This is a genomic window from Micromonospora sp. DT233 (assembly GCF_049841815.1).
Taxonomy (GTDB): domain Bacteria; phylum Actinomycetota; class Actinomycetes; order Mycobacteriales; family Micromonosporaceae; genus Micromonospora.
In genome coordinates this window covers 56625-114295 of record NZ_JBNCLB010000005.1, presented here as the reverse complement: position 1 = coordinate 114295, position 57671 = coordinate 56625, and the positions used below count along the sequence as shown (strand labels likewise).

The following is a 57671-nucleotide window of genomic DNA, read 5'->3' as shown; positions in this document are numbered from 1 at the left end:
AGCTCCACCTGCCCGGCGTGGGCGCTGGCGGTGACGGTGGGCGGCTGGCCGGGCGGGCTGTGCCGCAGCGCGTTGGCCACCAGGTTGACCAGCACCCGCTCCAGCAGCCCCGGGTCGGCGTGGGCGGCGGGCAGGTCGGCGGGGATGTCGGTGCCGACGTCGGCGGCGTCCGGGCCGAGCTCGTCCAGCGCCCCGGGGACCACGTCCTCCAGCCCGATCGCGGTGGTGGTGACGCCGAGCGCGCCGGCCTGCAGGCGGCTCATGTCCAGCAGGTTCGCCACCAGCCGGCCCAGCCGGTCCAGGGACTCGTCGGCGGTGGCCAGCAGCTCGTCGCGGTCGTCGGCGTCGAACTCCACGTCCGGGCTGCGCAGGCTGCTCACCGCCGCCTTCGCCGATGCCAGCGGCGTACGCAGGTCGTGGCTGACGGCGGCGAGCAGCGCGGTGCGCATCCGGTCGGCCTCGGCCAGCGGGCGGGCGGCGGCGGCCTGGGCGGCGAGGCGTTCCTGGCGCAGCGCCACCGCCGCCTGGGCGGCGAAGGCCTCCACGACGCGCCGGTCGGCGGCCTCCAGCGGCCGGCCGGCGAGCACCACCGTGAGCTGGTCGTCGACCGGCACGGCGGTCTCCCCCGCCTCGGGGCTGCCCGGCGGCGAGTCCCCGACGGCGGCGACCACCCGCCACGCGCCCTCCTCGCCGGGCCGGGCCGGTCGCCCCGGCGCGTCGGTGGCCAGCTCCAGGACGCTGACCGCGCGTAGCCCGAAGGTCTCCCGGAGCCGGTCCAGCAGCGCCGGCAGCGGGCGCTCGCCGCGCAGCACGCCGCCGGCCACCGTGGCCAGGGTCTGCGCGTCGGCGGACGCCCGCGCCGCCTCCCGGGTACGCCGGGCCGCGACGTCCACCACCCAGCTGACGGCCAGGGCGACACCGACGAAGACGCCGAGGGCGAGCAGGTTGTCGCCCTCGGCGATGGTCAGCGTGCGGTACGGCGGGGTGAAGAACCAGTTGAGCAGCAGCGACCCGCCCAGCGCGGCGAAGAGCGCCGGCCAGAGGCCGCCGACCAGGGCCACCCCGACGACCCCGGCGAGGAAGAGCAGGATGTCGTTGGTCAGGGTCAGGTCCGGCAGCACCGTGAGCAGCACCGTCAGCAGCGGCATGCCCACCCCGGCCAGGGCGAAGCCGAGCAGCCGGCGGCGGCGCGACAACGCCGCCGGCATCCCGCCCGCGCGCCGGCCCCGCCCCGCCTCCGGGTGGGTGACCAGGTGCACGTCGATCGGGCCGCAGAGGCTGGCGGTGGTCACCCCCACCCCCCGGGAGAAGATCTGCGCGAGCCGACCCCGGCGGCTGGTGCCCAGGACGAGCTGGGTGGCGTTGACGCCGCGGGCGAAGTCGAGCAGCGCAGCCGGCACGTTCGCGCCGAGGACGTGGTGGTACGTGCCGCCGAGGCTCTCCACCAGCACCCGCTGGCGGGCCAGCTGGGCGGGGTCGGCCCCGGCGAGCCCGTCGCTGCGGGCCACGTGCACGGCCAGCAGGTCCGCGCCCCGGCCCCGGGCGGCGATGCGGGCCGCGCGGCGGATCAGCGGGTCGCCCTCCGGCCCGCCGGTCAGCGCCACCACCACCCGCTCGCGGGCCTCCCAGGGGGCGGAGATGCCCTGCTGCGCGCGGTACGCGCCGAGCTGGTCGTCGACCTTGTCGGCGAGCCAGAGCAGGGCCAGCTCGCGCAGGGCGGTGAGGTTGCCGACCCGGAAGTAGTTGCCCAGTGCCGCGTCGATCCGGTCGGGGCGGTAGATGTTGCCGTGGGCCATCCGCCGGCGCAGCGCCTCCGGGGTCATGTCGACCAGCTCGACCTGCTCGGCGGCGCGCACCACGGCGTCCGGGACGGTCTCCCGTTGGACGGTGCCGGTGATCTGGGCGACGACGTCGTTGATCGACTCCAGGTGCTGGATGTTGACGGTGCTCAGCACGCTGATGCCGGCGTCGAGGATCTCCTGCACGTCGCGCCAGCGCTTGTCGTTGCGGGCGCCCGGCACGTTGGTGTGGGCCAGCTCGTCGACCACCACCACCTCGGGGCGGCGGGCCAGCACGGCGTCGAGGTCCAGCTCGGTGAGCTCCACCCCCCGGTAGGTGACCGCGCGGCGGGGCACCTGCTCCAGGTCTCCGATCATGGCGGCGGTGTGCGGGCGGCCGTGGGTCTCCACGAAGCCGATCACCACGTCGGTGCCGCGCTCGGCGCGGCGCTGGGCCTCCTCCAGCATGGCGTAGGTCTTGCCCACGCCGGGGGCGGCCCCCAGGTAGATCCGAAGCTCGCCGCGGGACACGCAGAAGATCCTCTCTGGTCACCGGCCGCCGGCGGGGGCCGGCCCGGTCGAAGTCGGGTCGCCACGGCGGTCGGGCGGGGCCCCGGCGGGCCCCGCCCGACGCCGGGCGTCAGCGGGCGGGGAACTCCGCGTCGAGGGCGAGGTTGAGCTCCAGGACGTTGACGCCCACCCCACCCAGGAACCCCAGCGTACGGCCGGTGGTGTGCCGGTCGACCAGACGGCCGACCGCCGCCGGGTCCACGCCGCGCTCGCGCGCCACCCGGTCGACCTGCAGCCGCGCGTACGCGACGCTGATGTGCGGGTCGAGGCCGCTGCCGCTGGCGGTGACCGCGTCGGCCGGCACGGCCGGGTCGGCGGGGGCGTCGCCCCGGACCGGGGTGACGACCCCACCGGCGGCGACGTAGTTCGCGCCGGGCGTGGCCAGCTCCACCGGCACCCCCTGGTACGCGCCGAGGAACGGAGTGGCCGGGGCGGTCTGGTTGACGCTGACCACCCGGGTCACCGGCCCGGTCAGCCCGCCTTCGCGGAACACCGCGAGCACCGCGCCGACCCCGTCGGAGGTGCAGTAGGGGCGGCGGCCGTCCACGCCGTCGAGCTCGCCGACGGCCCTGCTGCGGGCGCAGACCTGGGTGAGCAGGCTCGGCGTCGACTCGGCCGGGTCGACCGCGAGGGTGTCGACGACGCTCTCCGGGCCCAGGTTGCTGGCGGCGGTGGAGGTGGGGTCGTAGCCGTCGCCGGCGGCCGAGGGGCGGGACTGGAAGTAGCGCGGGACGGGGTTGCCGTCGGCGTCGGTGAAGGACTGGCCGATCAGGGCGCTGCCCACGACCCGGCCGTTCGCCGTGATCAGCGAGCCGTCGGCCTTGCCGTCGAGGCCGGGGATCCGGCCGGCGGCGACCAGGGCGAGCGGGTACGCCAACCCGAGCAGGACGGTGAAGACGAGCAGGGCGCGCAGGGCGGCGAGGTGTTGGGCGAGCCAGGCGGGTAGGCGCATCACGAGATCCCTGGGATGAGCTGGATGAGCAGGTCGATGAGCTTGATGCCGACGAACGGCGCGACGATGCCGCCGAGGCCGTAGACCAGCAGGTTGCGGCCGAGCAGCTTCGACGCCGCCGCCGGCCGGTACCGCACGCCCCGCAGGGCCAGCGGGATCAGCGCGACGATCACCAGCGCGTTGAAGATCACCGCGGCGAGGATCGCCGAGGTGGGGCTGGCCAGCCGCATGATGTTCAGCGTGTCCAGGCTCGGGTAGATGGCGGCGAACATGGCCGGGATGATCGCGAAGTACTTCGCGATGTCGTTGGCGATGGAGAAGGTCGTCAGCGCGCCCCGGGTGATCAGCAACTGCTTGCCGATCTCGACGATCTCGATGAGCTTGGTCGGGTCGGAGTCGAGGTCGACCATGTTGCCGGCCTCCTTCGCCGCCGAGGTGCCGGTGTTCATGGCCACCCCCACGTCGGCCTGGGCCAGCGCCGGCGCGTCGTTGGTGCCGTCGCCGGTCATCGCGACCAGCCGGCCACCTTCCTGCTCGCGCCTGATCAGGGCCAGCTTGTCCTCCGGGGTGGCCTCGGCGAGGAAGTCGTCCACCCCGGCCTCGTCGGCGATCGCCTTCGCGGTACGCGGGTTGTCGCCGGTGATCATCACGGTGCGGATGCCCATCCGGCGCATCTCGTCGAACCGCTCCCGCATGCCGGCCTTCACCACGTCCTTGAGGTGGATCACGCCGAGGGCACGGGCCGGCTCGCCGTCGACGTGCTCGGCGACGACCAGCGGGGTGCCGCCGGTGCCGCTGATCGTGTCGACGATCTCGCCGACCTGCTCGGTGGGGTGCCCGCCGTTGTCGCGTACCCACTTCATCACCGCCGCGGCGGCGCCCTTGCGCACCCGGCGCGCGGCCCCGTCGCCCGCCGAGGTCAGGTCGACCCCGCTCATCCGGGTCTGGGCGGTGAAGGGCACGAAGGTGGCGTGCGGAATCAGGCCCGGCTCGCGTTCCCGCAGCCCGAAGTCGTTCTTGGCCAGCACCACCACCGAGCGACCCTCGGGGGTCTCGTCGGCGAGGCTGGCCAGCTGCGCGGCGTCGGCCAGCCGGTCGGCGGTCACGTCGGCCACGGCGACGAACTCGGCGGCCTGCCGGTTGCCCAGGGTGATCGTGCCGGTCTTGTCCAGCAGCAGCGTGTTGACGTCGCCGGCGGCCTCGACCGCGCGTCCGCTCATCGCCAGGACGTTGCGCTGGACCAGGCGGTCCATGCCGGCGATGCCGATCGCGGAGAGCAGCGCCCCGATGGTGGTGGGGATGAGGCAGACCAGCAGCGAGACCAGGACCAGGCCGGAGACGCCGGCGTCGGTGATCGCGGCGGTGTCCGCGGCGGCGGCCTGGTACTGCTTGGAGAAGATCGCCAGCGGCTGCAGCGTCACGACCGCCAGCAGGAAGACGATGCTGAGCGCGGCCAGCAGGATGTTCAACGCGATCTCGTTGGGCGTCTTCTGCCGGTTCGCCCCCTCCACCAGGGCGATCATCCGGTCGATGAAGCTCTCCCCCGGCTTCTGGGTGATCCGCACGACGATGCGGTCGGAGAGCACCTTGGTGCCGCCGGTGACGGCGCTGCGGTCCCCGCCGGACTCCCGGATGACCGGGGCCGACTCGCCGGTGATGGCCGACTCGTCGACGCTCGCGATGCCCTCGACGACGTCGCCGTCGCCGGGGATGATCCCGCCGGCGGTGACCAGGACGACGTCGCCCTGGCGCAGCTCCGGGGCCGCCACCGCCTCGTCGCGGTAGGTGTTGGCCCGCGCGCCCGGGGCCCAGCCCACCAGCCGGGTGGCGACGGTGTCCTTCTTCGCCTGCCGCAGGGTCGCGGCCTGCGCCTTGCCCCGCCCCTCGGCGACCGCCTCGGCCAGGTTGGCGAAGAGCACGGTCAGCCAGAGCCAGACCGTGATCGCCCAGGCGAAGACCGACGGATCGGCCACCGCGAGCACGGTGGTGAAGGCGGCGCCGATCTCGACGATCAGCATCACCGGGTTGCGCCAGAGCGTGCGCGGGTCGAGCTTGCGCAGCGCGTCGGGCAGGGAGCGCAGCATCTGCTTCGGGTCGAGCAGTCCCCCGCCGACCCGGCCGCGCGGGGTGGCCGGGGGGTTGGCCGGGGCGGCCGGATCGCTTGCGGTGGCCGGATCGGCCGGGGTGGCGGGGGTGCCGGGGGTGCCGGGGGTCGACGGTTCGCCGGCCCCGGTTGTCACGGGCGTGACGGCCATGTCCTCGTTCCTCATGATGGTCACAGCCCCTCAGCCAGCGGGCCGAGGGCGAGCGCGGGCAGGAAGGTCAGCGCGACGAGGATCACCGTGACGCCGACGACCATCCCGACGAAGAGTGGTCGGTGGGTCGGCAGGGTGCCCTCGGAGGCGGGGGTGGGTGCCTGGCGGGCCAGGGAGCCGGCCAGGGCGAGGACGAAGACGATCGGCAGGAACCGGCCCAGCAGCATGCACAGCCCCAGCGCGGTGTCCCACCAGGTCGTGTTGACCGTGATGCCGGCGAACGCGGAACCGTTGTTGTTGCTGGCCGAGGTGAACGCGTACAGCACCTCGGAGAGGCCGTGCGGGCCGACGTTGAGCGCCGTGGAGTCGTTGCCCGTGGCGAACGCCGCCGCCGTGCCGGCCAGCACCAGCGTGGGGGTGATCAGGAAGTACAGCGACGCGAACTTGATCTCCCGCGCGCCGATCTTCTTGCCCAGGTACTCCGGGGTCCGCCCCACCATCAGCCCGGCGACGAAGACCGTGATGACCGCGAGGATGAGCAGCCCGTACAGGCCCGAGCCGGTGCCGCCGGGGGCGACCTCGCCGAGCATCATGTTGACCATCGTCATCATGCCGCCCAGCGAGGTGTACGAGTCGTGGAACGAGTTCACCGCGCCGGTCGAGGTCAGCGTGGTCGCGGCGGCGAAGGTCGCCGAGTTCGACACGTCGAAACGCATCTCCTTGCCCTCCAGCGCCGCGCCGACCGCCTGCGGCACGGTGCCGTTGCCGGTCAGCTCGAACACGTTGGTCAGGGTGACGCTGGCCAGCGCGAGGATCCCCATCACGGCGGCGATGGCGTAGCCCTGCCGGTGCTGGCCGACCATCCGGCCGAAGAGCCGGGGCATGCTGAACGGGATCAGCAGGATCAGGAAGATCTGCAACCAGTTCGTCCAGGCCGTCGGGTTCTCGAACGGGTGGGCGCTGTTGACGTTGTAGAAGCCGCCTCCGTTGGTGCCCAGCAGCTTGATCACTTCCTGGCTGGCCACCGGGCCGCCGGTGACGCTCTGCGCGCCGCCGGTCAGGGTGGTCACGTCGGTGCCGCCCGAGAGGTTCTGCACCGCCCCACCGACCATCAGGGCGAGCGCCCCCAGCACCGCGATCGGCAGCAGGATCCGCAGCACGATCCGGACCAGGTCCACCCAGAAGTTGCCCAGCTCGCCGGTGCGGCTGCGGGCGAACCCGCGCACCAGGGCGACCGCGACGGCGATGCCGACGGCCGCGGAGACGAAGTTCTGCACCGCCAGCCCGGCCATCTGCACCAGGTGACCCATCGTCGACTCACCCGAGTACGACTGCCAGTTGGTGTTCGCCACGAACGACGCCGCCGTGTTGAACGCCCCGTGCGGCGTCACCGGGTCGAAGCCCAGCGAGAGCCAGAGGTGGTGCTGCACCCGCTGCAACCCGTAGAGGAAGAGCACCGAGACCGCGCTGAAGGCGAGCACGCTGCGGGCGTAGACGCCCCAGGACTGCTCGGCCGCCGGGTTCACCCCGACCAGGCGGTAGACGCCCCGCTCGACGCGGGACTGCCGGGTGCCTGCGACCACCCGGTACATGTGGTCGCCGAGCGGCTTGTAGACGGCCGCCAGGGCCGCCACCAGGGAGAGTACGAAGAGGATGCCCGCCGTCGTCGCGCTCATCAGAAACGCTCCGGGAACAGCAGGGCGACGACCAGGAAAATCCCCAGGCCGATCGCGAGCACCAGGCCCACGGCGTTGACGGCACTCACAGCTTCTCCACCGCCCGCACCACCAGGGCGAGCGCCGCGAAGAGCGCCACCGTCACCACCACGAACAGCACGTCAGACACTGCTGACTCCTCTTACCGGGAATTGGTTTCCCACGGCCGCCGTCGGGCCGTGCCGGGCAAGCAAAGCCCCTCCGTACGCCGCCCGACAGGGTTGTTGACGCAGCCATGACGGTGCCGGCCGGTTTCTTCACGCCCTTTTCACGTCCGCCGCCGAGCAGGTGAAACGGGTCACCGGCGGCCCGGCTACCCTCGCCGTCGTGACGCATGAACGCGAGCTCAGCGAGCCGATCGACCTCTGCCTGCCGAACGGGCGGCTGCACCCCGCCGCCGTCGGCTGGAGCCGCCGCCCGGTGCACCGGGCGAACCTGCGCGGCTGGGGCCGCAACAAGCGCTGGGAGTACTGGGGCGTCGTCACCCCGAGCCACATCGTCGGCCTGGTCGCCTCGTCGCTGGACTACGCCGGCGTGCACAGCCTCTACGTGCTCGACCGGGCCACCGGGGTCGAGATCGACCGCAACGCGACGGTCCCGTTCGCCCGGGGCACGGTATTCCCGCCGGTCAGCGGGGCGGGCCCGGTGCGGGCGCGCGGCGGCGGGATCACCATCGACATCGACCAGGACCCCTCGGGTACGACCATCCGCGCCACCGCCCCGGGTCTGGCGGTCGACCTGGTGGTGCCGCTGCCGGCGGGCCACGAGTCGCTCGGCGTGGTGGTGCCGTGGAGCACCCGCCGGTTCCAGTACACGGTCAAGGACCTCGGCCGCCCGGTGCGCGGCACGCTGAACGTCGACGGGGTGACCCACCCGGTCGACGAGGCGGACTCCTTCGCCGTGCTCGACCACGGGCGCGGCAGGTGGCCGTACGCGATCCGCTGGAACTGGGCCGCCGGCAGCGGTCCGGGCCGGGCGATCCAACTCGGCGGGAAGTGGACCGACGGCACCGGCTCGACGGAGAACGGCCTCTTCGTCGACGGCCGGCTGCACAAGATCGGTGCCGAGCTGCGCTGGGAGTACGACCGCGCCGACTGGCTGCGGCCGTGGCGGATCGACGGCGAGCGGGTGTCGGTGCAGTTCCACCCGTTCCACGAGAAGGTCTCCCGGACCAGCCTCGGCGTGCTGGCCAGCGAGACGCACCAGTGCTTCGGGCACTTCACCGGCTGGGCGGCGGCCGACGACGGCGAGCGGGTCGACCTGGACGGCCTGGTCGGCTGGGCCGAGGAGGCCCGCAACCGCTGGTGACCCCCGTCATCCCGGCCCCTTACCGCAGCGACTCAGCCCCGCACGTTCGATCTGGACCGCCCTGGTTGTGCCGGGGCGGTTCGTCGTTGGACCCTCAACCCCGCCCGCTGTACGAAGATCTCCCGTCGGGCCACCGCGTCGCCCTGGGCGTCCAACTCGTACCCGTCGAGCCAGATCCAGCGGTCGTAGGTGATCAGGTCGTGCCGGACCTTGATCAGGCGGAACATGATCGGCTTGGCGAACTGCACGCTGCACGCGGCGGTGATGTGCAGGACGTCGCCGGCCTTCAACTCGATCATCGGCGCGGGCCGTACCGTCGCCATGCCCTGATCCGGGCCCTGGCCAGCTCGGCCAGGGGACACCAGCCGCTCGGGCGGCAAGCGGCGCAGCGCCGGTGCTTGTGCCAGTCGAGGGCGCGCACGGCATCCACGATCAACCGGGGCAGCCGACGCGCGGTCACCTCACCCTCCTGGATGACCCGGCAGCGAGGGTGAGGTCGAGCCGGTCCCGACCCCGCCACAGCCACCACACGCAGGAATCCCACCGAAAGTCCTGACGCGGCTTCACCAGGGCCAGGTGTCGGGCGTCGCGCAGCGCCATCGGTGCCTCCCAGGGGTCCGATCTTTTGCGGCACCCCGCCCCACCGAGCCCAGCTCCACCAGGGCGGGGGTACCGCGTCACCGATCACACACCAACGGCCACCTCCCTGTCAATACAGGTAGACTCATATAGAGAGGTGCTGAGTGGTAGACCACTCAACACATACCGATTACGTCGCACCTCTCGGGGTAGACAGGCAGGTGTCTACCGTCGTTGGCATGGGCACGCCGGAGGTCCCGGGACCGCTCGTCGGTCCGGGCGAGATCATGGATCTGCTGAACGTCAGCCGGTCGCGCTTCAGGCAGATCATCATGCAGCCGTATTTCCCGCGCCCGTTCCAGGTCTTACAGGCCGGCTCTGTGTGGTTACGGTCGGACGTCGAGGCATACATCCGGGACTACCGCCGGCCCAAGCCGCCAGCGGATGAGGACGAGCAGGGCTGACCACACCTGGCTGGGCAGGGCCGCTGCGCGCATAGCCGGGGCGGGTCCGGGGCGGGCCGAGCGGGGACGGCCCCGGTCCTGGCACGGGCCGACGCGGGACGGACGACGGGCCGATCCCTCATCTGCGCGACGTCCGGCCAGGTGGGAAGGCTGTTCGGGACGCTATGGAGCTGATTCGTTTACGACATCAGCTCCATAGCGTCTGGAAGAGGTATCCCCCTCCCCTCCCTCTCCGTCGTCGCCAGTCTCAGCAGCTGACCGGGCTCACCGCCGCCTGCCCCTCTTCCTCAGCAGGCCAGCCTCCCTGGCGAGGTCCGAGGGACGCGGGTCGCCCACGCGGCAGCGCGCTCCCCCCGGGCCGCCGCCCCGGCCGCCAGGCTTCGGCCGTCGGCCGCGCCCGCCCTCGGCCCACCGGCGCCCAGCCCGGCGGGTGCCGCAGCCGGGACGGGGCTCAGCCCGCCAGGTGCCGCAGCCGGTCGGTGACGGCCCGGACGACCGCCTCGGGCAGCTTGAGCACCCGCCGGTCGTAGCTGAACAGGCCGTTCAGCTCGTCCTCCACGTCGCTGAGCTGGGTGTAGACGGTGGCCGCGAGACCGGCCCGGATCGCGGGCACGATCTGCTCGTCGTGCAGCCGGGTGAACGCCTCCGCCAGCTCGGCGGGGGTACGGCAGCGCTTGTACCCGAACTCGGCCGACCCGAAGGTGTGCCCCTCGACGCGCAGGGCGTACCCGCCGTACTCGGAGAGCACCAGGGCCCGCCGGTCGCGGCCCGGCGCGGCCGCGTCGACGCTTGCTGCTCCCCCGGCGGCGCGGCGCGGCCCACCCCCCGGGACGCGGAAGCGGCGGAAGTAGACGTGCAGGCTGCGCAGGTCGCCGCCGCCCTGGTCGTGCCAGCCGCTGGCGTGGTCGACGGTGCGGGTCGGGTCGAGGGCGGCCACCTCCCGGGCGACCTCGGCGGCGTCGAACTGCCCCCAGCCCTCGTTGAACGGCACCCAGACGGCGATGCTCACCACGTTGCGCAGGTGCGCCACGGTCTCGCGCACCTCGGCGCGGAACTCGGCGCGCCCGGCCGGGTCGGCGCGGCCGAACCAGCGCCGCCACCGGCCCCGGTCGGGCAGCCGCAGCGGCGTCAGCACCGGGGCGGTGACCACCAGCGGGCGGTACGCGCCGCCGCCGTTGACCATGTCCTGCCAGACCAGGATGCCGAGCCGGTCACAGTGGTGGTACCAGCGCAGCGGCTCGATCTTGATGTGCTTGCGCAGCATGGTGAAGCCGAGCCGCTTCATCGCGGCGATGTCGGCGACCAGCGCCGCGTCCGACGGCGCGGTGTAGAGGCCGTCCGGCCAGTAGCCCTGGTCGAGCACCCCCGCGTGGAAGTACGGCTTCCCGTTGAGCAGCAGCCTCGGCACCCCGTCGGCGTCCGGGCCGACGCCGAAGGAGCGCAGGCCCAGGTAGCTGCGGACCCGGTCGGTGCCGTAGTCGACGGTCACGTCGTACAGGAAGGGGTCTGCGGGGGTCCAGGGGCGTACCTCGGTCAGCGGCAGGCGCACGGCGGTCCCGGCGGCGGCGCTGGCCTCGGCGACCACCGCGCCGCCGGCCAGGACCCGGATCCGCGCCGCCCCCGCGTCGGAGCCGGCGTCGGCGGCGTGCACCGTGACCTCGACGCAGCCGGCCGCCAGGTCGGGGGTGAGGGTGAGCCGGTCGACGTGCGCGGCGGGGACGCTCTCGGCCCAGACGGTCTGCCAGATGCCGGACTGGGCGGTGTACCAGATCCCGCCCCGGCGCAGCTTCTGCTTGCCGCGCGCGTGGTGGCCGGTGTCGCTGTCGTCGCGCACCGCCACGACCAGCACGTTCTCGCCGTCGCGCAGCGCGTCGGTGATGTCGCAGCGCACCGGCAGGTACCCGCCGGTGCGCCCGCCGACCGGCACCCCGTTGAGCAGCACCGCGCAGCGCTGGTCCACCGCGCCGAAGTGCAGCAACAGCCGGTGTCCGGCGCGGTGGAAGCCCGCCGGCAGCCGCAGGGTGCGGCGGTACCAGAGGGTCTGGCCGGGGCGCAGTTGCCGCCCCACCCCCGACAGCGGGGCCTCCGGGGAGAACGGCACGAGGATCTCGCCGTCGTAGCGGGTGGGCTGCCGGTCGTCGTCGGTGATGGCGTACGCCCACCGGCCGTTGAGGTTGAGGTAGCTGTCGCGGGCCAACTGCGGGCGCGGGTACTCCGGCAGCACCCGGTCCGGGTCGAGCGCCTCGCCCCACTGGGTCGTCGGCGGCACCGCGCGCTCCGGGCCGCCCCGTCGCGCCCTCACGCCACGGCTCCGGCGTCGCGGCGGCCCGCGCCGGCTGCGGTGTCGCGGCGGCGCAGCGCCAGCGCCGGCACCACGATCAGCGCCAGCACGGCCAGGGCCATCAGGAAGATCCCCGGCGTCGGCACCTGCCGCAGCACCCCCAGCTCCAGGTACGTCTCGTCGGCGTTGTTGATCACCGCCGCGCCCAGGTACGGGCCGATCAGCATCGGGATCAGGATGGCGAAGATCATCCGTAGCCCCTGCACGTGGCCGGCGCGCTCGGGCGGGGTGTGGTCGCGCACCAGCGCGCCCAGCGGGGCGAGCACCAGCACGAAGCCGGACATCATCACGATGCCGGCGCCGGTCACCGCCACCGCGCCCCGGGCCACGAACATCAGCAGCAGGCCGGTGCCGTAGACCGCTGCGGCCGGCAGCAGGAACCGGGCCTTGCCGACCCGGTCGATGAGCCGACCGGCGAGCACGCTGACCACCGACGCGGTCACCAGGACCACGGCCAGCACCACGGCGTACCCCTCGACCCTGAGGTAGCGCTGCAGGTAGATGACCAGGTACGGCAGGAAGACCTGGGTGGAGACGCCCCAGACCGACCAGCCGGCCAGGGCCAGGTAGAGGCCCGGGTTGGCGCGCATCGTCGACGGCCGGAGCCCGTGCGCCACCGCGCGCAGGTATCCGGCGTCGTTGCGGACCAGCGTCGGGCTCTCCTGGATCAGGAACCAGGCGGCGACGCCGGCCACGGCCAGCACCGCGCCGATGATCAGGAAGAACGCCCGCCACTGGCCGGCGCGGGCCAGCCCGTCGAAGGCCCCGAAGATGACCAGCATGGCCAGCAGCGGCATGACCGCCAGCACCGCCTCGACCCGGCCCCGGTTGGCCGGTCGGGTCACGTCGGTCACCCAGGCCTGGAACGCCGCGTCGTTCGCCCCGGAGCCGAGGAACGACATCAGGCAGTCCAGCGCGACCACCGCGAGCACGGTGAGCAGCACGACGTTCGCCATCGGCGCGAGGTCGTCCAACGCGCCCACGGTGAGGAAGCCGAACCCTGCGGTGCAGACCCCCCAGAGCAGGTAGCCGCCGGCGACGAAGACCCGCCGCCGCCCGAGGCGGTCGGAGAGGGCCCCCAGCAGCAGGGTGGCCAGCGTCGCGGTGGCGGCGCTGGCGGCGACCATCGTGGCGATCACGGTCGGGTCGTCGGTGACCGTGTCGTAGACGAAGAGGTTCAGGTAGATGTTCTCGACCGTCCAGGCGAGCTGGCCGACCAGGCCGAGCAGCACCACGGCGGCCCAGACCCGCGGCCGCAGCCGGTCGGGGTCCCCGGCGGGCGGGCCGGCCGCGCCGCCGACGTCCGGCGGGTACGCCACGAGGCCGGGACCGGGCGACGCCGGGTGCCCGTCCGGGGATGCGGCCGGGTGCGGGGCCGGGTGCGGGTGCGGGACGGGCATGGGCGGCCTCCTCGGCGGTCAGCACATGATGGACCACGCCCGCCGCCTGCGGGAACGGGGTCGCCCCCGCGCCATGGATTCGGTGCCCCGTTCCGCGCCGGGCCTCGCGGTCCCCCGCGCCGGAGCCTCGCGGCCCGCGTCGAGCCCTCGCGTTGCCCCAGCTCTTAACTTTCTTTATATTTCGACGAAAGTAACTTTCTCATCGCCCCTGGGAGGTACCTCGTGCGACTTCGCGGCAGACCGATCGCGGTGGCCGGCCTCATCGCAGCGCTGGCACTGGTGCCGCTCGCCGTCTCCGGCACCGCCGGTGCGGCGGCGACACCGACCGCGAGCTTCACCAAGGTGCAGGACTGGGGGTCAGGCTGGGAGGGCCAGTACAAGATCACCAACGGCGGGGCCAGCACTATCACCTCCTGGCGGCTGGAATTCGACCTGCCCGCCGGCACCAGCCTCAGCTCGCACTGGGACGCGCTGCTGACCCGCACCGGGCAGCGCCACACCTTCACCAACTACTCCTGGAACGGCACGATCGTCCCGGGTGGCTCGGTCTACTTCGGCTTCGTCGGCACCGGCTCCGGCGGCCCGATCGGCTGCACCCTCAACGGCCAGCCCTGCGCCGGCGGCGCGACCCCGACCACCCCGCCGGCCACCACCCGACCGCCGACCACCCCACCGCCCACGACACCACCGCCCACCACCCCGCCGCCCACCACGCCGCCGCCGGCCGCCACCACCCCGGTCGCGGCCAACGGCCAGCTGCGGGTCTGCGGTCGTCAGCTCTGCAACCGCAACGGCACCGCGATCCAGCTGCGCGGCATGAGCACGCACGGCATCCAGTGGTACGCCAACTGCGCCACCCCCGCCTCGCTGGACGTGCTGGCCCGGGAGTGGAACGCCGACGTGCTGCGGATCTCGATGTACGTCCAGGAGGACGGCTACGAGACCGACCCGCGCCGCTTCACCGACATGGTGCACAACTACATCGAGCTGGCCACCGCTCGGGGCATGTACGCCATCGTCGACTGGCACATGTTGGACCCCGGTGACCCCAACTACAACCTGAGCCGGGCGCGCACCTTCTTCGCCGAGATCGCCGAACGGCACAAGGACAAGGTCAACGTGCTCTACGAGATCGCCAACGAGCCCAACGGCGACGGGGTCACCTGGGGCACCATCAAGAACTACGCCGACCAGGTCGTCCCCGTGATCCGCAGCCGCGACCCGGAGGCCGTGGTCCTCGTCGGCACCCCGGACTGGTCCTCGCTCGGCGTCTCCGGCGACGGCGGCGCGGTCGACGCGATCGCGGCGAACCCGGTCAGCGGCGGCAACCTGATGTACGTCTTCCACTTCTACGCCGCCTCGCACGGCAACCTGTACTACGACACCTTCGCCCGGGCCGCCGACCGCCTGCCACTCTTCGTCACCGAGTTCGGCACCCAGCAGGCCACCGGCGACGGCCCGAACGACTTCACCATGGCCCAGCGGTACCTCGACCTGATGGCCAGCAAGAAGATCAGCTGGGTGAACTGGAACTTCTCCGACGACTTCCGCTCCGGCGCGGTCTTCACCACCGGCACCTGCGGCAGCGGCCAGTTCGGCGGCACCGCGCGCCTCAAGCCGGCCGGCGCCTGGATCCGCGACCGCATCCGCACCCCCGACAGCTTCTGAGCACACCCCGAGGTACGGCCCCTGCGCCCCTTCCGGGCGACAGGGGCCGTCCCCCTTCGGGGGCGGTCGGTGGCATCCGTGTTGCTCCGTCGCAATTGGACGGTGACGCACCGTACGACCGTAGTAACGACATACTCATTCCCGGCAGCCTCGGCTGTCCCCACCCCGGCGCTTTCCCTAACGTCACCACCTTGTGAGCGTGGGGCTCACGAAGGGGGACACGAACATGCCACAAAGGACACGCCGGGCCCGGTTGGTGGGGGCCAGCCTGGTCACCGCACTGGTGGCGGCGCTGACGCCGATCGCCACGGCAACCCCGGCCAGCGCGGTGACGCTGCCGACCGGATTCCAGGAACAGACCGTCCTGACCGGGCTGAACCTGCCGACGAACGTCGAATTCGCCCCGGACGGGCGGGTCTTCGTCGCCGAGAAGGGCGGCCGGATCAAGGTCTACGACAACCTGGCCGACACCACCCCGACCGTCTTCGCGGACCTCTCCGCGAACGTGCACAACCAGCACGACCGGGGGCTGCTCGGGCTCGCCCTGCACCCCCAGTTCCCGACCCAGCCGTACGTCTACGTGCTCTACGCCTACGACGCACCGCCCGGCCAGACCGCCCCGTACTGGAACGACAACTGCGCGGCGGTCGGCGGCACCAATTCCGGGCAGTGCGTCATCACCGGCCGGCTGTCCCGGCTCACCGCCGCCGGCAACGTGATGACCGGCAGCGAGCAGGTGCTGCTGCAGGACTGGTGCCAGCAGTTCGCCAGCCACTCCGTCGGCGACCTGCGCTTCGGCGCCGACGGCATGCTCTACGTCTCCGGCGGCGACGGGGCCAGCTACGACGTGGTCGACTACGGCCAGCGCGGCACCCCGGCCAACCCCTGCGCCGACCCGCCGGGCGGGACGATGACCCCGCCCACCGCCGAGGGCGGCGCGCTGCGCTCGCAGGACCTGCGCACCCCCGCCGACCCGACCAGCCTGGACGGCACGGTGCTGCGGCTCGACCCGGCCACCGGTCTGGCCGCCCCCGGCAACCCGCTGGCCGGCAGCGCCGACACCAACGCCCGCCGGATCGTGGCGCACGGGCTGCGCAACCCGTACCGGATGGCGATGCGCCCCGGCACCAGCGAGGTCTGGCTCGGCGACGTGGGCTGGACCAAGTGGGAGGAGATCGACCGGGTGGTCGACCCGACCGCCGGGGTGACGAACTTCGGCTGGCCCTGCTACGAGGGCAACGCCCGGCAGGGCGGGTACGACGGCGCCAACCTCGACATCTGCGAGAACCTCTACACCGGGCCGGGCCAGACCGCGCCCTACTACGCCTACGACCACGCCGCCCCGGTGGTGCCCAACGAGACCTGCCCGACGGGTGGCTCGTCGGTCGGCGGGCTGGCCTTCCACCCCGCCTCCGGCGGCAACTACCCGGCGGCCTACCGGGGCGCGCTCTTCTTCTCCGACTACTCCCGCAACTGCATCTGGGCCATGCTGCCCGACGCGCCCGGCGGGCTGCCGGTGGCCGCCAACCGGCAGACCTTCGCCGCGGCCGCGTCCAGCCCCGTCGACCTGGCCACCGGCCCTGGCGGCGACCTGTACTACGTCGACATCGGCGGCGGGACGATCCGCCGGATCCGGTACTTCCCCGGCAACCAGCCGCCGGTCGCGTCGATCACCGCCTCCCCCACCTCGGGGCCGGCGCCGCTGACCGTCAGCTTCGACGCCACCGGCTCGTCGGACCCGGACCCGGCCGACGCGGGCCTGCTGCGCTACGAGTGGGACTTCACCAACGACGGCACCGTCGACTCCACCGCCGCCACGGTCACCCACACCTACCCGTCGGGCGGGCCGTACACGGCACGGTTGCGGGTCGTCGACACCCTCGGGGCGAGCGCCACCGCGACCGTGCCGATCCAGTCCGGCAACAGCGCGCCCAGCGCCGTCATCGACACCCCGGCGGCGGGCTTCACCTGGGCGGTGAACACGCCCATCACCTTCACCGGCCACGCCACCGACCCGGACCAGGGCACCCTGCCGGCCTCCGCGTTGCGCTGGCGGATGGTGCTGCACCACTGCTCCGCGCCGGGCAACTGCCACGCCCACCCGCTGCGCGACTGGGAGGGGGTGGCCGGTGCCACGATCGCCGGCCCGGACCACGAGTATCCGTCCTACCTGGAGCTGGTGCTGACCGCCACGGACAGCGGCGGCCTCAGCCACTCCAGCAGCGTGCGGCTGGACCCGAAGACGGTCAACCTGACCTTCGACACCGCCCCGTCCGGCCTGCAGGTGGTCTTCGGATCCACCGCGCAGACCACGCCGTTCACCCGCACCGTCATCCAGGGCTCCACGAACACGGTCAGCGCGGTGACGCCGCAGACCGTCGGCGGGCGGACGTACGACTTCTCGTCCTGGTCCGACGGGGGCGGGCAGTCGCACGTGATCACCGCGCCGGCCACGCCGACCGTCTACACCGCCCGGTACGCCGAGCGGAACCCGACGGTCCGGCTGCCGCAGTCGGAGATCGACGTCGACGACGTGGACAGCCAGGAGGTGCTGCTGGTCAACGGCCGGGCGACCAACGTGCTCGACGGCCGGGCCAACACCTTCTGGCACAGCAGGTACCTGCTCTCCAGCCAGCCCCACCCGCACTGGATCGACCTCGACCTCGGCGCCGCACGCCAGGTCAACCGGCTCTACTACCTGCCCCGGCAGAACAGCGCCGACGGGCGGATCAAGGGCTACGAGGTCTACCTCTCCACCGACGGCAGCAACTGGGGCAGCCCGGTGGCCACCGGGACGTTCCCGAACTCGACCGCCGAGCAGACGGTGACGATCCCGTCCACCACCGCCCGGTACGTCCGGCTGCGCGCCCTCAGTGAGGTCAACGGGAAGAAGTGGACCAGCGTCGCCGAGCTCAACGTGGGCGTCGTCCCGAACGGCTGACCGGCAGCACCGTTCCCGGCCGCCGTGCCGGGCGGGCGCACCCCGCGCCCGCCCGGCACGGCGTTCGCCTTGGCACCATGCGCCCGGCACGGCGGCCAGCCGCCCGCCCGGCTCAGACCAGCAGGCCCACCCGCAGCTCCGCACCCAGGTTGACCCCGCCGACCACCCGATCAGCGGCGGGATCCAGGATGGCGACGGTGTTGTTGCGCCGCATCAGCTCCCGCACCGGGGGCGGCAGCGGGGGCTGTTCGTCCATCGCCGCGCGGAGCTCTCGGGCGGTCGCGATCAGCCGCTCCACCAAGCGGGCGGCGTCGACGTCCACCCGGACCCGGCCGTACTCCCAGCCCACGACGGTGAGGTCCAGCACCTCGAAGAGGTGGGTCAGCAGCGCGTACGGGTCGGTCACCCGCGCCACCTGCGGTGCCTGCCCGCCGATCGCCGTGACGGCGGCGGTCACCTGCACGTACGGGTGGAAGCCACCCGGCAGCGCGTAGAAGGGCCAGCGCAGCTCCCGCCCCGCCGCCTGCCACAGCGGCCGGTAGTTGCGGCGGTCGACCACGAGCCGTCGACCGGTGCGCCGGTGCAGGTCGAACGCCTGGGCGAGCAGCTCCGCGTTGGCCCCCTCGGCGGCCTCGCCGACGATCCTGCCCGCCACGACCAGGCCGTCGTCGCCGTCCAGCAGCCGGGTGACCTCGTCGACCTGCTGGGCGATCCCGGCCTGCGCGCCGGCGCCGAAGCGCTGCCGGACGTCATGCAGCAGCGCCTCCTGCCGACCCGGATCGAGCGGGGACTCTTTCCTGCCCAGTACTTGCCGGAGCCACCGCATCTCGCCTCGTCTCCGCAGCCGTCACAGAACGCCGCCATGCTAACCGAGGCCCCCCGAGCCGCTCCGCCGCCCCGCCCCGGAGATCAGCCAGATCTTGGAAGCTTCCGGCCCCTGGAGGGGCCCTTCGCTTCCAAGATCTAGCGGTGCTGGTGGTGGCCGGCCGGGACGGCCGAATCGGCGGTGCTCCAGGAACGCCACAGCCGGCTGTAGCCGCCGCCGGCGGCCAGCAGCTCGTCGTGCGTGCCGTGCTCGACGACGCGTCCGTGCTCCATCACGACGACCCGGTCCGCGGCGGCCGCCTGGCTGAGCCGGTGGGCCACGATCAGCGTGGTACGGCCCTCGGTGGCCGCCACCGCGGCGCGGTCGAGCTCCCGCGCGCCCGCGCTCCCCGCCTCGGCGGTGGCCTCGTCGAGGACCGCGACGGCGGGGTCGGCGAGGACCAGCCGGGCCAGGGCGAGCTGCTGGGCGCGGGCGGCGGTGAGCTGCCGCCCGCCCTCCCCCACGCCGGTCGCGAGGCCGTCGGGCAGGGTACGCAGCCAGCCGGCGGCCCCCACCAGGTCGAGGGCGGCGACGAGTTCGGCGTCGGTGGCGTCCGGGGCGGCCAGGCGCAGGTCGTCGCCGAGCGGCCCGGCGAAGACGTGCACCTCCTGGCTGACCAGGGCGATCTCCCGGCGTACCCGGTCCTCGCCCAGCCCGCTCAGCGGCACCCCCCGCAGACGCACCGAGCCTTCGGTGGGGGCGATGATCCCGGCGGCGATGCCGGCCAGTGTGCTCTTGCCCGCCCCGCTGGCCCCGACCAGCGCCACGCGTTCGCCGGGCGTCAGGCGCAGGGTCACCTCCTCGAGCACGACGGGCCCGTCGTCGTAGCGGTGCCGGCCGACGACCACCTCCAACGCGGCCGGCTCGGCCTCCCCCACGACGGTGGGTCGTGCCGCGCGGGTGGGCGCGGCGGCTTCGGCACCGGCGGTCGAGGCGGGCAGCGTGGCGACGCCGACGAGTCGGGCGAGGCTCGCCCCGGCCTGCAGCACGGCGTCCGCCTGCATCAGCAGCAGGCCGATCGGGTTGAACAGGCGGTGGAAGAAGAGCGCGGCGGTGGTGGCGGCCCCCACGGTGACCAGGTCGTCGCGGACCAGCAGGAAGCCGGCCAGCAGCACGGCGGCGAGCCCCAGGAACTCCGCCCGGTTCATCCGCAGCCCGAAGCGGGTGTGCAGGCTGAAGATCTCCAGCGACAGGTCGCGGGCCACGGCGGAACGCTCGGCGATCCGCGCCACGTGGGCGTCCTCCAGCCGGTAGGCGCGTACCGTCGCCGCGCCGCGCAGCGACCCGGCCATGGCCTGCGCCCGCTCGCCGGTGGCCACCCGTTCCCGCGCGTAGTACGGCACCGAGCGCCGCAGGTACCAGCGCAGCGCCAGCGCGTACGCGGGGGCGGCGGCGAGCCCGGCGAGGCCGAGCCGCCAGTCGAGGGCGAAGAGCCCCAGCGCGGTCAGCACGATGGAGAGCAGCGCGCCGACGAAGGCGGGACCGCTGGTGGTGATCACGTTCGTCACCACGGCCACGTCGTCGCCGGCGCGGGCCACCAGGTCACCGGTCCCGGCCCGCTCGAGGGTGGCCGAGGGCAGGTGCAGGGCCCGGTCGAGGACCCGCTCGCGCAGCCGGGCCAGCACGGTCTCGCCCAGTCGGGCGGCGACGGCGGCCCCGGCGGCGGTGAGCAGGCCGGCGAGGAGCGCGGCGCCGGCGATCACGCCCGCCCAGGCCACGATCCGGGTGGTGCCGGCGGCGGCGATGACGTCGTCGACGAGGCGGCCGAGCACCCAGGGGGCGACGAGCCCACCGGCGGCGGCGGCGACCAGCAGCGTGCCGGCGACGGCGCTGAGCACGGGCAGCCGGGCGAACTCGGCCCGCAGGGCGGCCCAGGTCTGCCGGGTGGTGGCGATCGGGAGCAGCCGGCGGGATTCGGCGCCGGTCGTGACGGGCCCGTCGGTCGTGGGTTCGTCGGTGGTGCCGGGCCCGTCGGTCGTGGGTTCGTCGGTCGTGGTGGCTTCGTCGGTCACCGCAGGACCTCCTCCCGGTAGCGGGCGTCGGCAGCCAGCAGCCGCTCGTGGGGGCCCTCGGCGACGACCCGGCCACCGTCGAGCACGGCCACCCGGTGGGCGATCCGCAGCAGGGCCGGGCTGCTGGTGACCAGCACCGTGCCCCGGCCCGCCGTGGCGCGGGCCGCCGTCAGCCCCTCGGCGACCAGCGCCTCGGTCACCGCGTCGACCGCCGTGGTGGGGTCGTGCAGCACCAGCACCGGCGGGTCGGCGGCGAGTGCCCTGGCCAGGCCGATGCGCTGGCGCTGCCCGCCGGAGAGGTTCGCCCCCCGCTCGGTGAGCACCCGGTCCAGGCCGTGCGGGTGCGCGGCCAGCACGTCCTCGGCCGCCGCGGCCCGGACCGCGACGCCCAGGGCCGCCTCGTCGGCCGCGCCGCCAGCGATCAGGTTGTCCCGCAGCGTCCCCTCGAAGAGCGCCACGTCGTGCTGTTCGACCAGGACCGTGCCGCGCAGGGCGTCGACGTGCAGTTCCTCGGCGGGCGTGTCGTCGACGTACCAGGTGCCCCGGTAGTCCTCGCGGGGGACCCGGCCGGACAGCAGCGTGACCAGGGCCTCCCCGTCGCTCGGGTCGTAGGCCAGCACGCCGAGGACCTCGCCGGCGTCGAGGTGCAGGCTGATCCCGTCGAGCCCGGCGTACCCGACCTGGTCGAGGCGCAGCCGCGACGGGCCCGGGGCGGGCGGCCCGGCGGTGCCCGGCCGCACGAGCGGGGCGGCGCCGAGCACCTGGGCCACCCGCCCCGCCGAGGCGCGGGCCATGGCGTGCAGCTGCACGCAGTAGCCCAGCGTCTGCACGGGCTCGGCGACGAACTGGGCCAGCCCGACCACGGCGACGAGTTCGCCGACGGTGAGCCGGCCCTGCAGCGCGAGCCAGCCGGCGACGCCGGCGACCGCCGCGAGGAAGAGGCCGTTGACGGTGGTGGTGAGCCCCAGGTGCAGGCCCTTGGTGGTGGCGGCGCGCAGGGTCACGTCGAGGGCGTGGCCGCTGGCACGGGCGTACCGGCGGGCGGCGTGGTCCTGCGCGCCGATGCCGCGCAGCACCCGCAGCCCGGTGACGAGGTCCACGGCCAACGCGGTGGTGGTGGCGAGGGCCTCCTGCTGGGCGGCGCTGCGCCGGGTGAGCAGCGGTGCCATCCGTTGCAGGGCGAGGACCACCAGCGGCACCCCGACGAGCACGCCGAGCCCGAGCGGGACGTCGACGACGAGCAGCGCGACGGCCGCGACCACCAGGGCGGTGACCGCCGCGGCGGTCAGCCCCGCGACGCGTACGACGAGCGCGGTCAGCTCGGCGTCGGAGGCGGTGACGTTCAGCAGCTCGCCGTGGCGCAGGGCCGAGCGGCGGCCGCGCGGGTCCAGGGCGCTGCCGGCGATCTCGACCCGCAGGGTGTGCGCCTCGTGCTCCAGGGCGGCGTAGGACTGGCGCGCGCCGGTGCGGTAGGCGAAGGCGAGCACGGTGAACAGGGCCGCCAGCCCGGCCAGCGAGACCAGCAGCGCCCGCACGTCCCCGGTGGCGACCGCGCGGTCGATGATGACGCCGATCGCGACCGGCACGAGGGCCTCGGCGGCCTGGTGGGTGCAGAGCAGCGCGACGCCGGTCACCAGCCGGCGGCGCTGGCGGCGCAGGGCCCGGCGCAGCACCGTCGCGCCGCTGATCTGGTCGCCCGCCACGGGGCTCAACGTCCTGCGGGTACGAGGGAACAGGTGCACACGGTCAGGGCCTCCCAGCGGTCAGGGGACAGGTTAGCCTCGCCTAATCTTCGGCGGCTTCCCGGGTGCCGGTCCGGGCCCCGCGTCAGCCCTGCGGGGCGGGGCTCGGGCGGCCGGTGACGTGGTGTCGGCCGATCGGCAGCATCAGCGGCTTGCCCGACGTCGGGTCGACGATGACCCGGCTCTCCAGGCCGAACACCGCCCGGACGCACTCCTCGGTCAGCACCCGGGCCGGCTCGCCCGCCGCGTAGAGCCGCCCGGCGGCGAGCGCGATCAGGTGGTCGGCGTACCGGGCGGCGAGGTTCAGGTCGTGCAGCACCATGACGATCGTCGTCCCGCGCGTGCGGTTGAGGTCGGTGAGCAGGTCGAGGACCTCGACCTGGTGGCTGACGTCGAGGAACGTCGTCGGCTCGTCGAGCAGCAGCAGGTCGGTCTGCTGGGCCAGCGCCATCGCGATCCAGACCCGTTGCCGCTGCCCGCCGGAGAGCTCGTCGACCGGGCGGTCGGCGAGCTGCGCCGTCTGGGTCGCGTCCAGGGCCGCCGCCACGGCGGCGTCGTCGTCGCGGCTCCACCGCGACAGCATCCGCTGGTGCGGGTTGCGGCCCCGACCGACGAGGTCGGCCACGGTGATCCCCTCGGGCGCGGTCGGCGACTGGGGCAGCAGCCCGAGGGTACGGGCCAACTGCTTGGCCGGCATCCGGTGCACCTGCTTGCCGTCGAGCAGGACGTGGCCGGCGCGCGGGCTCAGCAGGCGCGACATCGCGCGCAGCAGGGTCGACTTGCCGCAGGCGTTCGCGCCGACGATCGCCGTGATCGCCCCGGCGGGCACGGCGAGGTCCAGCGACTCGACGACGACCCGGTCGGCGTAGCCGAGCGTCAGCTGCTCGACGGCGAGCGTGTGGGTGGCGGTCACAGCGAGCCTCCGGCGCGGTTGGTGCGGACGAGCAGGTAGATGAGGTACGGGGCGCCGAGCACGCCGGTGACGACCCCCACCGGGTAGCGGATGGCGAAGGCGTACTGGCCGATGAAGTCGGCGACGAGCACCAGCAGGGCGCCGACCAGGGCGGCGGGGAGCAGCAGCGAGCCGGCCGGGCCGACGAGCCGGGCGGCGATCGGCCCGGCGAGGAACGCCACGAAGGCGATCGGCCCGGTGGCCGCGGTGGCGAAGGCGATCAGGGCGACGGCCGCCACGATGACCACGATCCGGGTGCGTTCCAGCCGGACCCCGAGCGCCGCCGCCGTGTCGTCGCCGAGCTGCATCATGGCGAGGTTGCGGCCCTGGCCGAGCAGGACCGGCGCGCCGACGGCCACGGCGAGGGCCACCGGGACGGTCTCGGCCCAGGTCGCGCCGTTGAGGCTGCCGGTGAGCCAGCGCATCGCCTCCTGCAGGTCCCACTCGGCGGCCTGGCTGAGCACGTACGCGGTCAGGCTGTCGAGCATGGCGGCGATGCCGATGCCGATGAGCACGAGGCGGGTGCCGGCGACGCCGTCGGAGAACGACAGGGTGTAGACGAGCAGCGCCACCGCCAGCCCGGCGACGATCGCGAAGGCGGAGACGCCGGCCTCGCCGAGGTGCAGCACCACGATCGCGAAGGCGGCGGCGGCGCTCGCGCCGGAGCTGATGCCGATGATGTCGGGGCTGGCCAGGGGGTTGCGCAGCATCGTCTGGAAGGTGACGCCGCCGATGCCGAAGCAGGCCCCGGCCAGCACCGCCAGCACCGCCCGGGGCAGGCGGAGGGTGCCGACGGTGAACGACGCCCCGGGGACGTCCGCGCCGCGCAGCACCGCCCACACGTCGGCGGGCGGGTAGAAGGTGCGCCCGGCCATCAGCGAGACGGCGAACCCGGCGACGACGAGGGCGGCGAGCACGCCGAGCACGAGACGTCGGCGGCGGGCGCGGCGGATCCGGCCGTGGGTGACGGCGGCGAGGGTCGCGGCGCTCACAGCTCGCGTACCTTCTGCCGGCGCACGATGTGGATGAACAGCGGCGCCCCGATCAGCGCCGTGACGATGCCCACGTCGATCTCCGCCGGGCGGGCCACCACCCGGCCGACGACGTCCGAGGCGGTCAGCAGCGCCGCGCCGAGGAGCGCGGAGAAGGGCAGCAGCCAGCGGTGGTCCAGCCCGATCAGCAGGCGGCAGACGTGCGGGACGACCAGGCCGACGAAGCCGATCGGCCCGGCGACCGCCGTGGCGGCCCCGCAGAGCAGCACCGCGCCGGCCGCCGCGACGCCCCGGACCAGGGCGACCCGTTCGCCGAGCCCCGCCGCGAGGTCGTCGCCGAGCGCGAGGGAGTTCAGGGCCCGGGCCGACAGCAGGCAGATCACCAGGCCCACGGCGAGGAACGGCAGGGCCTGCCGGATGCTGTCGTAGGTCGCGCCGCCGACCCCGCCGATCTGCCAGGAGCGGAAACCGCCGGCCACGTCGTTGCGGGGCAGCACGAAGGCGCTGATCAGCGAGGCGAGCGCGGCGGAGGTGGCGGCGCCGGCGAGGGCGAGCTTGAGCGGCGTCGCGCCGCCGCGCCCGAGGGAGCCGACGGCGTACACGAAGACGGCCGCGAGGCCGGCGCCGAGGATGCCCAGCCAGAGGTAGCTGGTCGCCGAGGAGAGGCCGAAGGTGACCATGCCGACGACCACGGCGAGCGACGCGCCCATGTTCACACCCAGGATGCCGGGGTCGGCCAGCGGGTTGCGGGTGACCCCCTGCATGACGGCCCCGGCCAGGCCGAGGGCCGCGCCGACGGTCACCGCGAGCAGGGTGCGGGGGATCCGCTTGGTGACGGCGGCCTGCTCCATGGTCGCGTCCGCGCCCTGGATCGCGGCGAGGATGTCGGCCCAGGTGACGGCGCGGGAGCCGAGCGCGACCGACGCCGCCATCAGGGCCAGCAGCACCCCGGCGGTGACGAGGAACCACAGCAGGCGCACCCGTGCCGGACGCCGCAGTACGGCGACGTCCGGCACGGCGGGGGCGGCGAGCGGGGTCATGACACCTTGTCGGCGGCCTTGGCGAGCATCGCGACGTAGTCGTCCAGCACGAACGGGATGGCCAGCGGGGTCGGGTTCGCGGCGGTGCCCAGCGGGGTGGTGCCGGAGAGCATGACCACCGAGCCGCGCTTGATCGCGGGGATCTTCGACAGCAGCGGGTCGGCCTGCGCGGCGGCCAGCAGCTTGTCGTCGCCGTAGGCGACGATCACGTCCACGTCGTCGAAGACCTGGATCTGCTCGGCGCTCTGGCTGAGGGTGAACTTGTCGGTGCCGGCGGAGAGCTTCGCGATGCTGCCGGGGACCTTCATGCCGAGGTCGGTGAAGAACTGCGCGCGGGTGTCGAGCGCCGTGTAGAAGCCGATCTTGCTCAGGTCGGTCGGGTCGACGTGCGTCATGAACATCGTCGACTTCCCGGCCAGCTGCGGGTGCTTGGCGGTGGCGTCGGCCATCTGCTTCTCGACGTCGGCGATCAGCGCGTCGCCCTCCTTGGCCAGGCCGAGGGCCTGGCTCTCCAGCTTGATCGTGTCGCGCCAGGCGGTGGCCCAGGGCGCCTTCGGGTAGGCGACCACCGGGGCGATCTTGCTCAGGGTGTCGTAGTCCTGCTTCGTCAGGCCCGAGTAGGCGGCGAGGATGACGTCGGGCTTGGTGTCGGCCACCGCCTCGAAGTTGATGCCGTCGTTCTCGTCGAAGAGCACCGGCGTGGTGCCGCCGAGCGTCTTGAGCTTCTCGCTGACCCAGGGCAGGACGCCGTCGCCGTCGTCGTCGCCGAAGTTGGCCTTCGCCATGCCCACGGGCACGATGCCGAGCGCCAGCGGCACCTCGTGGTTGGCCCACGCCACGGTCGCCACCCGCGTGGGCTTCTGCGTGATCGTGGTCGTGCCGAGCGCGTGGGTGATCGTGACCGGGAACGCCGCGGCGGCACCGTCGGCGGGGGCCTCGGCGGCCGTCGAGGACTCGCCACAGGCGGCGAGCGCCAGTGTCGCGGCCAGGGCGACGGCCCCGGCCAGGAAGCGGTTCGAGCGCATGAAGCAACTCCTGTGCTGAAGTAAGGGGAGCCTAACCTAACACAGGATTTCGGCTGCTCAGGGCCTACCCCATGCGTCGATTCCGCTCCCGACGCCACCGCCGGCCCGGCCCATCGTGGACCGAGCCACGACGCAGGCCGCCCCCCAGCCGGCCCGGTGGGTCGAGTCCTCGGGCTGACGGGAGGGCGGCGCGGGTTCGCTCCCCCGGTCGGGCGGGGGCGCGGGGTCACAGCCCCGGCCGGGCGGGGGCGCGGGGTCACAGCCCCGGCCGGGCGGGGGCGGTGCGGGTCAGTCCCCGGAACCGACGGGGGCGGCTCCGTTGTCGACGAAGTCGAAGGCGACACCCTTACCGGCGTCGCCCTCGCCCATCCGCTCGGCGATCAGGCCATGCTGGTCCAGCGCGCGCAGGTAACGCTTGCCCGCACCCCGGATGGTGTACGTCGGACGGCCCTCGCTCTCCTCCGACGTCCTCTCGATGGTGAAGAGCTGACCGGCCCGGCCGGCGTCGCAGGGCGCGGCCACGACCGTCGCCGGTGCGTCGTCGTCGCGCAGCCCCATGCAGTCGGGCTCGCCGCCGCCCTGCGGCTTCGCGGTCCGGATCTGGTGCATGTTCCCCTTGGCGGGCGCCAGCACGAAGAGGCTCTTGTCGCTCTCCCCGTCGGTCAGGTTCAGCCGGCCCTTGGCGTCGACCGCGAGGATCGACTCGAACGCCTCGACCGGCCGCAGCACGACCTGCCGTTCCCCCCGCAGGATCGGGCTCGGCGCGGAGCCGTCCGGCGGTGGGTCGTTCTTCGACCGTGAGCTGGTGGGCTCGGGCGCACCCGACGACCCGCCGGCCGAGGTGGACGTCGAGGTCGTCGGGGTAGCGGTGGAATCGCCGGGCGCGGGCGCCGGCGCGGGCGTACAGGCCGTCAGGGCGGCGGCGAGACCGACGCTCAACGCGACGCCGACAGTGGCGCGAAGGGCGGTCGTGGCACGCGGGGGCCTGGTCAACCTGATCAGCTCCTCTATCCGGTTTCCCGCACGCTACCGGCCACCGACGGGGGCCGCAGCCCACCGGCCGGGGCGCGGCGTCAGTGCGCGGTGCCGCCGCCGGGTCGACCCGGGCCGGTGCCGGAACGCCGGTTGCCCAGGCGCGGGGCCCGGACCACCGGGGTGCTGCCGGCGGCCGGGCGAGCGCCCCGAGCGGCCCCGGCGACCAGATCATCGGGATCACGGGCGAGGAGCTGCCGAATGTGCGGCGGCGTCAACTCCGACGCCGCCAACGCCTGCCGAACCTGCACCGAACGGTCGTCAACCAGACGACGCAGATCATCCTCGGCCAGCTCGACCGCGCGAACCAGCGCGACCCGCACATCCACCACCGGGTCCTGAGCGAGGGCGCTGCGCTGGGCGGCCGTGGTACGCGGATTACGGGCCAGCCCCTTGCGCACACGCGCCGTGCGATCGGCCAGCAAGGCGGTGATCACCTCAGGATCGTGGGTGTGGGTGGCGAGCCGCTCCCGCACCTCCGGCGAAACATCCTCAATCAGCCGGGCGGCCAGCTCCGGCTCCAACTCCCGACTCTCCGCGAGCAGACCCCGCAGTTCCTTGTCCGAGGTCTCCGCCATCACCCGGCGCACCGACTCGTCACACGCCGGATTACCGGCAACCGCCCACCGAACCCACCGGTCAGCGTCCTTGACCAACCGCAACAGGTTGCCCACCGAGGTCGACGGGTTCCGCGCCACCGCCTCCCGCACCTGACGATCAGGGTCCCGAGTCAGCGTGCGCAGAGCCTGCGCGGGCGCATCGACCCGCGACGCGACCGCCCTGCGCACCACCTCCGACGAATCGGACGCCAACTCGATCAACGCCAGCTGCGACGCAGCCGGGTCCTGCGCGAGAACGAGCCGCGCGTCACCGCCGGACGCCCCATCGGCGGCCACACCTGACCCACGGTGACGGTCGGACCCACCGACGTCCTGCTGCTTACCCATGCGGGCAATCATGTCACGAGCCCACCGGGCAGCTGCACGCCTGGCGGCTACCGCCCCGGCAATGGACGCCCGGCGGAGCGCCGCGCCAGCCACATCCGGTGGGCGAAGAGCAGCCCGTAGCCGGCGAGGACCGCGCCGAGCACCGCCAGCGCGCCGGTGTCGGCGGAGCGGCGCGCCGCGTCCAGGAGCACGCCCAGCATCGCCGCCGCGACGATCAGGGAGACGTGGTTCGACGCCCAGAACACCACCGGCGTCATCCGCCCGGGGTCGAGATCGCGCATCGCGCCGCCCCGGAGCCTGCCGACCAGCCAGACCGACAGCGGCGCGGTGGCGGCCATCGCGGCCCAGACCAGCCACGGCACCCAGCCGACCAGCGCGAGGGCGGTGAGCAGCGCGTACGCGACCACCTGGGCGCCGGTGACCACGCGCACGGCCAGCCGGTAGCCGATGATGACCGGCAGCGTGCGCTTGCCGACCGTCTCGTCGGAGCGGCGGTCACCCAGGTTCATCACCATCATCCGGGCCACCTGGAGCACCGCGGTGGGCGCCAGCACGGCCAACAGCAGCATCGGCACGGCGTCGGCCTGGAGCACCACCGCGACGACGGGCCACAGGCCGTTGAGGATCGCGGCGACCGTCAACTCGCCCGCGCCGCGATAGTTCAGCCGCAGCGGCGGCGCGGTGTAGAACCAGGCCAGCACCACGGCGGCGGTGGCGAGCACGCGCGCCTGCCAGGACGGCATGACGGCCACCAGCAGCGTTGCGGCGCTGAACAGCACGAACGAGGCACCGAGCGACACGATGGGGGCGACCGACCCGTCCACGAGCGCCCGGCTGCCGCCCGTCCACGGGGTGAAGTAGACGTTCGCCCGGTCGGCCTCCAGATCGAAGTACTCGTTGCAGTAGTGGGTCATCACGTGGACCGTCCACGCGAAGAGTTGCGCGACGGCGTACCAGGTGAGGTCGAGGGGGTGGCCCTGGTGCACCGACACCGCCACGGCGAGGCCCACCGGCAGGACGTTGTAGAGCAGGAAGCGCAGCCGGGCCAGCCGGAGGAAGTCCCTCCAGCGGGCACCGCCCGGCCCGGCGGCCCGCTGTCGAGGCTCCTGGATCTGCTGAGGTTCCCGCGTCGCGGCCATGCGTCAGCGCCTCCCGTAGTCCGACGATGACAGCAATCTATATGAATACGCCGATGCTGCCGACGAGTGGGCCGGGTCCCGGCGGGCGACCGAACGCCCGCCCGCTCACCGGCTCGGGACAGCTCCCGGCCCGGCTGCCAGCGCCCGCTTGTCCGGTTTGCCGCTCGGCCCCACCGGAACCCCGCTGATCAGCCGGATCGTCCGGGGGGCGGCGGCCTCCCCCAGCGCCGCCGCCACCAGCGCCCGCAGCCGTGCGGCCTCGGGGCACCGGCCGGCCGCCGGCACCACGTACGCGTGCACCGCCTCCCCGGTGACGTCGTCGGGCCGGCCGACGACGTACGCCTCCGCGACCTCGGCGTCGGCGGCGAGGACCCGTTCGACCGGGCCGGCGTAGACCACGTTGGCGTTGACGATGACGACGTCCCGCAGCCGGCCGAGCAGGTGCAGGTAGCCGTCGGCGTCCAGCCGGGCCAGGTCGCGGGTGCGGACCCAGCCGTCGACGAAGACCTCGGCGCTCTCGGCCGGGTCCGCCCAGTAGGCGGCCGCCTGCGCCGGTGTCCGCACGAAGAGCTCACCCTGGGTGGCGGGGCGGCCCTGGGCGTCGCGGATGGCCACGTCGACGGCCTCGGGTGGCCGGCCGACCGAGGCGAGCGCGGCCGGGGACGCCAGCATCTCGGCCGGCGTGCTCATGGCGATCATGCCGGTTTCGGTCTGCCCGTAGCCGTGGAAGACCACCGGGCCGAGCACGTCGAGCGCCTCGGCGAGCCGGCTCGGGGTCAGCGGTGAACCGGAGACCACCAGGGCCCGCAGGCTGCTCAGGTCGGTCGGGCCGGCGCGCTGGGCCTGGACGAGTTGGTGCAGCTTGCCGACGGTGATCACGCTGGCGGTCGCCCGGTGCCGGCTGATCATGCCGGGGAAGCCCGGGGGGCGGGCGGCCACCAGGGTGCCGCCGGCGGTCAGCGTGAGGATGCCGTACTCCAGCATCACCTGGCTGCTCAGCGAGCCGAAGACCAGGTAGCGCCGCAACCGGGGGGCCAGGTCGGCGATCGCCGGCGGCCACCGGTCGGGGTACGGGGCCCAGGCCGCGCTCATCGCCGCGTACGTCTGGGCGCAGCCCTTGGGGTCACCGGTGCTGCCGCTGGTCCAGATGATCCGGGCGACGTCGCCTGCGCGGCCGGCGGCGACCAGGGCGACCCCGTCGTCGGGCGCGGCCACCAGGCCGGTGAGGCGGGCGTCGTCGACGAGCAGGGCCGGGGCGTCGCCGGCGAGCAGGCGGGCCAGCTGCGCCGGGGTCACTTCGGGTCGGATGCCGGAGACCCGGGCGCCGACGGCGAAGGCGGCGATGGTCGCCGCGAAGGCCTCCGGGGTGACGCCGAGCCGCAGCGCCACCCCGGTGCCGGGGCCGACGCCGGCGGCCCGCAGCCCGGCGACGATGCGGCGGACCAGCCCGGACATCTCCGCCGCGGTGACCACCCGGTCGCCGTCCTCGAAGACCGGCCGGTCGCCGCCGCCGGCCAGCAGGTCCAGGATCGGCTGCGGCCAGAGCTCAGCCGGTGTCGAGGAGGCAGCCGGCCAGAGCTCAGCCGGCATCGGAGAGGACGCCCTTGACGAAGAGCGCGAGGGGCTGGTGGTGCACGGCGGGCAGGGTCCAGTCGTTCTCCAGGTTCTCCGCCAGGTGGTGCGTGGCGACGACCCGGCCGCCCCGGTGCACCCGCACGACGGGGTGCAGGTAGCTGGCGTCGTGGGCGTGCTCGGCGTCGTTCTCGGCGATCCGGGGAATCGTGACGTCGAAGGGGTCGACCTGGTCGTGGTCCGGCCCGTACTCGAGGGTGACCACCAGGGCGAACGGGTCGGGGCCGAGGCCGCCGTCGTGCAGGTAACCGACCGGCACCTCCTCGTGGTACCGGGCGGTGCCGCCGTCGACGGTGACCACGTCGCCGAGGACGGCGAACTGCTGCCACAGCGCCGAGGTCCGGTTGATCCGGGCGATGATCGCTTCGGTGATCGCCTCCGGGGTGGCGTCGAGCCGGGTCGCCGGCCACGGGAGGTCGTGGTGGCGGGCGTCGAGGATCCGGTGCAGGGCGCGCACCCCGTACCGGAAGCCGTGGATGAACCCGCTGGTCGAGCGCTTGAAGTCGCGCTGCTGGGTGAGGGTGCCGGCGAAGTGCAGTCCGGGCACGTTCACCGACTCGTACGCCGAGGTCTGCTCGGGGAAGCGGTCGTCGATGACCAGGCGCGGCCGGGCCGACGCGTCGAAGATGCTCGGGTCGAACCGGAAGCCGGTGCAGAGGATGACCCGGTCGTAGTCGATCCGCCGGATCGACTCGACGCTGCGGGCGTACCGGAAGTCGATCCGGTAGCCGCCGTCGTCGCGCCGGGCGATCCGCTCCACGGTGCCGTCGAGGACCGCGTTCTGCGACTTGAGCTGGTACGTGTCGAGGAAGTTGTTGTTCACCGCGCGCAGGTGCCCGACGTAGTGCGACTGCCAGGCCAGCTTGATCGAGTGTGGGCCGGCGACGTGGATGACCGCGGCGGTCTCGACGAGGGCGTCGGCGGTCTCGAAGGCCGAGTTGCCCTTGCCGATGATGAGGACGCGCTGGTTGGTGAAGTCCGCCGGGTCCACGGTGACGGTGTCGTACCGTTCGGCGAGCGCGGCGCCCTCGATCGGCGGGACGTAGAGCTGGGAGACGCCGGTGGCGACGATGACGCGGCGGGCGGTCATCCGCTCGCCCTCGGTGTCGACGGTGAAGAGCTCGCCGTCGCGGGCGACCCGGGTGACCCGGGTGTCGTAGCTGATCCGCAGGCCCCGGGCGAAGTCGGCGAGGTAGCGCACCAGGTCGGCGGCGTCGGGGAAGTAGCGCCGGCTGTAGTTCTTGAACAGCAGGGCCGGGTCGTCGGTGAGCAGCGAGTTCCAGTCCGCGCGCAGGTTGAACTCCGGATCGTCGGAGCCCGTCCAGACCTTGTTGATCGAGATGAGCTGCCGGTGTCGCGGATAGGTGGCGAAGAAGGTGCCCGGCGTCGGGCCGGCCTCCACCACCAGGTAGTCGCGGCCGTCGCGCGCCAGCAGGGCGGCGAGCTGGAGCCCGGCCGGCCCGGCTCCGATGATCAGGTAGTCGAGCGTCATGCAGCGCAACGTAGCCAGCCGATCTCAAAACGTTCTGAGAATCCGCCTCTAGGGTCCGGTCGCATGACGACAGAGGTTGACCTCGCGGCCCCGCTGCGGATCGCCGACCTGGCCGCCGCCCGTGACCCGGTCCGGGTCGTGGTCGGGCCCCAGCTCCGCGACCGGGTCGCCACCGCCCGCAGGTTCCTGTCCAAGGTGCTCGGCGACGACCGGGCGGTGTACGGCAGCACCACCGGCTTCGGTGCCCTCGTCGGGTACGCGGGCCGCGCCGACCTGCGCGACCAGGCCGACAACACCCTCGCCCACCTCGGCGCGGGCCACGGCCCGGACCTCGACCGCGAGGTCGTCCGCGCGACCATGCTGATCCGGGCCTGGTCGCTGGCCCGCGCCGCGTCGGGGGTCTCCCCGCACGTCATCGACGCGCTCGCGGCGATGCTGGCGACCACCTTCACGCCCGCGGTGCCGAGGCTGGGCTCGGTGGGGGCCAGCGGTGACCTGATCCCGCTGGGCGCGGCCGCCCAGGCGCTGCGGGGCCGGGGGCACGCCTACCTCGACGGGGTACGGCTGCCGGCGGCCGAGGCGCTGCGGCGGGCCGGCCTGGAACCGCTGCCGCTGGACGGCCGGGACGCCCTCGCCCTGGTCAACGGGACGTCGCTGACCACCGCGGCGACCGCGCTGGCGCTGCGCTCCGTGCGCGCCTCGCACCGGGCGGCGCAGGTGCTCACCTGCCTGCTGTTCGACCTGCTCGGCAGCGACCCGCAGTTCCTCGACGCCCGGCTGCTGCGGGCGTACGGCCACCCGGGCGCGATCGAGGTGGGCGCGTGGATGCGGCGGGTCGGCGCCGGGTGCGTGGCGTCCGGCCGACGCCCGTTGCAGGAGCCGTACAGCATCCGCTGCTCACCGCAGTTGCTCGGTGCGGCCGAGGACGCCCTGCGGCACGTCGACGCCGTCGTCGCCGCCGACCTCGGCAGCGTCAGCGACAACCCGTTGTTCTTCCCCGACGACGACGCCGTCGTGCACGGCGGCAACTTCTTCGGCCAGCCGGCCGCGTTCGCCGCCGACCTGCTGTCGATGGTCGTGGCGCAGGTCGGCAACCTCGCCGAACGGCAACTCGACCTGCTCGTCGACCCGCACCGCAACGGCGGGCTGCCGCCGATGCTGGCCGCCGGCCCGGGGCAGCAGCACGGGTTGCAGGGCGTGCAGCTGGCGTCGACCGCCCTGATCGCCGAGATCCGCCGGGACGCCGTGCCCGCGAGCATGCAGAGCCTGCCGACCAACCTGCACAACCAGGACGTCATCCCGCTCGGCACCCAGGCCGCCCTGCGGGCGCTGGACCAGGCCCGGCTGCTGCACCTCATCGTCGGGTCGCTGGCGGTGGGGCTGCGCCAGGCCGCGTACGTCGGCGCGCGGGCGCCGACCGCGCCCGGCTGCGCGGCGGTGCTGGCGGCGCTGGCCGAGGCCGTGCCCCCGGTCGACCCGGACCGGCCCCTCGACGGTGACGTGCGGCGGGCCGCCGACGTCGTCACCACGCTCGACCTGCCCTCGACCTCTCCAACCCCGGATGGTTGCCGTGACGCTTGATTACCTGATCATCGGGGCCGGCCCGGCCGGTCTCCAGTTGGCCGCGCTGCTCGAGGCCGACGGGAAACGCGACTACCTGGTGTTGGAGGGCGCGGAGATCCCGGGGGCGTTCTTCGCCACCTTCCCCCGGCACCGGCAACTGATCTCGATCAACAAGCCGCACACGGGTTCCGACGACGCCGAGGCGAACCTGCGGCTGGACTGGAACTCGCTGCTCAGCGACGACCCGTCGCTGCGGTTCACCCGCTACACCCAGCGGTACTTCCCGCACGCCGACGTGATGCTCCGCTACCTGGCGGACTTCGCCGCGAAGACCGGGGTGCGGGTGCGCTACGGCGCCCGGGTCACCTCGGTGGCCAGGGTGGACGGCGGCTTCGAGGTCCGGGCCGGCGAGACGTTCCGGGCCCGCCGCGTGATCGTCGCCACCGGCGTGTCGAAGCCGTACGAGCCGCCGATCCCGGGCCTGGAGCTGGCCGAGCGGTACGCGCAGATGTCCGTGGACCCGCGCGACTACCTCGACCAGAAGGTGCTGATCATCGGCAAGGGCAACTCCGCGTTCGAGACCGCGGAGAACCTGATGGAGACCACCACGCTGATCCACCTCGCCGGGCCGAGCTCGATCCGGATGGCCTGGCGCACCCACTACGTCGGGCACCTGCGCGCGGTGAACAACAACTTCCTGGACACGTACCAGCTCAAGTCGGCGAACGCGATCCTGGACGGCCAGATCAAGCGGATCGCGCGCGACGGCGACGGCCTGCGGGTGACGTTCTCGTTCTCCCGGGCGAACGAGGTCGTCAAGGAGCTGTGGTACGACCGGGTGATCGCCTGCACCGGCTTCGCCTTCGACCCGTCGATCTTCGACGAGAGCTGCCGGCCGGCGCTGACGATCTCCGACCGCTTCCCGGCCCAGACCCCGGCGTGGGAGTCGGTGAACGTGCCCGGCCTGTACTTCGCCGGGACGCTGTCGCAGGAACGGGACTTCAAGCGCTCCACCAACGGCTTCATCCACGGCTTCCGCTACGCGGTGCGGGCGCTGCACAAGATCCTCGAACGCCGGTACGGGGAGACGCCGTGGCCGGCGGAGAAGCTGGACGCCACCGCGGAGGCCATCGCCGATGCCGTCGTCGCCCGGATCAACCGCACCTCGGCCCTGTGGCAGCAGTTCGGTGTCCTCGCCGACGTGGTCACCGTGGCCGGGCCGGACGCCCGCTACCACGACGAGGTGCCGGTCGAGTACTTCGCCGAGACCGGCCTGCGCACCCCCGACCACGACTACGCGCACGCCTTCGTCGTCACCCTGGAGTACGGCCCCGAACACGACCAGGTGGATCCGTTCGACGTCACGGTCAACCGGGTGGCGCAGGACGTCGTCGGCCAGGCCCACGACGCCGCGTACCTGCATCCGGTCGTCCGCCACCACCGGGCGGGGCGGGTGGTGGCCACCCATCACCTGGCGGAGAACCTGGAGAATCGCTGGGATCGGCCGGAGGTGCACGTGGCGCCGCTGGTCGCGTTCCTCGACCGCTGCCTCACCGGTGTCGAGGGTTGAGGTGCCCGCGATGGACGAGGCGGGGCTGAACCTGGCCGACGTGGCGGCCGACGCGCGTCGTCGCCTGGACCCGACGCGCTGGGACTACTTCGCCGGCGGGGCCGGCGGCGAACGCACGGCCCGGGCCAACGAGGAGGCGTTCGCCAGGCGGTGGATCGTGCCCCGGGTGCTGCGCGGGGTGGGCGAGCGCGACCTGGAGATCTCGCTGCTCGGCAGCGCGGTCTCGATGCCGGTGCTGATCGCCCCGACCGCGTTCCACCGGCTGGCCCACCCCGACGGTGAGGTGGCCACCGCCCGCGCCGCCGCCGAGGCCGGCACGGTCATGGTGGTCAGCATGGCCGCCACCCGGCGGGTCGAGGAGATCGCCGCGGCCGGCGGAACGCCCTGGTTCCAGCTCTACCCGCAGCCGGACCTGGAATTCACCACCGCCGTGGTGCGGCGGGCCGAGGCCGCCGGCTGCCGGGCCCTGGTCGTGACGGTCGACTCCCCCGTGTTCGGCCGGCGGGACCGCGACCTGCGGCACGGTTTCGTCGACCTGCCGCCCGGGATGGTCTGCGAGAACATGCGCGACGCGACCGGCCAGGTCCGCGACATCGAGATGGACGCCGGGTTGAGCTGGGAGCGGATCGCCTGGCTGCGCGGGGTCACGACGCTGCCGATCCTGCTCAAGGGGGTGCTGCACCCGGCCGACGCCCGGCTGGCCGTCGAGCACGGCGTCGACGGCGTGCTGGTCTCCAACCACGGCGGCCGGCAGCTCGACGGCGCGCTCGCCACCCTGGACGCGCTGCCCGCGGTCGTCGAGGCCGTCGCCGGGCGGCTGCCGGTGCTGCTCGACGGCGGCGTCCGCCGGGGCGTCGACGTCCTGGTGGCGCTGGCGCTCGGCGCGAGCGCCGTGCTGGTGGGCCGCCCCGTGCTCTGGGGGCTCGCGGTGGGCGGCGCCGCCGGGGTGCGGCACGTGCTGGAGCTGTTGCGCGCCGACCTCGACGGGGCGCTGGCGCTGGCCGGCGCGACGAGACCGGGCGACCTCGGCGTCGACCTGATCGCCCCGGCGGCCCGCCCGTGAGCGCCCCGGTCGTCCTGGGCGCCCTGGTCGCGCTCGGCACGGCCTGGGCCGTCCCGCGCTGGCTGCCCCCGGCGGTGGTCCGGCTCCGGGAGTGGGTCTTCGCCAGGGTCAACGGCGCGGAGGGCATCCCGGTGCCGGGCCCGACCGTCGGCGTCGAGCACTTCGAGCGGCTGTACGCGGACCCGGCGGCCGACGGGCGCAGCCGGGGGGCCGGGCTGTCGGACCTGTTCTGGTACTGGCTCTCCCCCGGAGCGCACATGCACCAGGAGCATCTGGAGCCCGGCGAGCGTTACCGCGTCGTGGCCGGCACGACCAGGCGGGTGCTCGCGGTACGGCAGCCGCGCGCGGACGACCTGACGACCGCCGCCACCCGGCGGGTGCTCGACGGGTTGCCCGCCGGGCGGACCCAGCACGTGCGGCTGCGCGACCTGATGATGCCGGTGTGGGCCGAGGTCTGCTACGAACTGGTCTTCGACGAGGCGTGCCCGGCCGACGCGCGGGCGCTGATCGTCGCCAACGCCACCGACGTGGTCGCCGCGCTGAAGTGCACCGGCCTTCGGCACCTGCGGCGGCGCGACCCGCTGACCCGTTACCTGCGCGACCGCGTCGACGCGGGAACCTGCCCGGTGACGCTGCCGCCGCCGTTCACCGCCCAGGAGACGGCCTGGTACCTGCACGGGGCCTTCTTCACCACGGCGGTCGTGCAGATGTCCGAGGCGATGGCGCACGTGCTGCTGGACCTCGCCACCCATCCCGAGCGGCAGCGTGGCCTCGACGACGCCGCGCTGGACCGGGCGATCGACGAGTCGCTGCGGCTGCACCCGCTCTTCGGTGTCGCGCACCGGATCACCTCCGCGCCGATCACCCTGCCCACGGGGGTGTCGCTGCCCACCGGATCGGTGCTGCTGTTCAACTACCCGGCGTTCCAGCGCGCCGGGGCCGCCGACGACCGCTTCGACCCGGACCGGTGGCGGACCCTCACCCGCCGCGACGCCCACTTCGTCCCGTACGGGATCACCGCGAACCGGGCCTGCCCGGCGCGGGGGGTCGCGCCGGTGATGCTGCGCGCCGCGACCCGTGAGGTGCTGCGCCGGTACGCCCTGAGCTCGTCGGTCTCCCACAGCCGGTCGCTGCCCAGCCGGGGGCCGGCGTACCTGACACCGGTGGGGTTCGCGGGCCCCGGCCGGCTGCGGCTGGGCGTGATGCGGTGGCGGGACCGCTGGGCCGACGTGGGCCGCAGCGTCCGGCAACTGGTGTTCGGTGCCTGGATGGTCGTCGACGCCCGTCGACTGCGCCTGTGCGGCAACTACTTCGAGGAGACTGCCCGATGACCCCGACGGAGCTGGCACCACGGTTCTTCATCGCGGTCGCGGTGATCCTGCTCTTCTGCAAGGGGGTGGCCTGGCTGCTCGGCAGGGCCGGTCAGCCCGCCGTGGTCAGCGAGATGCTGGCCGGCGTGCTGCTCGGCCCGTCGCTGCTCGGGCTGCTCCTGCCGCAGGTGCAGGACGCCCTCTTCCCGACCGCCCTGCTCCCCGTCCTCTACGTGGTCGGCCAGGTCGGCCTGGTGCTGTTCATGTTCCAGGCCGGGTACGCGTTCACCGCGCACCGCGTCACCGGTCTCGCCGGCACCGCCGGGGTGGTGTCGCTGGCCGGGGTGGCCGCACCGCTCGCGCTGGGGGTCCTGCTGGTCCTGGCCACCTCCGGTGTCGTGCCGATCAGGGCGGAGGGGACCTCGCTCGCGGTCTCGGCCGCGTTCGTCGGCGTCGCGCTGGCCATCACCGCCTTCCCGATGCTGGCCCGGATCATCACCGAACGCGGCCACGCCGGCACCCGGCACGGCACCCTCTCCCTGGCCAGCGGCGCGATCGACGACATGGTCGCCTGGATCATGCTCGCCGTCGTGCTGGCCTTCGCCTCCGGCCGGGCCGGCCCGGCGATCGTCACCGCGGGCGGGGCGGTCCTCTTCGGGCTGGTGCTCTGGTTCGGCGGTCGCCGGACGACCACCGCGCTGATGACCGGCCCTGGCCTCAACGACCGCGCCCGGCTGCTCGGCACGGTGGTCCTGCTCTTCCTGGTGGCCTGGTACACCGACGAGATCGGGCTGTACGCGGTTTTCGGCGCCTTCGCGGTGGGCGTGGTCATGCCCCGCACCGAGAACACCGACAAGGTGGTGGACACCCTCACCCCGATCGCCGCCACGGTCTTCCTGCCGCTGTTCTTCACGTACTCGGGCCTGCGCACGGAGTTCGGGCTGCTCGGCAGCCTGCCGGTGCTGCTCTTCGCGCTGGCCTGCGTGCTGGTGGCGATCATCGGCAAGTACGGCGCCTGCTGGGCGGCGGCCCGGCTGCGCGGCGAGCCGCAGGGAGTCGCGCTGCGGGTGGGCGCGCTGATGAACGCCCGGGGGCTGATGCAGCTCATCGCGCTGAACGTGGGCTTGGAGGCGGGCATCGTGAACCCGTCGCTGTTCACCGTGCTGGTGCTGGTCGCGCTGACCACCACGCTGATGACCACGCCGCTGCTGAGCTGGATCGAGCGGCGGGAGGCCCGGCCGGCCGCCGCGCCCACGCCGGCCCTGGCTGTTTCGGAGTGACGAAGGAGACAGCCACCGCACATTGCATCGGCACTCTTCTATGCAATCGTGGAGGGGTGCACGGCGGAAGACCGAACCGGCTGCTGCTGATCGAGGACGACGCGGATCTCACGGAGTTGCTCACCGAGACACTGGTCGAGGAGGGTTACGTCGTCGACCGCGCCCCCGACGGCCAACGCGGTCTGCACCTCGGCCTGACCCGCGCGTACGACGTGCTGGTCGTCGACCGGCTGCTGCCGGTGCTCGACGGTCTCGACCTGATCACCCGGCTGCGCTCGCGGGGCGTCCCGGCCCGGACGCTGATGCTCACCGCGCTCGGCACGGTCGACGATCGGATCGCCGGGCTGGACGCGGGCGCCGACGACTACCTGGTCAAGCCCTTCGACCTGGACGAGCTGAGCGCGCGGGTACGGGCGCTGTGCCGGCGCACCGCCGAGTCCACCGTCGTCCTGCGGGTCGGCACCGGGCGGCTCGACCTGACGGCGCGCGACGCCGTGCTGGCCGACGGCACCCGGGTGGCGCTCTCCGCCCGCGAGTTCGAGTTGCTGCGGGTGCTGGCGGCCCGGCCGAACACCGTGCACCCCCGCAACGAGCTGCGCCGACGGGTCTTCGACGACACCGCTGCGGCATCGATCGTCGACACCTACGTCTACTACCTGCGGCGCAAGCTCGGGCGGCCGGTGATCCGCACCGTGCACGGGCTCGGCTACCGGCTCGGCAGGCTCTGATCGAGCCGGCCGAGCGGGCCGTCGTCCGGCGGGCCCGAATCCGGATCGCCGTGCTGGTCGCCCTGACCATCGGCACCCTGCTGGCATCCGGCGGCGCCATCTCGTACGCGGCGCTGGTCCGCCACCAGGAGGCCCAGATCCAGCGGGAGCTCGCCTGGGGCACCCGGTACGGCACGATCGCCGACCCGCCGGTGTGCGTGTGGATCTTCGAGTACGACGGCAGCACCGTCGAGGCCGGCACCGCCCCGCCGACCGGCTTCCCGTTGCGCGACGCGCTGGTCCGCGTCGCGGCCACCCGGAGCACCGAGACCAGCAGCGTCGCCCGCGACGCGACGGTCTACCACGTCCGCACCGAGGCCCGGGGCGACGTCGTCGTCCAGGCCGTCTTCGACGCGCGTTTCCAGCTCTCCGACCGCCGCCACCTGCTGTTCGCGTTCAGCCTCGCCGCGACCGTCGGGATCATCGCCGCCGTGCTGACCGCCCTGCTCGTCAGTTGCCGGGCCGTCGCACCGCTCGCGGAGGCGCTGACCCGCCAGCGCCGCTTCGTCGCCGACGCCAGCCACGAACTGCGCACCCCGATCGCCCAGGTGCACACCCGCGCCCAGCTGATGGCCCGGCGGGCGCGGACCGCCGGCTCGACGCCGCACCTGCACGACCTGGAACTGCTGATCGGCACCACCCGCCGGCTCGGTGAGGTCGTCGACGACCTGCTGCTCTCGGCCCAACTCGCCGCGGCCCCCGCCGGCCGTTCTCCGCGCCCGCCGGTCGACCTCACCTCGCTGGTCGCGACGACAGCCGCCGCCGAATCCGAACGCGCCGCCGAACGCCGGGTCACGCTCACGGTGGACACGCCCGGCGCCCCCCTGCCCGTGCCCGGGGTCGAGTCGGCGCTGCGCCGGGTCGTGAGCGAGCTGCTGGCGAACGCGCTGGCCCACACCCCCGCCGGGGGCCGGATCGGCGTGACGCTGCGGGCCGGCGACGGCCAGGCCGAACTCGTGGTCGCCGACACCGGGGACGGCTTCGACCAGGCCGACGCGCAGCGGCTCTTCGACCGGTTCCACCGGGGCACGAACGCCGGGGAGCGCCGCTTCGGGCTGGGGCTGGCCCTGCTGCGGGAGGTCGTCACCAGTCACCACGGCACGATCGAGGCCCAGGGCCATCCGGGCCGGGGCGCGACCTTCACGGTGCGCCTGCCCTCGACCCGCGAGTGAGGCCAGGCTCCGCGAACTCGCGCCGACGACGCCTCGTCACCGCTCGGCCGCCGGGGTGTCCGGGTCGCCGGCCACACCCGCTGCGGCCGGCAGCCCGATGTCACCCGATGGGCTCGACGGGCAGCAGCGGGCGCATGAACGTCCGCTCGTAGCGCACCACGCAACCCGACTCCTCGCGGATGCGGTCGGCGGCGACGAAATCCGGGTCGCTGCCGAAGCGCGCCCGGTAACGCTCGTAGGCGGCCAGGCTCTCGAAGCTGAACAGCGCCTCGGCCTTGTCGCTGGCCCCCTCGGCGGGCAGGAAGTAACCGTGGTGCACGCCACCGTGCCGGTTCACCAGCCACATCCATTCGTGGGCGAAGCGCTCGAACGCCTCGATCTGCGCCGGGTCGATGGTGTAGTGCACGACACAGGTGATCATTGAGCCACCCTACGACGCGGGATACGCGGCGTGGATGTCGCCGTCGTACAGCCGCCAGCAGAAGTCGTTCATCCGCGCCGCGACGAGCCGGACCTGCTGGCCCCGTACGTGTACCACTGGGCCGGCACGCCGGCGAAGACCGCCACCGTGACCCGGGCAGGGAGCTGCGCTCGGTGACCCTGCCCGACGACCCCCGCATCAGGCTCTACGCCCTCACCCTGAGCTGACCCGCCGCGTTGCTCACCGGCACACCCGGCGGGTCAGCGTCGGGTCCACTGCTGGTTGGCGCCGCCGTTGCACGTCCACTGATCCACCACCGCGCCGTCGGCGGAGCTCCAATCGGCCACGTCCAGACACTTGCCGCTGTGCCGGGCGACCAGCTGCGTCGTCGCGCCCGAGGCGCGCAGCTGCCACTGCTGGTGGTACGCGCCGGCAGCGCAGCTCCACTGGATGACGGCAGCACCATCGGCGCGTGAGCCGTCGGCCACGTCGAGGCACTTGCCGCTGTGCTGGGCGACGAGGCGGTAGTAGCCGCCGCCGGCGTCGTCGAGGGCGAACCTCTGGTTGCCGCCGCTGCCGCAGCTCCACTGGATCACGGTGGCGCCGTCCGCGCCGGAGCCGCCGTTGACGTCGAGGCACTTGCCGCTGTAGCCGGCCACGAACTGCGGGGACGCCCCGGAACCGACGATCACGCCGGTGGCGGCGTCGATGGTGAGACCGGGGCTCCAGGTCATGCTCATCGTCGTGGCGGTGGGAAAGCTCAACGGGAGCCAGACGTACTTCGAGGCGTTGACCTGTTGGCCGTCGCCGGCCCAGCGATCGCCCAGGTAGAGGTAGCTGGTGGTCTGCGTGCCCTGCACGGCCAGGACGTAGGCGGTCTGGGATCCGAAGGCGGTGCCGTCGCCCACGTTCTGCAGGCCGCTCCAGGAGCCGACGACGCTCGACGCCGTGGCGTACTTCTGCTGGTTGGGTGCCCAGCCGGTGGCGCCGGAGGTGAGCAGGAAGTAGACGCCGCCGCGCTTGAACATGGCCGGTGCCTCGCGGTAGCTGCCCGGCCAGAGGTTCTGCACCCGGGCGCTGACGCTCAGATAGTCGGCGGTCAGGCGGTAGACGTGCAGGTCCCGGTTGTCGTTGGCCGCGGAGATCATGTACGCCGTGCCGTCGTCGTCCTTGAACAAAGTGATGTCGCGCGACATGTGGTTCAGCGGGCGCGTCGCGCCCCGGTAGACGTAGTTGCCGTCCACCGTCGACGAGGTGGCGACCGCGGCCTGAGCCTCGGAGTAGTCGCGGCCGTTCTCCTTGTGCATCCACATCACGAACTGACCGGTGGCGCTGTTGTAGATCACCTTCGGTCGTTCGATGTTCGCCGTCTGGAGTTGGGGAGAGGACGCCTGGGTCAGCACGTTGTTGCGCCATTCCCAGTTCTTCAGGTCCGACGAGCGGTAGACCGAGACGTACCGGAAGGTGTTGTCGGTGTTGCGGTTCTCGCCGAACCAGTAGTAGTAGTCGCCCACCTTGAGCACACCGCCGCCGTGCGCATGCAGCGGGTTGCCGGCGGTGTCGGTGAACTGGGTGCCGTTGGTGATGCCCACCGGCGCGGCCTGCGCGGGGCGGGCGACGCCCGCTCCGGCCGCCGTGAGCAGTGCCGCCAGCAGCACCGCGAGCGCTCGTCTCGACGTCAGCACGTCATTCTCCGATCCTTCACTGAGCCACGTGGCCGCTTCGGTGTGGTCGCCCGCTGCCGGGCCGGATCTGCGGCAGGCCCGGTGGGCCGTGGCCGCACCGGTGCCGCTCAGCCGCCGGCCGGGGGGCGGGCCGGGCCGTTGTCGATGAGACGGAACGTGCTCAGCAGCGGCGCGTCGCCCAGCTCTTCGAGGATCAGGCCCGTACGGGGGAAGTACTGCAGGTACGCCCAGTGGTTGCTGATCGCGTACTCCCTCCTGCCCACCGAGGCGATGGAGAATTGCTGGTCCGGCTTGCTGGCGTCGCAGACCGCGCCCTCGACGGTCAGCGGCTGCGAGCCCTCGTGGTAGACCTGCCAGCAGGCCGGCTCGTCGTTGGCGGGGTGGCCGTCGCGCCTGCCGTAGGACTTGATCAGGTACTTCCCGCCGCCCAGCGGGGTCGGGACGAAGAGCTGGCGGCCACTGTCGTCGTCGACCTCGGTCAGCCAGCCGCCGTCGAGGGAGACGGCGGATTCGAACGCCTGCACCCGCACGATGGTGACCTCCCGGGTGCCGGAGAGGACGCCGCCGGCCGCCGCCGCGGGTGCGGTCGGTGCGGTGGTGGCGAGCACGGCGGCGCAGGTCAGCACCGCCGCGCCGGTGGTTCGCTTCATCCTGGGCATAGGAGTCTCCTCACGTCGTCGGGCACCCCTGAGACGCCCGCGACCGGCCGGCGGTTCCATCGAAAACAACAAATTCTTTTTACAGCCTGGCCCGTTTGGCGTGGGCCCGCAATCCGTGTCGGTGTGGCGACACCCATCGCCATCCACCGGGCACACCACCGGCCCCGTCGTCACCACACCGGCGGAATTCCGCGCAAGCCTTTCCAGGGACGGCTTCCGGTCACCTCCGACCCGCGAAGGCGGCTTTCCGGAATCGCCACCGAACCCGTATGGTCGCAGCGGAACGAAATCCTCCGAGCCATTCACGACTCGTCGAGGCAGATTCCGCCCACGATCCGACCGGCACTCCCCCGCAGCTGTCTGGCGACCGCAACCGTCCACACAGGAGACTTACATGACCCAGGCCATCATCGGCGCGGTGGCGCCGATCACGCTCCGCCGCGCCATTCCCTACCTGCCCGGACGGCTTCGCGCCACGTTCGGGATCAAGACGGTCTTCCACGACCGGGCGAGCTTCATGGGCAGCCCCGGCGCCGCACTGCTGGGGTGGGACCCGGCCGTGCCGCCGGAGATCACGGCCGGGCGGTTCAACAACCCGGCCACGCTGCTGGACCTCGTGCTCCAGCTCATCGGTCACGTCGACCTGATGGCGACCGGCAAGGACCCGGCACCGTGGGGCGAGGTGCACGTCCTCGAGTCCGCGGGCTCCCACTCGTACGTGCACGTCAGCCCGTGGGTCGAGGGGGTGTCCGCCACCCCCGGCGACGTGCGGGAGTTCCGCAGGCTGATGCACTGCTTCCCGAGCGCGCTGGGCGAGCTGCCGGACCACCGCCTGGTCGACCAGCCGGGCCTGATCGCGTGGCTGACGGGCGGCGACGAGCAGCGGGAGCAGCAGTCGCGCTTCGAGGCGATCGAGGCGTACCGCACGCGGCAGTGGGCCGACAAGCACGCCGTCCTCGGCCCGTACTTCCGGCTGGGCATCAGCAGCATCATCCGGGTCGAGCAGTACACCGAGGTCTTCGACGAGACGCGGCAACTGCTGATCCGCTGCGGCACCATGGGCACGACCGACTTCCACGTCTTCGACGGCCGGTACAGCTGGATGGTCGTCACCGACCTCGCCAGGAAGCGCTCCTTCCTGGTCGGCATCGGCGGCGGCCGACACCCGATCCCGGAGATGGACCTGGTCAACCCCCTCGGCGGCGCGGCGGTCCTCTCCACCACGTTCCGGTCCTTCCTGCTGGCCCTCGAGCACGGCATCGACCTGTCGCAGAACGCCAAAGGGCAGCTCGACGCGCTGGCGGCCCGCCACGATCCCGAACTCGCCTTCGGCCGTTTCATCCTCTCCGAGGGCGACGCCTGGGGGGTCCCGATGGCGCTCTCCCGCCAGGGCCTCGGATCGAACCTGACGGCCGAGCAGGAGGCCATGCACCGGCAGATCCGGGCCACCAAGTAGCCGGACGCGGAGGGTCCCGACCGCCGCACCGGCCGGGGCCCTCCGCGCGGCCGACAGACGACCGCATCTCTTCCTGGTACGCGCAGCCGCGTACCGCCGTCGGTCAGCTCCCGAGCGTGACGTGCATGATCCGCTCGTTGCTGTTGTTGGGGACGCTGTCCTTGTCGCCGGTGTTCGTGGTGGTCAGCCAGAGGCCGCCGTCCGACGCCGGCTCGACGGTGCGCAGCCGCCCGTACACGCCGTTGAAGTACGTCTGGACGTTGGTGAGGCTGCTGCCGCTGATCACCGCGCGGTACATCCGGGTGCCCCGGGCGCAGGCGACGTAGAGCGCGTCCCGGACGACCGCGATGCCCGAGCAGGAGCCCTCGGCGGTCGAGTAGGTGCGCTTCGGCGCGATGAACCCGGCGGTCCCGCAGGCCCCGCTGGTGCCCTCGCACGCCGGCCAGCCGTAGTTGCCGCCCTTGGTGATCAGGTTCGTCTCGTCCATGATCGAGTTGCCGAACTCCTGCTCCCAGAGCCGCCCCTGCGAGTCGAACGCGAGCCCCTGCGGGTTGCGGTGGCCGTAGCTCCACACGTAGCTGCCGAACGGGTTGTCCGAGGGCACGGTCCCGTCGGTGTTGAGCCGCAGGATCTTGCCGGCGAGGTTGTTGAGATTCTGCGCGTAGTCGCCGTTCTGGGCGTCGCCGGTGGCGGCGTAGAGCTTGCCGTCCGGGCCGAAGCGCAGCCGACCGCCGTTGTGGTATTTGTTGCGCCCGATGCCGCTGACCAGCACCTGCAGGGTGGAGGTGGCCAGCGCCCCGTTCTGCAGCTTGATCCGGACGATGCGGTTGTCGGTGGGCGAGGTGTGCATGATGTAGAGCCACTGGTCGGTGGCGAAGGTCGGGGAGACCGCCAGGCCGAGCAGGCCGCCCTCGCCGTCGGTGCTCTGCACGTTCGGCACCGTGCCGACGGTGGTCTTCGCGCCGGTGGCCGGGTTGAGCCGGACGATGTCGTGCGCGTCGCGCCGGTTGTAGAGGACCGTGCCGTCGGCCAGCGTGACCAGGCCCCACGGGATGTCGGTGTCGGTGGCGACCTGCCGGACCGTGCAGACCGCCGTGCCGCAGGACGCGCCGGTCACCACCGTCACGGTGTTGCTGGCCGGCGAGGAGTTCGCCTGCGCGTCCAGCGCGCGCACCTGGTACTGGTAGCTGGTGCTGGCTGCCAGGCCGCTGTCGATGAAGTTGGTCGCGGGCGGCGTGGTGCCGCTGCCGGAGACCGTGCCGACCTTGACGCCGTTGCGGTACACGTCGTAGGCGCGCACCCCGACGTTGTCCGTGGACGCCGTCCAGGACAGCGACACGGTGGTGCCCGACGCCGACCCGGTGAGCTGCTGCGGCGCGCTCGGCGGCGTGGTGTCGGCCTGGCACTGCGGCGGGGTGATCGACACGGTGGCGCTGGCCTGCGAGACGTTGCCGGCGGCGTCACGCGCGTTGACGTACAGCCCCCAGGTGGCGCCGGGGACGACGGTGAGGCTGGTCGACAGCGTGCTGCCGCTGACGGTCTTGACCTGCTGGCCGTCGTGGTAGACGTCGTAGTACGCGACCGCCACGTTGTCGGTCGAGGCGTTCCAGGCGAACGTCACCGAGTTGCAGAGCAGGTTGCTGACCCGGGCGTTGCCGGGCGCCGTCGGCGGCTGGGTGTCGGCGTTACCGAGCGAGGTCGTCCAGCGCTGGTTGCTCTGACCGTTGCAGGTCCAGAGCCCGACCAGGGTGCCGTTGGCCGTGGCGGCGTCGGTGACGTCCAGGCAGAGGTTGGACTGGGTGCCGACGATCGTGCCGTCGGAGTTGATCCGCCACTTCTGGTTGGCCCCGCCGGTGCAGGTGTAGATCTGCACCACCGCCGGGGCGGTCGTGTCCTGCCCCTTGACGTCCAGGCAGCGGGTGTCGTTGTAGATCCGCAACTCGCCGGCGGCCGTGACGTTCCACGCCTGGTTGGCCTGGCCGTGGCAGTCGTAGATGTTGACGCCGGTGCCGCTGGCGCTGTTGTTGCCGACCACGTCCAGGCAGCGGCCGGAGCCGACGCCGACGACGGTGGTCACCGCCGCCGAGGCCGGCGAGCCGGGGACGACGGCCAGCACGGTCATCAGACCGAGCGCGGCGAGGCCCGCCAGCACCCGCCGGAGCGGCCGTCGTCGGTCGAGGGACAGGGGCATCTGGTACGTCCTTCCAGGAGCGGACAGTCGGGCAGCTACCGGCCGAGCCGGTTCGAAAACGGTCGATAGCTTCTGTCACGTTACTTGTCGGACTCGTCCGGCGACACTTGAGGCGGCGGCGTGGCCGGTGAGCCGGAGGAACCCGAGCAGATCGCTACCGGCGAATGTCGCCCGAGGCATTCTGCGCTCAGGTGGCGTAGACGGCGGTGGCGTCGTCGCTGCGCTTGTTGCGCGCCCACCTCATGCAGGACGGGTCGGCGGCCTCGATCGCACGAACTCCGCTGATCAGCTCGGTCGGGCCGCCTTGCTCAAGCACGTCGAGCACCACGATCAGGCTCTCGCTGGCCATGGCCCAGTCCTCGTTGGCCGACTTCGGGTCGCCGGCATCCGAGGCGGTGGAGACGCGCATCAGGCCACGCCTTCGCTGCGGTAGATCGGCGTCAACGGGTCGACCTTCTTCACGACACGCTTCGCGGCGTCGTAGGTGCACGCCACCAGCAGGGAGAATCGGCGGTTCTTCACCTCGCGATACAGCTCGTTCAGGTGGTCTTCGAGATAGTGAACGACGCCGAGTGTCCCCATGGCGTGGATGCCGGCGAGGTAGAGGAACGTGCCACGTCCCGTCCGGGCGAGGAAGCGGCCAACGTACCCGTAGCCAGGTAGACACCGTCATCGCTGCCGAAGCCTACCGCGTGAACTGCGCGCTACGCAGCGGCAACGCCGCCCGCTGACGGCCGGCTGGGCAAAGGCGCATCGCCAACGGCCGACAGCGAGAAGGTGATGTCCCGTGGCCCCTTTGGAGCTGATGTCGTAAACGCATCACGACAGAGCACCTCGATCGAACCGGGTGATGTCGTAAACGACTCAGCTCCAAAGGACCCGCGGTAGCGCACCGCTCAGGTCTGAAAGGCCCGCAGTAGCGCACCGCTCGGCTCCATCAGCCGCAGTAGGTCACCGTTCTTCACGCCTGCCGGAGGCACCGCCCTGACCACGGCTCCGCGACCCGCGATTCGGCATCGTCACCCCGGCCGGCCCGCCTGCCCTCGGGACAGGCAGCATGATCCGCCACCGCCGACCGGGCGGGCGGGCGGACGGGCGGGCGGACGGGCGGACGGGCGGGCGGACGGGCGGACGGGCGGACGGGCGGACGGGCGGGCCGGCTCCGGAGCGCGGGATGCGGCGGTCGCCGCCGGGTGCGTACAGTTTCGGGTCGGACTTGGGGTGGGGCCGGCGGGAGCCGGCACCGGAAACGGGACGAGACGAAGACGCATGACGGCGGACACGAACCTGCATGACGGTCAAAACGGGATCGACCGCGATCGGCTGGAGACCTGCCTCAGCGTCTTTGCGGCGCTGGAGGACCTGCCTCCGGATCATCCCGACGTGGTGCAGGTGCAGCGGGCCACCGCGAAGCTCTACAAGGTGATCAAGCAGCGGCGGCGGGAGGAGCGGCGGGACGCCATCCTGGCGGCCGACCGGGCGGTGACGTCCGCCACCGCCACCGGCGCCCCCGGGCGGATCGACGACGAGACCCAGGGCATTCCGCTCGCCTCCCCCACCGCCGGCGCCACGGCGGGCGTCCTGCAGCAGCCGCGCGGCTGCTACGTCTGCAAGCAGCGCTACCGCGAGGTGGATGCCTTCTACCACCAGCTCTGCCCGTCCTGCGCGGCGCTCAACCGGGAGCGTCGGGACGCGCGGACCGACCTGACCGGCCGCCGTGCGCTGCTCACCGGCGGCCGGGCGAAGATCGGCATGTACATCGCGCTGCGGTTGCTGCGCGACGGCGCGCACACGACGGTGACCACGCGGTTCCCGCACGACGCGGTGCGCAGGTTCGCCGCCATGCCGGACAGCGCGGACTGGCTGCACCGCCTGCGGATCGTCGGGATCGACCTGCGCGACCCCGCGCAGGTCATCGCCCTCGCCGACTCGGTCGCCAGCCAGGGGCCGCTCGACATTCTGATCAACAACGCGGCGCAGACCGTGCGCCGCTCGCCCGGGGCGTACGCGCAGCTCGTCGCCGCGGAGGCCGCGGCCCTGCCGGAGGGCCCCCTGCCGGAGCTGATCACGTTCGCCAAGCCGGCCGGCGGCCCCGCCGCGAGCCTGACCGCCGGGCCGGAGTCGACCGCGCTCACCCCGCACGCGCTGACCGCGTTGGCGTTGACCAGCGGCTCGGCCTCCCCGGAGCGGATCGCGGCGGCCAACGCCATCGACGCCGGCGGCCTGGTGCCGGACCTCGACGAGGTCAACAGTTGGGTGCAGCGGGTGCACCAGGTCGACCCGGTCGAGCTGCTCGAAGTGCAGTTGTGCAACGTCACCGCGCCGTTCGTGCTGGTCAGTCGGCTGCGTCCGGCGATGGCCGCGGCAAGGGCCCGCCGCAAGTACGTGGTAAACGTCTCCGCGATGGAGGGTCAGTTCGGGCGCGGCTACAAGGGCCCCGGGCATCCGCACACCAACATGGCCAAGGCCGCGTTGAACATGCTGACCCGCACCAGCGCGCAGGAGATGCTGACCGACGGGATCCTGATGACCAGCGTCGACACCGGTTGGATCACCGACGAGCGGCCCCACCCGACGAAGATGCGGCTGGCGGACGAGGGCTTCCACGCCCCGCTGGACCTGGTCGACGGCGCGGCCCGGGTCTACGACCCGATCGTCCGTGGCGAGCGGGGCGAGGACCTGTACGGCTGCTTCCTGAAGGACTACGCCCCCTGCGCCTGGTGACCCGGCCACCCGCCGGAGAGCCTTGCCTGCGCGTCGCGCCGAGCGCTCGCCGCCGGGGTGGTGGTGGTGGGTCGGTGGTGTCTCTTCTCACCGCGAACTCCCTTACCGGATCATCGGAGCGGGCCGGTATTCTGGATTGCGTCCAGACTGTGCCGATATGTCCACCAGTCGAGGGGTGACCATGTCCGATCACGCGTCCGACCGCATCGATCTCGCCGGTCTGCGGGAAGTGCTCGACGGGCCGTGGGCCGAGGTGCGCAACGCGCACCGCAAGCACCTCGACGAGCGTTTCCTGCCGGTGTACGGCGAGACCGGTGACCAGGCCCGGGAACGGATCAGCCGGCTGATCACCGAGCTCCCCGTCGAGCTGGGCATCGCGGCGGGCTTCCCCACCGAGTACGGCGGCAGGGCCGACATCGGCGGCTCGATCGTCGCCACCGAGATGCTGGCGCAGGTCGACCTGTCGCTGATGGTCAAGGCGGGCGTGCAGTGGGGCCTCTTCGGCGGCGCGGTCGCGGCCCTGGGCACCCGCCGGCACCACGACGCCTACCTGCGGGACATCGTCGCGGGAAAGATCCTCGGCTGCTTCGCGATGACCGAGACCGGCCACGGCTCCGACGTCCAGCAGCTCCGCACCACCTGCACGTACGACCCGCAGACGCAGACCTTCGACCTGCACACGCCGCACGAGGCCGCCCGCAAGGACTACATCGGCAACGCGGCCCGCGACGGGCGGATGGCGGTGGTCTTCGCGCAGCTGATCGCCGACGGGCAGCACCACGGCGTACACGCGTGGTTGGTCCCGATCCGCGACGCGCGGGGCAACCCGCTGCCCGGCGTGAGCATCGGCGACGCCGGGCCCAAGGCCGGCCTGCTCGGCGTGGACAACGGGCGGCTCAGCTTCGACCACGTGCAGGTGCCCCGGGACATGCTGCTGGACCGGTACGGCGAGGTCGCGGAGGACGGCACGTACTCCAGCCCGATCGCCAACGACTCCCGCCGCTTCTTCACCATGCTCGGCACCCTGGTGCGCGGCCGGGTGAGCGTGGGCGGCGCCGCGGCGGCGGCCACCAAGTCGGCGCTGACCATCGCGGTGCGCTACGGCGACATCCGCCGCCAGTTCGGCGCCCCGGACGCCGGCGGCGAGGTGCTGCTCAACGACTACCTGGCGCACCAGCGCAAGCTGCTGCCCGCCCTGGCCACCACGTACGCGCTGCACTTCGCCCAGGCGGAGCTGGTCGCCGCGCTCCACGCCGCGCAGAGCGGCGGCGAGCCGGCCGACGAGCACCGGCAACGGGAGCTGGAGTCCCGGGCCGCCGGGCTCAAGGCCGCGCAGACCTGGCACGCCACCCGCACCATCCAGATGTGCCGCGAGGCGTGCGGCGGCGCGGGCTACCTGGCCGAGAACCGGCTGCCGAGCCTCAAGGCCGACACCGACGTCTTCACCACCTTCGAGGGCGACAACACCGTACTGCTGCAGTTGGTCGCGAAGGGGCTGCTCACCGGCTACCGCGACGAGTTCGGCTCGTTGGACGGCTGGGGTCGGGCCTCCTTCGTCGCCGAGCAGGTCCGCGCGATGGTGCTCGAACGCACCGCCGCGCGCTCGCTCATCGAGCGGTTGATCGGCGCCGTGCCCGGCCGCGACGAGGAGGTCGCCGTCACCGACCGGGGCTGGCACCTGAAGATCTTCGAGGACCGCGAGCGGCACCTCCTCGACGGCGCGGTCCGCCGCCTGCGCAACGGCGCGGCCACGAAGAAGGACCGCCCCTTCGACATCTTCAACGACGTCCAGGACCACGTCCTGACCGTCGCCGCCGCGCACATCGACCGCGTCACCCTGGAGGCGTTCGTCGCCGGCATCGAGGCCGTCGCGGACCCGGCGGTGCAGGCGCTGCTCTCCCGGGTCTGCGACCTGTACGCGCTCAGCGTCATCGAGGCCCACAAGGGCTGGTTCCTGGAGCACGGCCGGTTCACCCCCGCCCGCGCCAAGGCGATCACGGGCGTGCTGAACGGTCTGCTCAAGGAGCTGCGGCCGCAGCTGCGCACGCTCGTGGACGGGTTCGCCATCCCGGAGAGCTGGCTGCACTGCGCCATCCTGCGCGAGGAGCCGAGCCGCCAGCAGGCCATGGCCGCCCACGACGCCGCCGGTGACCAGCAGGCGGTCCCGGCGTAGGCGGAAGCCCTCAGCGGCCGGCGGCGTCGGTCAGGCTCGGACGCGGCCGTCGCGCAGGGCCAGCTCGGGGCCCTGCCAGCCACGGCGCAGCCAGCGGTCGTGGGAGGCGACGACGACGCCACCCGGCGCGCTGCGCAGCGCCTCCTCCAGCTCCTCCACCAGGCGCAGCGACAGGTGGTTGGTCGGTTCGTCGAGCAGCAGGACGTCCGGTGGTCGGGCCACCAGCACGGCCAGGGCGACCCGGCGGCGCTGGCCGGTGGAGAGCTGCCCGACCGGTCGTTGCGCGTCGCGGCCGGCCAGGAGCCCGAGGCGGGACAGCGGCACCACCGGCTCCGCCCCGGCCGCCTCGGTGTAGTACGAGTGGGCGGACCGCTGCGGGTCGGGGAACTCGACGTCCTGGTCGAGCAGCGCGATTCGCAGCCCCGCCGACCGGTACACCTCGCCGCCGTCCGGTGCCAGCTGACCGGCCAGCACCCGCAGCAGGGTCGACTTGCCCGCACCGTTGGGCCCGGTCACCAGCAGCCGGTCACCGATGGCGACGGTCAGGTCGTCGACCATCAGGCGGCCCTCCACCCGGACCCGGCGCATCGACACGCTGCCCTCCTGCGCTCCGGCGCCGGTCAGCGCCGCGGCGAAGCTGAGCTGGGCCGGGGGGCGGCGCACCTGGTTGTCGGTGAGTTCGTCCAGGCGCTGCTGGGCGTTGCGGACCCGCCGGGAGATCTGCTTCTGGACCCGGCCGCCGTGCCGGTCGTACCCGACCTTGTTGTTGTCCTTGCTGGGCCGGGCGTGGTTGACCTCGTGCGCGGTGGTCGCCACCGCGTGGCGTAGTTCGTCGAGCTCCTGCTGCTCGGCGTCGTACTGCTGCTCCCAGCGCGCCCGCTCGGCGCGTTTGACCGCCAGGTAGTCGGAGTAGGTGCCGCCGTACCGGGTGACGCCGCCACGGGACGGGTCGAGGTCGACGACGTCGGTGCAGACCGCGTCGAGGAACGCGCGATCGTGCGAGGCCAGCACCACCGCGCCCGGGAGGCCGGCGAGCCGGTCTTCGAGGAACGTGACCGCCTCGTCGTCGAGATGGTTCGTCGGCTCGTCGAGCAGCATCGCCGCCGGTTGGCGGATCAGCAGCGCGGCCAGGCCGAGCCGGGTTCGCTGCCCGCCCGAGAGCGACCCGAGCGCCCGGCCGGGCTCCACGCCGGAGAGGCCGAGACCGTCGAGCACCACCGCGGCCCGGTGCTCGGCGTCCCACAGGTCGTGCTGCTCGGCCCAGGCCAGCAGATCGCCGTACTCGTCGAGGGCGGCCGCGTCCTCCGGCCGGGCGGCGAGGACCTTTCCCAGCTCGTCGAGCCGGTCGCGGACCCGGTGGAACTCGGCGAGGGCGTCGTCGACGACGGCGCCGACCGGGGCGTCGCCCGGGAACGGGAGTTCCTGGCGCAGGAAGTGCGTGTCGGCCGGGCGTTGCACGTCGCCGCCGTCCGGCTCCTCCGCGCCGCAGAGCAGGCGCAGCAGGGTGGACTTGCCGATCCCGTTCTCCCCGACCAGTCCCAGCCGTTGGCCGGGGCTCGCGGAGAGACAGACGCCGTCGAGGACGACGCGGTCGCCGTAGACCTTGACCAGGTCGCGGGCTTGCAGAACAGAAACGTTGGACACGCGGACGCCAATCGCCGAATCGGGAAAGGGAATCGACTGCCCGCCGGGGCTCGACATCCACAGAAGGTGGGCGGCCACGGCAGCGGGCTGGTGCGTGTCAGTAGATCACCCCGTCATGCTCCCATGGACCGGACGCCCTTGCCACCCGGATGACCTCGGCGCCACGATCCGGTCCCGGCCCGCGCGGGTCCGCCGCGCCGTCGTACCGGCCGGCGTGTTCGCCGCCGTCAAGGTCGTCGTCGCCCGGCCGGGCCGCCGAGGGCTCAGGACGGTAGCGCGAACGCGCAGGGTGAAGAGGTGGCGCGGCGGCGGAGGCGTCGGTGTCCTGATCGACGGCCTGGTCCGGGCCGGGGCTTCGCCGAACCGGTGCCGTGGCCGATGATCGGTGGATGAGCGCGGCGACCTGGCGGGCGGTGGGGCGGGCGTTTCCCGGTCCGGTGGTGCTGGCGGTATGGGCGCTGGCGACGGTGCCGGCCCCGCTGATCTTCTTCGAGGCGACCCACCGGTGGGAGGAGGACCCCTCGGTCTCCTCGGCGCTGTGGTGGGTGGTGGGGGCGGTGCCGGTCCTGGCCGCCGTGGCGGCGGCGAGGTGGACCCGGCGCACCGATCGGGCTCACCCCGCCCCGGCCGCGCTGGTGGCCGTCGTCGCGGCCACGCTGGTGAGCGCGGTCTTCGTGGGCGCGACGCTGGCCGTCTACCGGTGGGTCGTCCCGCTCAGCGGCGCGGCGCCGTGGCGAGGCGTCCTGGCCGCCAGCGCCGCCCTGGCGGTCGGCGGTGCGGCGATCGGCCACCTACTGGCCCGAGGTCGGGTGCGGCGGCGCAGCCAGGCGTCGGCCCGACGCGGCTACGTCACCGGCGCGATCGCCGTCGTGCTGGGTGCCCTGTTCGCCCAGACGGCGGTGCAGCTCGGCGCCGAGGGCAGCACCGCGTCGGACGGCCCGGTCGAGCACGGGCCGGCGGGGCAGCTGTGGCTGCCGGCGGCCGACCGGTACGCGATCTTCGCGGAGGGTTTCTCCCCGAGCAACCCCGACTGCCGGGTCACCGGCCCCGACGGGGCGGTCGGGTCGGCGAGTTCGGTCAGCGTGCCGCCCGGCGGCTACGGCGGCGGCGACGCAACCACCTACACCTGGGTCGCGTCGTTCGACGTTCCCGCGCCCGGCAGCTATTCGGTGTCCTGCCGCAGCTCCGACCCGCAGGCGTCGTACGTCGTCGGGGAGGTCCCGCGGATCCGCGGGGCGGTGGGCTCGCTGATCCACTGGCCGCTGACCGCGATCTGGCTGCTCGGTGCCGTCCCCGGCCTGTTGATCATCGCGGCGGCCGTCAGGCGACGCACCGGAGGTCGGCGCGCAGCCGCGCCGCCATGCCGGTCATGAAACGGGTCTGCCTGCGGGTGACGAAGATGACTCCCCGGGCCGCCGGCACCGCGCCCTCGTATCGCGCCTGTTGTCCGGAATCGTCGTATCGCCCGCCCTGTGTGCGCTATTGCCGGGCGGCCCCGACATCACCTAACCTCCCACGTTAGGTAAGGCAACCCTTACTGACTCGCCTCGACCCGAGGCGTACCACGCCTGCCACCCCGTGATTCGGAGCCGATCGATGCCCGTGACCAATGCGCCGCGCGCCGATCGGCACGGGGCCCCCGGCTCGGCGGCGGCGACCGCACTGCGCGGCGAGGGACTGGTGCTGCGGTACGGGAAGACGGCCGTGGTGCACGGTGTCTCGGTGGCGCTGGCCCCCGGTCGGGTGACGGCGCTGGTCGGGCCGAACGGCAGCGGGAAGTCGACGCTGCTGCGCGCCCTGGCCCGGTTGCACCGCGTGGACGACGGCGAGGTGCGGCTCGGCCACCGTGACGGGCAGCCGGAGCGCGCGGTGTCGCTGCTCAGCGTGCGTCAGTTCGCGCGGGAGGTCACGCTCTTCGCCCAGTCGCGGCAGGCCCCGCACGGGCTCACGGTGCGCGAGGTCGTCTCGTTCGGGCGGCACCCGCACCGACGCCGCTTCGCCGGCCCGACCCCGGCGGACCGCGCGGCGGTCGGGCGCGCGATGGACGCCACCGGCGTGCGGGACATGGCCGAGCGGCCGGTCGGCGAGCTCTCCGGCGGCGAGATGCAGCGCGTGTGGCTGGCTGCCTGCCTGGCCCAGGAGACCGGCGTCGTGCTCCTCGACGAGCCGACGAACCACCTGGACCTGCGCTACCAGATCGAGACGCTCGACCTGGTCCGGGATCTCGTCGACGAGCACGGCGTCGCCGTCGGCGTCGTGCTGCACGACCTCGACCACGCCGCCCGCGTCGCGGACACCCTGGTCCTCATGCACGCCGGGCGCGTCCACGCCGCCGGCGACCCGCTCGAGGTGCTCACCGCCGCGCACATCGGCGAGGTCTACGACCTGCGCGTGGAGGTCGAGGTCGACCCGCGCACCGGCCGCCTGCGCATCGACCCGGTCGGGCGGCATCCCGCCCGCAACCGGAACCGCACCATCAACACAGGAGAAGAATCCGCATGATCCTCGGCACCCGCCTCGCGGCCACCGCCGCGACGCTCACCGCCATCGCCGTGACCGCCACGGCGTGCGGCACCACGAAGGTCGACGGACCCGCCGCCGGCGGCTCGACCGCCCCCTCGTCGCAGAGCTGCGCCGACGACAAGACGACGACATCGACCGGCCCGGTGTCGCTGACCGACGGCGTCGGCCGCAAGGTCGAGCTCGCCAAGCCCGCCCAGCGGGTCGCGGTGCTGGAATGGCAGCAGACCGAGGACCTGCTCACGCTCTGCCTCACCCCGGTCGCGGTCGCCGACACGAAGGGATACAGCACCTACGTGAAGGCCGAGGCGCTTCCGCAGGGTGTCGTCGACACCGGCCAGCGCGGCGAGCCCGACCTCGACGCGCTGTACGCCGCGAAGCCCGACCTGATCATCGTGGACGCGTTCAAGCCCGACGACGAGCAGATCGCCAAGCTCGAGAAGCGCGGCGTCCCCGTGCTCGCCACGGTCGGGGCCGACGCCTCCGGCCAGCTCGCGAACATGAAGAAGGTGTTCTCGATGATCGGCCAGGCCACCGGCCGCACCGAGCGCGCCGACCTGGTGTTGAAGCAGTTCGACGAGCACCTCGCCGCCGCCAAGAAGACGGTCGAGGCCGCCGACGTCAAGGCCACC

The 57671-nt window shown here is 73.2% G+C and carries 44 protein-coding genes (2 of these 44 cut by a window edge); 17 read left to right on the top strand and 27 right to left on the bottom strand.

The window, feature by feature from the left end; genetic code table 11:
• The 5 genes from ACLQ2V_RS14265 to kdpF form a co-directional block, all read right to left on the bottom strand.
• A protein-coding gene (locus ACLQ2V_RS14265; RefSeq protein WP_425718938.1) for a DUF4118 domain-containing protein crosses the window boundary here: on the bottom strand, positions 1-2309 show its 5' portion. The gene continues 244 nt to the left of window position 1, outside the view; 2309 of the gene's 2553 nt are visible here — the first part of the coding sequence; the start codon lies at positions 2307-2309; its stop codon lies off the left edge, out of view.
• Positions 2310-2418: 109 nt separating this feature from the next.
• Complete coding sequence (locus ACLQ2V_RS14260; RefSeq protein WP_425718937.1) at positions 2419-3300, bottom strand: potassium-transporting ATPase subunit C; 882 nt, start codon at positions 3298-3300, stop codon at positions 2419-2421.
• The gene (kdpB, locus tag ACLQ2V_RS14255) at positions 3300-5555 is read right to left on the bottom strand and encodes a potassium-transporting ATPase subunit KdpB (protein WP_425718936.1); all 2256 of its coding nucleotides are present in this window, start codon (positions 5553-5555) and stop codon (positions 3300-3302) included. The genes ACLQ2V_RS14260 and kdpB overlap by 1 nt, the downstream gene beginning before the upstream one ends.
• Positions 5556-5575: 20 nt before the next feature.
• The gene (gene kdpA / locus ACLQ2V_RS14250; RefSeq protein WP_425718935.1) at positions 5576-7231 is read right to left on the bottom strand and encodes a potassium-transporting ATPase subunit KdpA; all 1656 of its coding nucleotides are present in this window, start codon (positions 7229-7231) and stop codon (positions 5576-5578) included.
• Entirely contained in the window at positions 7231-7320 is a 90-nt protein-coding gene (kdpF, locus tag ACLQ2V_RS14245; protein WP_091592907.1) for a K(+)-transporting ATPase subunit F, read from the bottom strand. Before kdpF ends, kdpA begins: the two co-directional genes overlap by 1 nt.
• 277 nt (positions 7321-7597) lie before the next feature.
• Between kdpF and ACLQ2V_RS14240 the strand changes: the two genes are divergently transcribed.
• A complete protein-coding gene (locus tag ACLQ2V_RS14240; RefSeq protein WP_425718934.1) occupies positions 7598-8578 on the top strand; it encodes a DUF2804 domain-containing protein in 981 nt (326 codons plus the stop codon).
• 32 nt (positions 8579-8610) lie between these two features.
• Here ACLQ2V_RS14240 and ACLQ2V_RS14235 read toward each other — a convergent pair whose 3' ends face one another.
• Positions 8611-8901, bottom strand: coding sequence for a hypothetical protein (locus tag ACLQ2V_RS14235; RefSeq protein ID WP_425718933.1), 291 nt, complete (start codon positions 8899-8901; stop codon positions 8611-8613).
• A gap of 495 nt (positions 8902-9396) precedes the next feature.
• Here ACLQ2V_RS14235 and ACLQ2V_RS14230 point away from each other — a divergent pair, with 495 nt between their 5' ends.
• Entirely contained in the window at positions 9397-9621 is a 225-nt protein-coding gene (locus tag ACLQ2V_RS14230) for a helix-turn-helix transcriptional regulator (protein ID WP_425718932.1), read from the top strand.
• Between the two features lie 451 nt (positions 9622-10072).
• On the opposite strand, the gene ACLQ2V_RS14225 is transcribed toward ACLQ2V_RS14230, so the two are convergent.
• Positions 10073-11923 carry a glycoside hydrolase family 2 protein gene (locus tag ACLQ2V_RS14225; protein WP_425718931.1) on the bottom strand — a complete coding sequence of 617 codons (1851 nt, stop codon included), beginning with the start codon at positions 11921-11923 and terminating at the stop codon, positions 10073-10075.
• Positions 11920-13362, bottom strand: a complete 1443-nt coding sequence (locus tag ACLQ2V_RS14220; RefSeq protein ID WP_425718930.1) for an MFS transporter — start codon at positions 13360-13362, stop codon at positions 11920-11922. Before ACLQ2V_RS14220 ends, ACLQ2V_RS14225 begins: the two co-directional genes overlap by 4 nt.
• Positions 13363-13584: 222 nt before the next feature.
• Here ACLQ2V_RS14220 and ACLQ2V_RS14215 point away from each other — a divergent pair, with 222 nt between their 5' ends.
• Entirely contained in the window at positions 13585-15030 is a 1446-nt protein-coding gene (locus ACLQ2V_RS14215) for a cellulase family glycosylhydrolase (protein WP_425718929.1), read from the top strand.
• A 226-nt stretch (positions 15031-15256) separates the two neighbouring features.
• A complete protein-coding gene (locus ACLQ2V_RS14210) occupies positions 15257-17971 on the top strand; it encodes a PQQ-dependent sugar dehydrogenase (RefSeq protein WP_425718928.1) in 2715 nt (904 codons plus the stop codon).
• Between the two features lie 112 nt (positions 17972-18083).
• Here ACLQ2V_RS14210 and ACLQ2V_RS14205 read toward each other — a convergent pair whose 3' ends face one another.
• The 12 genes from ACLQ2V_RS14205 to ACLQ2V_RS14150 form a co-directional block, all read right to left on the bottom strand.
• Positions 18084-18797, bottom strand: coding sequence for a hypothetical protein (locus ACLQ2V_RS14205; protein ID WP_425718927.1), 714 nt, complete (start codon positions 18795-18797; stop codon positions 18084-18086).
• 137 nt (positions 18798-18934) lie between these two features.
• Positions 18935-20740: an ABC transporter ATP-binding protein gene (locus ACLQ2V_RS14200; protein ID WP_425719207.1), complete on the bottom strand. Its 1806-nt coding sequence runs from the start codon at positions 20738-20740 to the stop codon at positions 18935-18937.
• A 104-nt stretch (positions 20741-20844) separates the two neighbouring features.
• Complete coding sequence (locus tag ACLQ2V_RS14195) at positions 20845-22551, bottom strand: ABC transporter ATP-binding protein (protein ID WP_425719206.1); 1707 nt, start codon at positions 22549-22551, stop codon at positions 20845-20847.
• Positions 22552-22675: 124 nt separating this feature from the next.
• Complete coding sequence (locus ACLQ2V_RS14190; protein WP_425718926.1) at positions 22676-23503, bottom strand: ABC transporter ATP-binding protein; 828 nt, start codon at positions 23501-23503, stop codon at positions 22676-22678.
• Positions 23500-24534 (bottom strand): FecCD family ABC transporter permease, encoded by a 1035-nt coding sequence (locus tag ACLQ2V_RS14185; protein WP_425718925.1) that lies wholly within the window; start codon positions 24532-24534, stop codon positions 23500-23502. The genes ACLQ2V_RS14190 and ACLQ2V_RS14185 overlap by 4 nt, the downstream gene beginning before the upstream one ends.
• The gene (locus tag ACLQ2V_RS14180) at positions 24531-25574 is read right to left on the bottom strand and encodes a FecCD family ABC transporter permease (protein ID WP_425718924.1); all 1044 of its coding nucleotides are present in this window, start codon (positions 25572-25574) and stop codon (positions 24531-24533) included. The genes ACLQ2V_RS14185 and ACLQ2V_RS14180 overlap by 4 nt, the downstream gene beginning before the upstream one ends.
• Positions 25571-26599: an iron-siderophore ABC transporter substrate-binding protein gene (locus ACLQ2V_RS14175; RefSeq protein ID WP_425718923.1), complete on the bottom strand. Its 1029-nt coding sequence runs from the start codon at positions 26597-26599 to the stop codon at positions 25571-25573. The genes ACLQ2V_RS14180 and ACLQ2V_RS14175 overlap by 4 nt, the downstream gene beginning before the upstream one ends.
• Positions 26600-26887: 288 nt before the next feature.
• Complete coding sequence (locus tag ACLQ2V_RS14170) at positions 26888-27538, bottom strand: hypothetical protein (RefSeq protein WP_425718922.1); 651 nt, start codon at positions 27536-27538, stop codon at positions 26888-26890.
• Between the two features lie 134 nt (positions 27539-27672).
• Positions 27673-28578 carry a hypothetical protein gene (locus tag ACLQ2V_RS14165; protein ID WP_425718921.1) on the bottom strand — a complete coding sequence of 302 codons (906 nt, stop codon included), beginning with the start codon at positions 28576-28578 and terminating at the stop codon, positions 27673-27675.
• A gap of 47 nt (positions 28579-28625) precedes the next feature.
• Entirely contained in the window at positions 28626-29717 is a 1092-nt protein-coding gene (locus ACLQ2V_RS14160; protein ID WP_425718920.1) for a prenyltransferase, read from the bottom strand.
• 105 nt (positions 29718-29822) lie between these two features.
• Entirely contained in the window at positions 29823-31307 is a 1485-nt protein-coding gene (locus ACLQ2V_RS14155; protein WP_425718919.1) for a class I adenylate-forming enzyme family protein, read from the bottom strand.
• Complete coding sequence (locus ACLQ2V_RS14150; RefSeq protein WP_425718918.1) at positions 31297-32841, bottom strand: NAD(P)-binding domain-containing protein; 1545 nt, start codon at positions 32839-32841, stop codon at positions 31297-31299. The genes ACLQ2V_RS14155 and ACLQ2V_RS14150 overlap by 11 nt, the downstream gene beginning before the upstream one ends.
• A 63-nt stretch (positions 32842-32904) precedes the next feature.
• Between ACLQ2V_RS14150 and ACLQ2V_RS14145 the strand changes: the two genes are divergently transcribed.
• Genes ACLQ2V_RS14145 through ACLQ2V_RS14115 form a run of 7 tightly spaced genes read left to right on the top strand, consistent with a single transcriptional unit; the run spans position 32905 to position 41566 of the window.
• Positions 32905-34422 carry an aromatic amino acid ammonia-lyase gene (locus tag ACLQ2V_RS14145; RefSeq protein WP_425718917.1) on the top strand — a complete coding sequence of 506 codons (1518 nt, stop codon included), beginning with the start codon at positions 32905-32907 and terminating at the stop codon, positions 34420-34422.
• Entirely contained in the window at positions 34412-35974 is a 1563-nt protein-coding gene (locus ACLQ2V_RS14140) for an NAD(P)-binding domain-containing protein (RefSeq protein ID WP_425718916.1), read from the top strand. The genes ACLQ2V_RS14145 and ACLQ2V_RS14140 overlap by 11 nt, the downstream gene beginning before the upstream one ends.
• A 10-nt stretch (positions 35975-35984) precedes the next feature.
• The gene (locus ACLQ2V_RS14135) at positions 35985-37037 is read left to right on the top strand and encodes an alpha-hydroxy acid oxidase (RefSeq protein WP_425718915.1); all 1053 of its coding nucleotides are present in this window, start codon (positions 35985-35987) and stop codon (positions 37035-37037) included.
• Positions 37034-38368 carry a cytochrome P450 gene (locus ACLQ2V_RS14130; RefSeq protein ID WP_425718914.1) on the top strand — a complete coding sequence of 445 codons (1335 nt, stop codon included), beginning with the start codon at positions 37034-37036 and terminating at the stop codon, positions 38366-38368. Before ACLQ2V_RS14135 ends, ACLQ2V_RS14130 begins: the two co-directional genes overlap by 4 nt.
• The gene (locus ACLQ2V_RS14125) at positions 38365-39627 is read left to right on the top strand and encodes a cation:proton antiporter (protein ID WP_425718913.1); all 1263 of its coding nucleotides are present in this window, start codon (positions 38365-38367) and stop codon (positions 39625-39627) included. Before ACLQ2V_RS14130 ends, ACLQ2V_RS14125 begins: the two co-directional genes overlap by 4 nt.
• Before the next feature lie 56 nt (positions 39628-39683).
• Positions 39684-40355, top strand: coding sequence for a response regulator transcription factor (locus tag ACLQ2V_RS14120; protein ID WP_425718912.1), 672 nt, complete (start codon positions 39684-39686; stop codon positions 40353-40355).
• A 50-nt stretch (positions 40356-40405) separates the two neighbouring features.
• The gene (locus ACLQ2V_RS14115) at positions 40406-41566 is read left to right on the top strand and encodes a sensor histidine kinase (protein ID WP_425718911.1); all 1161 of its coding nucleotides are present in this window, start codon (positions 40406-40408) and stop codon (positions 41564-41566) included.
• Between the two features lie 100 nt (positions 41567-41666).
• Here the strand turns inward: ACLQ2V_RS14115 and ACLQ2V_RS14110 are convergent, their stop codons facing one another.
• The 3 genes from ACLQ2V_RS14110 to ACLQ2V_RS14100 form a co-directional block, all read right to left on the bottom strand.
• Positions 41667-41987, bottom strand: a complete 321-nt coding sequence (locus tag ACLQ2V_RS14110; RefSeq protein ID WP_425718910.1) for an NIPSNAP family protein — start codon at positions 41985-41987, stop codon at positions 41667-41669.
• A 260-nt stretch (positions 41988-42247) separates the two neighbouring features.
• Complete coding sequence (locus tag ACLQ2V_RS14105) at positions 42248-43672, bottom strand: RICIN domain-containing protein (RefSeq protein WP_425718909.1); 1425 nt, start codon at positions 43670-43672, stop codon at positions 42248-42250.
• Between the two features lie 107 nt (positions 43673-43779).
• Positions 43780-44322 carry a hypothetical protein gene (locus ACLQ2V_RS14100; protein WP_425718908.1) on the bottom strand — a complete coding sequence of 181 codons (543 nt, stop codon included), beginning with the start codon at positions 44320-44322 and terminating at the stop codon, positions 43780-43782.
• A 403-nt stretch (positions 44323-44725) separates the two neighbouring features.
• Here ACLQ2V_RS14100 and ACLQ2V_RS14095 point away from each other — a divergent pair, with 403 nt between their 5' ends.
• Positions 44726-45787, top strand: a complete 1062-nt coding sequence (locus ACLQ2V_RS14095) for a hypothetical protein (RefSeq protein WP_425718907.1) — start codon at positions 44726-44728, stop codon at positions 45785-45787.
• A gap of 103 nt (positions 45788-45890) precedes the next feature.
• On the opposite strand, the gene ACLQ2V_RS14090 is transcribed toward ACLQ2V_RS14095, so the two are convergent.
• The 3 genes from ACLQ2V_RS14090 to ACLQ2V_RS14080 form a co-directional block, all read right to left on the bottom strand.
• Positions 45891-47978 (bottom strand): PQQ-dependent sugar dehydrogenase, encoded by a 2088-nt coding sequence (locus ACLQ2V_RS14090; RefSeq protein WP_425718906.1) that lies wholly within the window; start codon positions 47976-47978, stop codon positions 45891-45893.
• 187 nt (positions 47979-48165) lie between these two features.
• Complete coding sequence (locus tag ACLQ2V_RS14085; RefSeq protein ID WP_425718905.1) at positions 48166-48387, bottom strand: hypothetical protein; 222 nt, start codon at positions 48385-48387, stop codon at positions 48166-48168.
• The gene (locus ACLQ2V_RS14080; protein ID WP_425718904.1) at positions 48387-48560 is read right to left on the bottom strand and encodes a hypothetical protein; all 174 of its coding nucleotides are present in this window, start codon (positions 48558-48560) and stop codon (positions 48387-48389) included. The genes ACLQ2V_RS14085 and ACLQ2V_RS14080 overlap by 1 nt, the downstream gene beginning before the upstream one ends.
• A gap of 687 nt (positions 48561-49247) precedes the next feature.
• Here ACLQ2V_RS14080 and ACLQ2V_RS14075 point away from each other — a divergent pair.
• Positions 49248-50702, top strand: a complete 1455-nt coding sequence (locus ACLQ2V_RS14075; protein WP_425718903.1) for an SDR family NAD(P)-dependent oxidoreductase — start codon at positions 49248-49250, stop codon at positions 50700-50702.
• Positions 50703-50883: 181 nt separating this feature from the next.
• Positions 50884-52875 (top strand): acyl-CoA dehydrogenase, encoded by a 1992-nt coding sequence (locus ACLQ2V_RS14070; RefSeq protein ID WP_425718902.1) that lies wholly within the window; start codon positions 50884-50886, stop codon positions 52873-52875.
• A gap of 30 nt (positions 52876-52905) precedes the next feature.
• Here the strand turns inward: ACLQ2V_RS14070 and ACLQ2V_RS14065 are convergent, their stop codons facing one another.
• On the bottom strand, positions 52906-54519 hold the full coding sequence (locus ACLQ2V_RS14065; RefSeq protein ID WP_425718901.1) for an ABC-F family ATP-binding cassette domain-containing protein: 1614 nt from the start codon (positions 54517-54519) through the stop codon (positions 52906-52908).
• 389 nt (positions 54520-54908) lie between these two features.
• Between ACLQ2V_RS14065 and ACLQ2V_RS14060 the strand changes: the two genes are divergently transcribed.
• The 3 genes from ACLQ2V_RS14060 to ACLQ2V_RS14050 form a co-directional block, all read left to right on the top strand.
• Complete coding sequence (locus tag ACLQ2V_RS14060) at positions 54909-55892, top strand: hypothetical protein (protein ID WP_425718900.1); 984 nt, start codon at positions 54909-54911, stop codon at positions 55890-55892.
• Positions 55893-56115: 223 nt separating this feature from the next.
• Entirely contained in the window at positions 56116-57021 is a 906-nt protein-coding gene (locus tag ACLQ2V_RS14055; RefSeq protein WP_425718899.1) for an ABC transporter ATP-binding protein, read from the top strand.
• Positions 57018-57671 carry the 5' portion of an iron-siderophore ABC transporter substrate-binding protein gene (locus ACLQ2V_RS14050; RefSeq protein WP_425718898.1) on the top strand. 408 nt of this gene lie beyond the right edge of the window, so 654 of the gene's 1062 nt are visible here — the first part of the coding sequence; it begins with the start codon at positions 57018-57020; its stop codon lies off the right edge, out of view. The genes ACLQ2V_RS14055 and ACLQ2V_RS14050 overlap by 4 nt, the downstream gene beginning before the upstream one ends.

What these genes read in the sequence shown, in the direction of transcription:
- kdpB (WP_425718936.1), bottom strand. Translation starts at nt 5,555, where the DNA reads ATGGCCGTCACGCCCGTGACAACCGGGGCCGGCGAACCGTCGACCCCC.
- ACLQ2V_RS14205 (WP_425718927.1), bottom strand. Translation starts at nt 18,797, where the DNA reads ATGCGGTGGCTCCGGCAAGTACTGGGCAGGAAAGAGTCCCCGCTCGAT.
- ACLQ2V_RS14060 (WP_425718900.1), top strand. Translation starts at nt 54,909, where the DNA reads ATGAGCGCGGCGACCTGGCGGGCGGTGGGGCGGGCGTTTCCCGGTCCG.
- ACLQ2V_RS14220 (WP_425718930.1), bottom strand. Translation starts at nt 13,362, where the DNA reads ATGCCCGTCCCGCACCCGCACCCGGCCCCGCACCCGGCCGCATCCCCG.
- ACLQ2V_RS14075 (WP_425718903.1), top strand. Translation starts at nt 49,248, where the DNA reads ATGACGGCGGACACGAACCTGCATGACGGTCAAAACGGGATCGACCGC.
- ACLQ2V_RS14145 (WP_425718917.1), top strand. Translation starts at nt 32,905, where the DNA reads ATGACGACAGAGGTTGACCTCGCGGCCCCGCTGCGGATCGCCGACCTG.
- ACLQ2V_RS14235 (WP_425718933.1), bottom strand. Translation starts at nt 8,901, where the DNA reads ATGGCGACGGTACGGCCCGCGCCGATGATCGAGTTGAAGGCCGGCGAC.
- ACLQ2V_RS14110 (WP_425718910.1), bottom strand. Translation starts at nt 41,987, where the DNA reads ATGATCACCTGTGTCGTGCACTACACCATCGACCCGGCGCAGATCGAG.
- ACLQ2V_RS14135 (WP_425718915.1), top strand. Translation starts at nt 35,985, where the DNA reads ATGGACGAGGCGGGGCTGAACCTGGCCGACGTGGCGGCCGACGCGCGT.
- ACLQ2V_RS14210 (WP_425718928.1), top strand. Translation starts at nt 15,257, where the DNA reads ATGCCACAAAGGACACGCCGGGCCCGGTTGGTGGGGGCCAGCCTGGTC.
- ACLQ2V_RS14165 (WP_425718921.1), bottom strand. Translation starts at nt 28,578, where the DNA reads ATGGGTAAGCAGCAGGACGTCGGTGGGTCCGACCGTCACCGTGGGTCA.
- ACLQ2V_RS14100 (WP_425718908.1), bottom strand. Translation starts at nt 44,322, where the DNA reads ATGAAGCGAACCACCGGCGCGGCGGTGCTGACCTGCGCCGCCGTGCTC.
- ACLQ2V_RS14230 (WP_425718932.1), top strand. Translation starts at nt 9,397, where the DNA reads ATGGGCACGCCGGAGGTCCCGGGACCGCTCGTCGGTCCGGGCGAGATC.
- ACLQ2V_RS14150 (WP_425718918.1), bottom strand. Translation starts at nt 32,841, where the DNA reads ATGACGCTCGACTACCTGATCATCGGAGCCGGGCCGGCCGGGCTCCAG.
- ACLQ2V_RS14055 (WP_425718899.1), top strand. Translation starts at nt 56,116, where the DNA reads ATGCCCGTGACCAATGCGCCGCGCGCCGATCGGCACGGGGCCCCCGGC.
- ACLQ2V_RS14180 (WP_425718924.1), bottom strand. Translation starts at nt 25,574, where the DNA reads ATGACCCCGCTCGCCGCCCCCGCCGTGCCGGACGTCGCCGTACTGCGG.
- ACLQ2V_RS14160 (WP_425718920.1), bottom strand. Translation starts at nt 29,717, where the DNA reads ATGGCCGCGACGCGGGAACCTCAGCAGATCCAGGAGCCTCGACAGCGG.
- ACLQ2V_RS14085 (WP_425718905.1), bottom strand. Translation starts at nt 48,387, where the DNA reads ATGCGCGTCTCCACCGCCTCGGATGCCGGCGACCCGAAGTCGGCCAAC.
- ACLQ2V_RS14070 (WP_425718902.1), top strand. Translation starts at nt 50,884, where the DNA reads ATGTCCGATCACGCGTCCGACCGCATCGATCTCGCCGGTCTGCGGGAA.
- ACLQ2V_RS14260 (WP_425718937.1), bottom strand. Translation starts at nt 3,300, where the DNA reads ATGCGCCTACCCGCCTGGCTCGCCCAACACCTCGCCGCCCTGCGCGCC.
- ACLQ2V_RS14080 (WP_425718904.1), bottom strand. Translation starts at nt 48,560, where the DNA reads ATGGGGACACTCGGCGTCGTTCACTATCTCGAAGACCACCTGAACGAG.
- ACLQ2V_RS14175 (WP_425718923.1), bottom strand. Translation starts at nt 26,599, where the DNA reads ATGCGCTCGAACCGCTTCCTGGCCGGGGCCGTCGCCCTGGCCGCGACA.
- ACLQ2V_RS14090 (WP_425718906.1), bottom strand. Translation starts at nt 47,978, where the DNA reads ATGCCCCTGTCCCTCGACCGACGACGGCCGCTCCGGCGGGTGCTGGCG.
- kdpA (WP_425718935.1), bottom strand. Translation starts at nt 7,231, where the DNA reads ATGAGCGCGACGACGGCGGGCATCCTCTTCGTACTCTCCCTGGTGGCG.
- ACLQ2V_RS14095 (WP_425718907.1), top strand. Translation starts at nt 44,726, where the DNA reads ATGACCCAGGCCATCATCGGCGCGGTGGCGCCGATCACGCTCCGCCGC.
- ACLQ2V_RS14125 (WP_425718913.1), top strand. Translation starts at nt 38,365, where the DNA reads ATGACCCCGACGGAGCTGGCACCACGGTTCTTCATCGCGGTCGCGGTG.
- ACLQ2V_RS14155 (WP_425718919.1), bottom strand. Translation starts at nt 31,307, where the DNA reads ATGCCGGCTGAGCTCTGGCCGGCTGCCTCCTCGACACCGGCTGAGCTC.